Raw genomic sequence first — 55,794 nt, forward strand, 5'->3', positions numbered from 1 at the left:
CCCCCCCCCCCCCCCCCCCCCCCCGCCCCCCCCCCCCCCCCCCCCCCCCCCCCCCCCCCCCCCCCCCCCCCCCCCCCTCTTGTGCGTTCCGGTCGCTGTTAGAGCGACGTGCGTCCAAGTGGACGCACAAAAGTACGCTCTAACACTTTAACGCTGCGCATCGTGCTTTCCGAAAATCGAACCGATTTTCGGGCCGATGCGCTAGCGGCCGAACAGGCTCCGGTCGCTGCCCTGCGGGGCGGACTTCTGTAAGTCGCCCGACGAGTTGAGCAGCTTGTAGACCGGCGAGCCGGTATTGCGTACCGAAGACGTCTGCGTGTTGTCGACGTTGATGGTCGCCTGCTTGTTGATGTCGGTTCCGCCAAAGTTGTCGCTACCGGCAAAAGCGCTGCCGGCAGCAATCAAAAGCGCGGCGGCGGTAACAACGATCTTCTTCATTTTCAAAACTCCTGGATTTTCTTGGTTCCACCAGCGCGGCGGGCAAATGCCGCCGCCGCTGTTGGAACGAACTGTTAGTTGTTGCCGAACAGGTTACGGTCGCTGCCGTTGACGGGTTTCTCGTGAGCCGGAACCGGATTCTGCGCCGAAGCCGAATTCCGAATCGAAGCCGTGTACGAGTTGCTGTCGACCGCGGCGGCCGGTTGGTTGGCACCGTTCGATCCAAAGTTGTCGCTGCCGGCAAAAGCGCCGCCGGAGATGGCCACAATGGCGGCGGTGGCAAGAATGAGCTTCTTCATTTCAAATACTCCTGAGTTCCTCAGATCCCGAGCGGCGGACCGCCACTTTGCTGTTTGGGACCAGCTGTTAATTGTTGCCGAAAAGGTTGCGGTCGGCGCCCGGGCCAACGGGCTGCTTTTCAGCGTGAGCCGGCGTCTGGACAGAGGCCGTATACGAGCTGTCGATCGCAGCAGTCGGCTGGTTGGCGGCGTTGGACCCATAATGGTCGCTGCCGGCAAAGGCGCTGCCGGTGATGGCCAGAGCGGCGACGGCAGCAAGAGCGATCTTTTTCATTTTAGTACTCCAGTATCTTAGTCTTCCGTCCGCCTAGCGGCGTGTCTTGGGAGGATGCGCGTCATTCGGACAGCCCCGATGTGGGAAGGCCATTCGGCGGATTCCAATCACGAAGTTGTTCCGTGTGGACCAAGAATCTACACCTTGAAATTGTACCAGAGGCATCTGCTACCATGGTTTTATGGTTTGTTTTCAATACCTTATTCAAAATTAGCCATTCATGATTTGACGGATTGGCGGATCTGCGTTCACAGGGTGCTGCACGCTGTCAACAGAAACGAACCGTTCGGTTCGATTTTAGAAGCGGCTAATAGTCACTTTGGTAAACTGTTAACTTTCCTGACCTCCGCCGCGGGTCAGATTCGATGTCACAGCAGCCGACAGTGGCCGCCGAAAAGTGGGGTTTCAGCCCTGCAGATATAAACCTGCAGGTTTCGCCGGCGGTGTCGCGCCGCATGGATACGATGTCGCTTTCATGCCGACAGTCAGCCGGCCGGCATGATTAGATCACGCCATCTCAGGTGCCGCTTGGTGACGACGAAGCGGAGAATTGGGAAGCCGGTCAGAACCCGGTGCTGCCCCCGCAACGGTGGTGGAGTTCAAGTCGCAACGGGAGACCACTGGGCCACAAGCCTGGGAAGGTGTCGCGATGAGTCCGCAAGGACACTCCAGAGCCCGGAAACCAGCCCGAGATTTTTAGACTCGACTGATCGCGGTGGGCGGTCAAGAGGTGGATGATGCATGTCGGCCCTGTCGCCGGTCTGCGGCCGATCCTCCCTCCATCACCACCAGTTCAGTCCTTACACGAGGACAGGACATGGACGCGCGCAACGACATGCTGAGGCTCTTGCACGGCCGCAGGCAAGGCTATTCGCTCGAGCAGCCCTTCTACACCGATCCAGATTTCTTCAAGCTCGACATGGAGCTGATCTGGTATCGCGACTGGCTGTTCATCGGCCACGATTGCGAGTTGCCGAAAGCTGGCAGCTATATCACCGCCCAGATTGGCGACTATCCGGTCGTGCTGGTCCGCGACCAGCAAGGCAAGATCAATGCCTTCCACAATTCCTGCCGGCATCGCGGCAGCCGTGTCTGCAATGCCGACAAGGGCACTGCGGCGAAGCTGGTCTGCCCCTATCACCAGTGGACCTACGAGTTGGACGGCCGGCTGTTGTTTGCTCGCCAGATGGCAGACGGCTTCGACAAGAGCCAGTTCAGCCTGAAGCCGGTGGCTTGCGAAAGCGTTGGCGGCTACATCTTCATCTGCCTGGCCAACGAGCCGGTCGACTTCGCGCCGATGCGAGCCATGATCGAGCCTTACCTCCTGCCGCACCGGCTGCGCGAGGCAAAAGTCGCCTTCGAATCGACCATCGTCGAGAAGGGCAACTGGAAGCTCGTCTGGGAGAACAACCGCGAGTGCTATCATTGCGCCGGCAACCATCCGGAACTCTGCAAGACATTCCCGGAAGCGCCGACGGTGACCGGGGTGCAGGGCGCCGACAGCGATCCGGAGATGCTCGCGCACTGGGCGAAATGCGAGGCGGCAGGCCTGCCGAGCAAGTTCCGCATCGATCCGGCCGGGCAGTATCGCGCCACCCGCGCGCCGCTGCTGCGCGACGCCGTCAGCTACACGATGACGGGAAGACGCGCGGTGAAGAAGAACCTTTCCGACAGCGTTTCGACCGACCGTATCGGCTCGCTGCTGCTCTATCACTATCCGACGACCTGGAACCATATCCTCGGCGATCATGCCGTCACCTTCCGCGTGCTGCCGATCAGTGCCACGGAAACGGCCGTCACCACCAAATGGCTTGTCCATAAGGACGCGGTCGAAGGCGTCGATTACGACCTCGCCGAACTCACCCATGTCTGGACCGAGACCAACGATCAGGACCGTCGCATCGTCGAGGAAAACGCCTTCGGCATCCTGTCGCCGGCCTATGAGCCCGGCCCCTATTCGGAACTGCATGAGGGCGGCGTCATCCAGTTCGTCGAATGGTACGCCTCCTTCATCGGGCCGCGCCTTGCCGAGGCCGGGCGGCCGGCGCTGCGCAGCGTCGCCTGAACGGGGTCAAGGGGATGAATGCGATGACGGACCTTGGCCTCTACCGCCATCTCGACGAGATGGCGCCCTGGAACGACAGGCTCCAGGTGCTGGAAGTCATCGGCGTCAGCGACGAGGCGCCTGACGTGAAGACCTTCACCTTCCGCTCTGACAACCAGACCTGGTTCCGCTACAGACCGGGGCAGTTCGTGACGCTGGAACTGCCGACCACCGAGGGCCCGCTGATGCGGACCTATACGCTGTCGTCCTCGCCGTCGCGGCCGTTCTCGATCGCGGTGACGGTGAAAGCGCAGGCCGGCAGCCTCGGCACCCGCTGGATGTTCGACAATCTGAAGCCCGGCGTTCACGTGAAGGCCTATGGGCCGGCGGGCGACTTTTCGCTGCACAGCCATCCCGCGGCCAAGTATCTGTTCATTTCGGCCGGCTCCGGCGTGACGCCGATGATGTCGATGCTGCGCTGGCTGAACGACTGCGCGCCATGGACCGATGTCGGCTTCGTCAACTGCGCGCGAAAGCCCGAGGAGATCATCTTCCGCAAGGAACTCGAGCTGCTCGGCAGCCGCATGCCGGGCCTGACGCTCGGCTTCATGATCGAGGAGCGGTCCAGCCGTGAGGGCTGGTTCGGCCATATGGGCCGGATCGACGCGATAAGGCTGCCGCTGCTGGCGCCCGATTTTCGCGAGCGCGAAATTTTCTGCTGCGGCCCCGACCCGTTCATGCGCGCCGTGCGGCAGATGCTGGAGGCGGCCGGCTTCGACATGGCCAACTACCATCAGGAGAGCTTTGCGGCCCCGGCGGTGGAGGAAATACCGGCCCCGTTCGGTTCGCCGCCAGAGGGTGGGCCGGCAAAGGGTGGGGTCGAGGTACCTGCCGAGGCCGCAACGCCGATCCGCTTTTCGCTTTCGGATATCGATGCCGACTGCGTTGCCGGCCAGACCGTGCTGCAGACGGCGCGCGCTTCGGGCGTACGAATTCCCGCAGCCTGCGAGTTCGGCCTGTGCGGAACCTGCAAGGTGAAAAAGGTCTCGGGCACAGTCGAGATGAGCCACAATGGCGGCATCCTCGATCACGAGATCGACGACGGCTTCATCCTGGCCTGCTGTTCGAAGCCGCTGACGGCGCTCGAGATCGACGCCTGACCGGGGAGCTTAAACCCCGTAGCGCTCGGTGCGGATGAGGCTTGCCGGAACGCCGGCATCGATCAGCGCCTGGGCGGCGGCCGACACGAAGGCATTCGAGCCGCAGACAAAGGCGAACCTTGGCGGTGCGGGCAGCCGCACCATCGATTGCTCCATCATCGCAACGTCGATCCGCCGTGAATAGTCCGCCGGGCGCCGGGCGGGCTCGCGGGTCAGCGTCAGCACCAGATCGAAGCCGTCCCGGCGATCGTGGAAATCGATCAGCTCATCGCGAAAGATCACCTCGTCCCAAACCCTTGAAGAAAACACCAACGCCGCGGGCACCACCGATTTGCGTGCGGCACGATGGCGGATCATCGCCATCAGCGGCACCATGCCGGACCCGCCGCCGACCAGCAGAAGCGGGCCGCCGTCGCTGTCGGACCAGACGAAGTGGCCGCCGAGCGGTCCGCGCAACTCGACCTCGTCGCCGACCGCCGCGATATCGTGGAAGAAGGGGGAGACCTCGCCATCATCGAGCCTTTCGATCGCCAGTTCGATCGTCTCGCCGGCTTCCGGCGCCGAGGCGATGGAGTAGGAGCGGCGCGCCTGATAGCCGTCCGGCGCCGTCAGCCTGACATCGACGTGCTGCCCGGCACGATAGGCGAAGGGCCGCGACGGCTGGAGGAAAAAGCTGGTGACGCGCGGCGTGCGCTTTTCGATGCGGGCGATGGTCACCGTCTGCCAGGGCGACTGCGCCGCCGGCCCGTCGCTCATGGATCGCCCGTATAGCGCTGCTCGCGCCACGGGTCGCCATAGATGTGATAGCCGCGCAGCTCCCAGAAGCCGGGCTCGTCACGCTCGGTGAACTGCAGCCCATTCAGCCATTTGGCCGACTTCCAGAAATAGAGATGCGGAACCAGCAGCCGCGCCGGGCCGCCGTGGTCCGGCGTGATCGGCCTGCCTTCGTAAAGCAACGCCACCATCGCCTTGCCGGCAGTGAGATCCTGCGTCGGCACGTTGGTTGTATAGCCGTCGAAGGACAGCGCCAGCGTGAAGGCCGTCGGTGGCTCGATGCCGGCATCCGCCAGAATATCGTCGACCAGCACACCCTGCCACGCCGTGTCGAACTTGGTCCACGCGGTGACGCAATGGATGTCGCGCGTCATCTTGGTCAAAGGCAGCGCGTTGAACTCTGTCCAGTTCCACGTCTTGATCGGCCGCGGTCCGTGCTTGAGCGTGAACGACCAGTCCTCGGTACGCACACGCGGCGTCGGCCCGGCCGACAGCACCGGAAACCCTTGCTCGAGATACTGCCCCGGCGGGATACGCGCATCCGCATCCGTCGGGGGCTTTCGTCCTGAAGAGAAGCCGCGGGTGATCATCGAGACAATCCGTTTGCATCAGGCCGCCTGTCGGCCTTCACCAATGTTGTCAAAGATATTCTGGCGGGCAACCAGATTCTTGGCTTATGCGCCGTCTGTTCGCCTGAGATAACCGGTGGCGATCTCGCGCATCCGGTTGCCGTCGAAGCTTGGTCCATGGCCGCCATGGCCGATGCTGACAGGCAGATCGAGCAGCCGCTGCATTGTTCGGCGATAGGCTGATCGGTCGGAGTCCGGCAGGTCGTCGATCAGCATGGCGTCGTAGATGGCGTCGCCGGCGAAGAACAGGCCGTCGGCCTCATCGAACAGCGCGATCGAATCCGGCGAATGGCCGGGCAGATGCAGCACGCGGAATTGCCGGTCGCCAAGGTCGACCAGATCGCCCTCGTCAAGCGTCCGCGTCAGCGGCGCTGGCGGGATTCTGTATTCGGCCGCTTTCCAGCCCGGCGCCGGCAGCTTCGAGACGGCGCCGTCGAGATCATGAAACATGTGGGCGTAGGTGACGGCGTCGTCCATGCTGTCGAATTGCGCGGCACTCATCCTCGGTCCCGCCCGCAGCGGGAATTCGTGCAGCGAACCGACATGGTCGAGGTGGATGTGGGTGGCGACGACGAGCAGCGGCTTGCCATCAGGTGTGTCGATCTCCGGCGCCAGCGGGCAAATCCCCATGCCGGTGTCGACAAGCAGGTCGACGTCGCGGCCGCGCAAATGCCAAATGTTGGCGCGCACGAAATCATGCACGAACGGCTCGGTCAGCATTGTTGTAGCGGCGTCAACTGCTGTTCTGCTGAACCAGTCAAGCATCAGGCAAAAGCCGGCATCAGACGAACGGCTTTCCGACCTTGTACTTTTCGGGAACCAGCCGCTTCAGATAGGCCATTCCTGCGTCGGAGAGCTGGTTGGTATCCGGCAGCATGAAATCGTCGGGCATGTGACGGGTCTTGCCGGCAACGTTTTTCAGCGGCACCTTCTTCAGCACGGTTTTCTCGCCGTCATATTGCAGTGCCACCGAGCCGCCGCCCTGTTCGGCGACAGCGACCGCAAAGACGCCGGCATCGAAGGCTTCCTGCGCATCGACGGGGTTGATGGCGCCGACATAGCCGCGCGGCATGTAGCCGAGCGCATCGACGCGCGCCCGCTTGCCCGGCAATCCTTCGGCCAGCGCGCGCTCGAGGGCGGCCGGCAGGTCGCTGCCCGACAGCTTGACGTTGCCATGCGCATCGCGCTCCAGTTTGTCCGGCGGGACAAGACTTTCGACCAGCGCCTTGCCGTCGGCGGTGCTGACGCCTTCGGAGACTGCGACGATGCAGCGCTTGTGGCGATCGAGCGTGGCGCGCACGTCGTCGATGAAGGCTGCAGCCGAGAACGGACGCTCCGGCACATAAACGAGATGCGGGCCGCTGTCGGGATCAAGCTGCCATGCGGCGGCGGCGGCGGTGAGGAAACCGGCGTGCCGGCCCATGACGATGCCGACATAGATGCCCGGCAGAGCACGGAAATCGAGGTCGACTGAGAGAAAAGCGCCGGCGACGAACTCGGCTGCCGAAATGAAGCCCGGCGTGTGGTCGTTCTCCTCGAGATCGTTGTCGATGGTTTTCGGCGCATGGACGAAAGCCATCTTGCCGCCGGCGGCGTCGGTCAGGATCTGCTGCGTGCCGGACGTGTCGTTGCCGCCGATGTAGATGAAGGCATCGGCGCCCGCCTTCTTCAGGCCGTTGAGGATGATCTCGCAATAGGCCTCGTCCGGCTTGTCGCGCGTCGAGCCAAGCGCGGCGCTCGGCGTCGCCGCAATCAACCGCAACCGGTCCTCAGGGATAGCCGAAAGATCGACATAGTTGCCGTCGCGGATGCCGCGCACGCCATGGATGGAGCCCAACACCTTGGCGCCGGGATGCCGCTTGCGGATCTCGAGCGCGGCGCCCACCACCGTCTGGTTGATGACGGCGGTCGGGCCGCCGCCTTGCGCGATGACAAAAGTTCCGGACATGCTTCACGTCTCCCGAGCAGTGGCTTTGCAAGTCACATTCGCCTGTCTTGCGAGATCGCGCAACGGGAGAGTCGAGCGGCCGCGTCAGCCGCCTCGAGTTCAGACGATGACCGGGAGGGTCAGACGACGACGACCGGGTTCTTCCTGGAGACGCGGCTGTAGAGGTCGATGATGTCCTGGTTGATCAGGCGAACGCAGCCCGACGACATCGCCTGGCCGATGCTCCACCATTCGGGCGAACCGTGGATGCGGTAGCCGGTGTCCTGGCCGTTCTGGTAGATGTACAGCGCACGCGCGCCGAGCGGGTTGTCGAGGCCGCCGGGCTGCCCGGCCTGCCATTTCACCAGTTCCGGCTTGCGGGCGATCATCTCGGCCGGCGGCCTCCAGGTCGGCCATTCCTTGCCGTACTGGATGTTGGCGCGGCCGGACCAGCGAAAGCCTTCCTTGCCGATACCGACGCCGTAACGGATAGCGTCACCGCCGGGCTGCACCAAGTAGAGCAGCCGCTCCTGCGAATGGACGACGATGGTGCCGGGCTGCTCGCCAGTCGGGTCGACGACGATCTGGCGGCGGAACTCCGGCTTGACCTTGAGGTAGGGCACTTCCGGCAGCGTGAAGCCGCCGTCGGTGACGGAGGCATACATCACACCAGGGCTGGTGATGTTCTTGTCGACGCTGATGCTCGGGCGGACAGGGGTGATCGCGCCGGTGGTGACGCCGTCGAGTTGCAGCGCCGACAGGTCGAGCGTCTGGCTGCAGCCGGCGACGCCGAGCAGCCCCAGCGCACCGGCGCCGGACAACACTGCGCGGCGGGAAAGCTGGATTTCGGAAATTTCGATTTCGTCGCCATTGTGCGGCGGCGTCAGACCTTGCGGCAACTCGCGCATCTACCCAAACCCTACGCTGTCGGCGGGAAACACGGTCCGGCCGGATAGAGTGCATTTTCACCAATCATGGTTGAAAAAGCGTGAAGAACCGTCGCCTGATGTTAACCAGGGGCATTTTCGATTTTTGCCCCTTTACATCTTTGTGAGCCCAAGGATTTATCCTCTTCTTTGAGCTCAAGGAGACGAACATGTCCTTCGAAAACTGGGCCGCCTTTGCCGCCGCCTCGACGATCCTTCTTGTCATTCCCGGCCCGACCATCCTTCTGGTCGTATCCTATGCGCTCGGCCAGGGCTGGCGCACCGCGCTGCCGATGGCGGTTGGCGTGGCATTTGGCGATTTTACGGCGATGACGCTGTCGATGCTGGGCATCGGCGCGCTGCTGGCGGCGTCGGCCACCGTGTTCACGGTGCTGAAGGTGGTCGGCGCCGGCTATCTGATCTATCTCGGCATAAAGCTGTTTCGCGCCGGCGGCACGCTCAAGGCCGAGCCGCGCCTGGACGCGGTGTCCTCGGCCAAGATGATGGCGCATGCCTGGCTGGTCACCGCGCTCAATCCGAAAAGCATCACCTTCTTCGTCGCCTTCCTGCCGCAGTTCCTCGACCGGCATGCCGATTTCTGGACGCAGATGGTGATCTTCGAGACGACTTTCCTGGCGCTCGCCTTCGCCAATGCCTTCGGTTACGCGCTGATCGCCGCAAGGGCACGCAACGTCGTTCGCAACCCGAAGGCGATCCGCATCTTCAACCGCACCGGCGGCACGCTGCTGGTCGGCGCCGGCATCGCCACAGTGGCGATGCGCTCGGGCAATTGAGGACATGACGTGGCAGTCAGGGACGCATTCGGGCTGACATTTTCTGGCGCGACGGAGGCCGGGTTCTCGCCTTACAGCCAGGCCGTGCGCGAACTGCAATGCTTCATCGGCGACCCGGTCGGCTCGGTCGATCGCGCCATCGCCGAGGATCCCGGCTTCGTCATGGCGCATGTGTTCAAGGGCTATCTCTTCGGCCTCGCCACCGAGCGCGAGGCGGCAGCCGTGGCCAGGACATGCCACGAGGCGGCACTGCCGCTTGCCGCCTCGCCGCGCGAGCAGGCGCATGTCGCAGCACTTGGCCATCTTGCCGCAGGACGCTGGCATGAAGCCGCTCGTCTGCTCGAGGATATCGCCATCGAGTTTCCGCTCGATGCGCTGGCGCTGCAGACCGGGCACCAGATCGATTTCTTCACCGGCAATGCCCGCATGCTGCGCGACCGCATCGGCCGCGCGCTGCCGTCGTGGCAGAGCGGCATGCCGGGCTACCACGCCATACTCGGCATGCAGGCGTTCGGGCTGGAGGAAATGGGCGACTATGCGCGCGCCGAAAAGCTTGGCCGCATGGCAGTCGACATCGAGCCGCGCGACGGCTGGGCGCAGCACGCCGTCGCCCATGTCATGGAAATGCAGAGCCGGCAAAGGGATGGCATCGCTTGGATGCGCGCCAACCCCGACGCGTGGACGCGTGAAAGCTTCCTGAAAGTGCATAATTGGTGGCATCTGGCGCTGTTCCACTACGATCTCGGCGAGACCGACGAGGCGTTGGCGCTCTATGACGGCCCAATCTACGGCGAACGCTCGACGCTGGCGCTCAACATGGTCGATGCTTCGTCTATCCTGTGGCGGCTGCATCTCGGCGGCGTCGATGTCGGCGGCCGCTGGGCGGCACTCGCCGCCAACTGGGCGAAGGCCAGCGCCGGCAACTATGCCTTCAACGATGCCCACGCAATGATGGCCCTCGTCGGCGCCGGCCAAGAGACGCCGGCTCGCACCTTGCTCGAGGCGCAGCACGAGGCCATGCACGCCAACGACGACAACGCCGCCTTTACCCGGGATGTCGGCCATCCCCTGACGCTCGCCATCAAGGCGTTCGGCGAAGGCAATTATGCCGAGACGGTCCGCCTGATCCGGCCCATCCGGGCGATCGCCCACCGCTTCGGCGGCAGTCATGCACAACGCGACGTCGTCGACCTGACGCTGATCGAGGCAGCGCTGCGGTCGGGCGACCGTGCATTGGCAAGGGCACTTGCCGCGGAACGCGCGCTGGCGCGGCCCGACAGCCCGCTGTCGGCGCTGCTTTCGCGGCGGGCTGCCGATTTGTCGGAGAATTGACCGGAGGCGGATCTTGTCTTAAAAACTGCCAAGTCAGATTTTTTCGAGATCCGAAAAAATTAATGACAATGGGAGGACACCATGTATCTCGGCCTCGATCTGGGCACGTCGGGCGTCAAGGCGCTGTTGATCGATGCCGGGCAGAGCATCATCGGATCCGGCCACGCGTCACTCGACGTGTCTCGGCCGCACCCCGGCTGGTCGGAGCAGAACCCCGCCGAGTGGATCCGCGCCTGCGAGGGAGCGATCGCCGAGCTCAAGGTTTCTCATCCAGAACAGCTCGCCGCCGTCAAAGGAATCGGCCTCTCCGGCCAGATGCATGGCGCTACATTGCTCGATGCCGGCGACCAGGTGCTGCGCCCCTGCATCCTGTGGAACGACACGCGCAGCCATGCCGAGGCCGCCAAGCTCGACGCCGACCCGCGCTTTCGCAAGCTGACCGGCAACATCGTGTTTCCCGGTTTCACCGCGCCAAAGCTGGTCTGGGTGAGAAACAATGAGCCGGATATTTTCGCCAAACTGGCAAAGGTTTTGCTGCCAAAGGATTTTCTGCGGCTCTGGCTCACCGGCGAGCATATTTCAGAGATGTCGGACTCGGCCGGCACGTCCTGGCTCGATGTCGGCAAGCGAGGCTGGTCATCCGACCTGCTTTCCGCCACGTCGCTCGACGAGAAGCAGATGCCGTCACTGGTCGAAGGCACTGAGAAGGCTGGCGCGTTGCGCAGCGAACTGGCCTCGAAATGGGGGATGCAGGCGGGCATCCCGATCGCTGGTGGCGCCGGCGACAATGCGGCGTCGGCTTGCGGCATGGGCACGGTCGCCGCCGGCCAGGCCTTTGTCTCGCTTGGCACGTCAGGCGTGCTGTTTGCCGCCAATGCGTCCTATCTGCCCAACCCGGAAAGCGCGGTGCACACATTCTGCCACGCGTTGCCCGACACCTGGCACCAGATGGGCGTCATCCTGTCGGCAACCGATTCGCTCAACTGGCTGTCCGAGATTTCAGGCAAAGGCGCCGGCGAGCTGACCGCCGAGCTCGGCGATACGCTGAAGGCGCCGACCGGCGTGTCCTTCCTGCCCTATCTCTCGGGCGAGCGCACCCCGCACAATGATGCGGCCATTCGCGGCTCGTTTACCGGGCTTGCGCATGAATCGAGCCGCGCCGTGTTGACCCAGGCCGTGCTGGAGGGCGTGGCTTTCGCCTTCCGCGACAGTCTCGAAGCCCTGGCCAAAGCCGGCACGACGCTGACGCGGGTGACGGCGATCGGCGGCGGCTCGCGCTCGCACTACTGGCTAAAGGCAATCGCCACCGCGCTCGGCCTGCCCGTCGACATTCCCGCCGACGGCGATTTCGGCGCCGCCTTCGGTGCAGCGAGGCTTGGCCTGATCGCGGCGACGGGCGCCGATCCGCTCAGAGTGTGCACGGCGCCGGCCACCGATGCCACAATCGAGCCGGTCGCCGCGCTAAGCAACGCCTATGCGGATGCCTATCAGCGCTACCGCTTGCTTTACCCGGCTATCAAGGCGGCCACGGCGTGAGTGGTTTCCCACCCACGCCGCGGCCCGAGATCACCTCACTGTGCCGGGACCTTGTCGAGAAAGCCGGTGACGCTTTTCAGGCGGCCATTCTCGATGACGCCGATGTCGGTGCCTTCGATGACGGAATCGGTGCCTTCCGGCCCGAGATTCCACGAGAAGCGGATCGTGTCGCCAAACCCGTCCGGCTTGCCCTTCAGCGAGAACCGGAAGCCGGCAAATCGTTTTTGGACACCATTGATCAGTGCGGCGAGGCCATTGTGGCCGTCTCCCTGCATGATCGGATCGCGGTAGCTGACGTCATCGGTGAAGGCCGCCTTGAGCAAGGCTTGCCGGCGCGCGGCATCGCTCTCGTTCCAGGCGGCGATGTAGTTTTCGGCGATCGTGTTGAGGTCGGTCATGGTCTGTCTCCGTGGTTGATTGGCTTTGACATGACCCTTTTCATCCAGCGCCAGCGCGAAACCAATTACGCCTGAGGTAATCAGGACCGAACCCTGCGAGAGGACAGACAGACATGACCAGCGGCTTTTTCGGCGACATCCAGAAGATCAAATACGAGGGGCCGGATTCGACCAATCCGCTGGCCTACCGGTTCTACAATCCCGATGAGGTTGTCGCCGGCAAGCGGCTGGAAGACCATTTGCGCTTTGCCGTCGCCTACTGGCATTCCTTCGCCTGGCCAGGCGGCGATCCGTTCGGCGGCCAGACCTTCGAGCGGCCGTGGTTCGCCGAGGCCGGTGGCACCGACACGATGGAACTGGCCAAGCTCAAGGCCGATGTCGCCTTCGACATGTTTTCGCTGCTGGGTGTTCCCTATTTCTGCTTCCACGATGCCGATGTGCGGCCGGAGGGAAAAGATTTTTCTGAAAGTGCCGCGCGGCTCGACGAGATATCAGATTATTTTGCGGCGAAGATGAAGAAGACCGGGGTCAAGCTACTTTGGGGCACGGCCAACCTGTTCTCCAATCGCCGCTTCATGGCGGGAGCCGCCACCAATCCCGACCCGGACGTCTTTGCCTATGCGGCAGCGACGGTCAAACACTGCATCGACGTCACCAAGCGGCTGAAGGGCGAGAATTATGTGCTGTGGGGCGGCCGCGAGGGCTATGAGACGCTGCTCAACACCGACCTTGCCCGCGAACAGGAACAGGCCGGCCGCTTCCTCAACCTGGTCGTCGACTACAAGCACCGGATCGGCTTCAAGGGCACCATCCTGATCGAGCCGAAGCCGCAGGAGCCGACAAAGCACCAGTACGACTATGACGTCGCCACGGTCTACGGCTTCCTGAAGCGCTTCGGGCTGGAGAAGGAGGTCAAACTCAACATCGAGCAGGGCCATGCGATCCTGGCCGGCCATTCCTTCGAGCATGAACTGGCGCTGGCCAATGCGCTCGGCATCTTCGGCTCGATCGACATGAACCGCAACGACTACCAGTCGGGCTGGGACACCGACCAGTTCCCCAACAACGTGCCGGAGATGGCATTGGCCTATTATCAGGTCCTGCAGGCCGGTGGCTTCAAGACCGGCGGCACCAATTTCGACGCCAAGCTTAGGCGACAGTCGCTCGATCCGCAGGATCTGCTGATTGGCCATATCGGCGGCATGGATTGCTGTGCACGCGGCCTCAAGGCCGCCGCTCGCATGGTCGGGGACAAGGCGCTGTTGGGACCGTTGGCCGAGCGCTATGCCGGCTGGAACTCGGCCGAGGCCAAGGCGATGCTTGCCGGCAAGCGGACGCTGGAGGAGATCACCGAGCGCGTCGTCAAGAAGAAGATCGAGCCGCAGCCGAAATCCGGCCGCCAGGAACTGCTCGAGAATATCGTCAACCGATACGTCTGAGGTGCCGCACCGGCGGGTCTGTTGACCGACCCGCCGGCCCGGAACAGCTTTGCGCGAGGGCGGAACCGACGACAAGGTTTTGCCTCGCACCGCCCCTCAATCGCCTCGCTCTTGCCTTCAAACAGCCGTCACGAATCTTGTATATGTGGTTCGTGGCGGGAACAGAAAGAAGGAGGCGAACCGATATGCAGCACGAACGCGAAATCGACGCCCTGCTCTCATCTGGCGAGGGATCGATCATCGACCGGCTGATGGCGCTGCCGCATCCGAAGGATGGCGCGCGCGGTGCAAACGAATGGGACCGCGCGGTCGCCAGCCGCTTCGAGACCCACCTTGCGAGACAGATGCGCTCGCAGATCGACGGCAAAAGCGACCGCCAGGACGCTGCCTGACCCGACTATCTCCTGCGCAGCCTGACCGGCGCTTCGCCGAAAGCTCTTGAGAACGCCCTGGAAAATGCCGCGGCGGACGAGAACCCCGTTCGCCCGGCAATATCGGCCATGGCCACGCGCGTGTCGACCACCAGCCGGCGCGCTGCACCCAGCCGCAGCCTGAGATAATAGGCGCCCGGCGTCTCGCCGATCGACTTGCGAAAGATGCTTTCCAGCGTACGTGCCGTCACCCCGGCACGCTTTGCCACCGCGGCGATGGTCAAGGGCTGGTCGACGTGGGTTTCCATCAGCCGGATGGCTTGCGCAAGCCGCGGATCGTAGCCGTCGAGGCGGCCGAGCGAGACCAAAGGCTGCGCGTCGGTCGCGGCGCGTGCCTGGTCGTAGATGAAGACGCTTGCCACATCGAGCGCGACCGCCATGCCGAGCCGCGTGCGGATCAGATGCAGCATCAGGTCGAAGGTCGGCGAAGCGCCACCGGAGGTGAAGACCGGCCCGTCGATGACATAGCGGTCGGGGCGAACGTCGACCTCGGGAAAGGCCGAGGAGAAATCCTCCATGTCCTCCCAATGGGTGGTGGCGCTGCGCCCTTCCAGCAGACCGGCGCGGGCGACCAGCCAGGTACCGGCTTCGACGCCGCCGCAGGCGCGTGCGGCGCGCCCCGCTCGGCGCAGGCCGGCAAGCAGGGCCGACGTGGCATAGTTCTGCGTGCCGAAACCGGCGACGACGACAAGCACATCCGTCGTATCCGCCGCATCGAAGCGGCCGCTGACCGCAACCGGCAGGCCGCATGTGGTGGCCGGCGCGTCGCCGGGGACCGCAACCAGCCGAAAAAAGAACAGCGGCTCGCCGGCCAAACGGTTGGCGGCGCGCAGCGGATCGACGGCCGAGGCCACGCACATGATCGACGACCCGGAAAACACCAGCAGCGTCACCTTGAGCGGCAACCGTTCGGCGCGAAAGATCGACGACTTTTCGTTTTTCATCATACGCACTTCGTAAAATGCAAAACAGTTTCCGGCAAGTCAGGCATTGTTGCCATCTGTTCGATTGGATCCATGTTTGATCGGGGCCATCTGTGCTGATTGGGAGAAAAGTCGATGCCGCTTGCGATGAACCGTGAGGTCTTCATTACCTGTGCCATAACCGGGTCCGGCAGCTCGCAAGACCGCAGCCCGCATGTGCCGCGCTCGCCCAAGCAGATCGCCGATTCGGCCATCGACGCGGCAAAGGCGGGTGCGGCGATCGTCCACTGCCATGTGCGCGACCCCGAAACCGGCCGGCCGCGCCGCGACGTGCAGCTTTATCGCGAAGTGACCGAGCGCATCCGTGCGGCAGACGTCGACGTGGTGCTGAACCTGACCGCCGGCATGGGCGGCGACATGGTGTTCGGCTCGCCGGAAAACCCGCTGCCGCTGAACGAGAAAGCCACCGATATGGGCGGCGCCACCAACCGCGTGGAACATGTGCGCCAGTGCCTGCCGGAGATATGCACGCTCGACTGCGGCACCATGAATTTCGCCGAGGCCGACTATGTCATGACCAACACGCCAGGCATGCTGCGCGCCATGGGCGGCATGATGACGGCGCTTGGCGTCAAGCCGGAGATCGAGGCCTTCGACACCGGCCATCTGTGGTTTGCCAAGCAACTGGTCGAGGAAAAGGTGCTGGACCCGGATGCTCTCGTGCAGTTGTGCATGGGCGTGCCATGGGGCGCGCCGGACGATCTCAACACTTTTATGGCGATGGTCAACAATGTGCCGTCAGGTTGGACCTGGTCGGCGTTCTCCATCGGCCGCAACCAGATGGCCTATGCCGCCGCCGCGGTGCTGGCCGGCGGCAATGTCCGCGTCGGGCTCGAGGACAATCTCTGGCTCGACAAGGGCGTGCTGGCAACCAATGCGCAGCTGGTCGAGCGGGCGGTCAGCATCGTGTCGAACATGGGCGCAAGGGTCATCGGCCCCGATGAAGTGCGCAAGAAGCTCAATTTGACAAAGCGCGCGCCGCTTTGAACAAGCAATCGGTAGGGAGGAGCCGCCGATGAAGACCGTGAAATTCACCGCAATGAAGGATGGCGACCGCGACGATTACGCGTTCCTCACCGAGCACGAGATCGACTATGCGGCGAAGACCGGCGAACGGCTGCTTGACGCGCTTGTCCAACTCGACGAAGGCCTGTCCGGCTACAAGATCACCCGGCTCGGCCATTCGCTGCAGGCGGCGACGCGCGCATGGCGCGACGGCGCCGACACCGACTGGATCGTCTGCGCCCTGCTGCACGACATCGGCGACGTCTACGCACCGTACAATCACGACGAATATGCAGCTTCGGTCCTAAAACCTTTCGTGCGCGAGCAGTGCACCTGGGTTGTGGAAAAGCACGGCGACTTCCAGCGCCTCTATTACGCCCACCATCTCGGCGGCAATCCGCATGCGCGCGACCGTTTCGCCGGCCACCTTTATTTCGACGATTGCGACCAGTTCTGTGAGCGCTGGGACCAGTCGAGCTTCGACCCCGACTACGAGACGTTGCCGATCGACTTCTTCCGGCCCTTCGTGCTCGAGGTGTTTGCGCGCAGGGCCTATGACCCCACCGTGATCCGCGCCGGCGAGCGCGTGCCTCTCATCGACCTGGAAAAAGCCAGGACAAGAACCGGAGCCTCCGCATGAGCATCATCACCAAGGCAGCTGCAATCGGCGGCGGCGTCATCGGCGCCGGCTGGGTGGCGCGACTGCTCTTGAACGGCATCGACGTGTCGATTTTCGATCCCGACCCCGAAGCCGCGCGCAAGGTCGGCGAAGTGATGAAAGGCGCGCGCCGCGCCTACAAGCAGATGCTGCCCGACGGCCTGCCAAAAGAAGGCAAATTGACCTTTGCCAAGACCATTGCCGACGCCGTCGCCGCTGCCGATTTCGTCCAGGAAAGCGTGCCGGAACGGCTCGACCTGAAACACCGCGTGCTGGCCGAGATCGACCTCTATGCGCCGGCCAATGCCATCGTCGGCTCCTCGACCTCCGGCATCAAGCCGACCGACATGCAGGTGGCGATGAAGAAGCATCCGGAACGGCTGGTCGTCGGCCATCCATTCAACCCGGTCTATTTGCTGCCGCTGGTCGAGATCGTCGGCGGCGAGCAGACCTTTCCCGAAGCGATCGAGGTCGCCAAGGAGATGTACGCCTCGATCGGCATGAAACCGGTGGTGATCCGCAAGGAGATCGAGGCGTTCGTCGGCGACCGCCTGCTGGAGGCGGCATGGCGCGAGGCGCTGTGGCTGATCAAGGACGGCATCTGCACGGTCGAGGAACTCGACGACATCATACGCTATGGCTTCGGCCTGCGCTGGGCGCAGATGGGCATGTTCCAGGTCTACCGCGTCGCCGGCGGCGAGGCCGGCATGCGCCATTTCATGGCGCAGTTCGGGCCGTGCCTGAAATGGCCGTGGACCAAGCTGATGGATGTGCCGGAGTTCAACGACGAACTGGTCGACCTGATCGCCACGCAGTCGGACGATCAGGCGGATGGCCTGTCGATCCGCGAACTCGAAAAGATCCGCGACGACAATCTGGTCGCCATCATGGATGCGCTCTCGAAGCAGAACAAAGGCAGGGGCTGGGGCGCCGGCGCCTTGCACAAGGACTATACGAAGCAGCTCGCCAAGCTTGCGGCGAAGAAGCCCACCGCCTCCAAGTCGGCCGAGAAGGCCAAGGCCGAAAAGCCGAAGAAAAAGAAGAAAGGCTGAGACCATGGATTTTGGCCTCTCCGAGGAACAGAAACTGATCGTCGAGACGACGCGCGCCTTCGTCGAGAACGAGCTTTACCCGCATGAGCGCGAGGTCGAGCGCACCGGCGTGCTGCGCCGCGAGCTGATCGATGAGATCAAGGCCAAGGCGATCGAAGCCGGGCTCTATGCAGCCAACATGCCTGCGGAGGTCGGTGGCGCCGGCCTCGATACGGTGACCTGGCTGCTTTACGAAAAGGAACTTGGCCGCGCCAATTACGCGCTGCACTGGACCTGCGTGGCGCGGCCTTCCAACATCCTCTTGGCCGGCACGCCGGAGCAGCGCGAAAAGTATCTTTATCCCTGCATTCGCGGCGAGAAATGGGATTGCCTGGCGATGACCGAGCCGGGCGCCGGCTCCGATCTGCGCGGCATGAAGGCGACCGCGGTTCAGGACGGCGACGACTGGGTGCTGAACGGCACCAAACACTTCATCAGCCATGCCGATCTTGCCGATTTCGCCATCGTCTTCATGGCTTCGGGCGAAGAGGAGACGCCGCGTGGAAAACGCAAGAAGATCACCGCCTTCTTCGTCGACAAGGGCACCAAGGGTTTTACGGTGCGTGACGGCTACCGCAACGTCTCGCACCGCGGTTACACCAACGCCATCCTCGAATTCGACGATTGCCGGCTATCCGGAGCCCAGGTTCTGGGCGAGGTCCACAAGGGTTTCGACGTCGCCAATTCGTGGCTTGGCGCAACCCGCCTGCAGGTCGGCGCGACCTGTCTCGGCCGGGCCGAGCGGGCGCTTGGCCATGCGATTGAATACGCCGCGCAGCGCCAGCAGTTCGGCCAGCAGATCGGCAAGTTCCAAGGCGTTTCATTCAAGCTTGCCGATATGGCGACAGAACTGAAAGCGGCCGACCTGATGGTGTTCGAAGCCGGCTGGAAGTACGATCAGGGCACCGTCACCGATCAGGACATGGCCATGGCCAAGCTGAAGGCCACCGAGATGCTTGCCTTCGTCGCCGACGAGGCGATCCAGATCCATGGCGGCATGGGGCTGATGGACGATCTGCCGCTGGAACGCATCTGGCGCGACGCCCGCGTCGAGCGCATCTGGGAAGGCACGTCGGAAATCCAGCGCCACATCATTTCACGGGCGCTGCTGCGCCCGTTCGGGGGCTGATAAATGCACAAACTTGAGCGCCTCTTGCGCCCGCGCACGATTGCCGTGTTCGGCGGCGCACAGGCCGCCGCCGTCGTCGCGCAGTCGATCAAGATGGGCTTTGCCGGCGCGATCTGGCCGGTGCACCCGACCAAGGACGAAGTCGCCGGTCGCAAGGCCTACCGTTCGGTGGCCGACCTGCCCGGCGCCCCGGACGCCGCCTTTGTCGGCGTCAACCGGCATTCGACCATCGAGGTGGTCAAGGCGCTGGCCGAGCGCGGTGCCGGCGGCGCCGTCTGCTTTGCCGCCGGCTTTCTCGAGACCGAGGCTTATGACGAGCATGGCGAGCGATTGCAGGCGGAACTGGTCGCTGCGGCGGGCCAGATGCCGATCATCGGGCCGAACTGCTACGGCCTGATCAATTATGCCGACGGCGCGCTTTTATGGCCCGACCAGCATGGCGGCATCAGGCTGGCCGAGGGCGGCCGCGGCGTCGCCATCATCACCCAGTCGTCGAACATCGCCATCAACATGACGATGCAGAAGCGCGGCCTGCCGATCGCCTTTCTGATGACCGCCGGCAACCAGGCACAGACCGGCCTTTCGGAAATGGCGATCGGCCTGATCGAGGACGATCGGGTCACTTCGCTCGGCCTGCATATCGAGGCGTTCGATTCGGTAGCCGGCTTCGAAAGGCTGGCCGCGCGGGCGCGAGAGCTGAAGAAACCGATCATCGCCATGAAGGTTGGCCGCTCCGAGCAGGCGCGGCAAGCAACGGTATCGCATACCGCGTCTTTGGCCGGCTCGGACGCTGCCTCGGGCGCCTTCCTGAAGCGGCTCGGCATCGCCCGCGTCGATTCCATCCCTGCCTTCATCGAGGCGCTCAAGCTACTGCACGTCACCGGCCCCCTGCCCGGCTACCGGCTGTCGTCGATGAGCTGTTCGGGCGGCGAAGCGTCTGTCATGGCCGACAGCGCCGAAGGCCGCTGGGTCAATTTCCCGGCGCTGACCGACACCCACCGCGCCCACGTCAAATCGACGCTCGGGCCGCTGGTTGCGGTGGCCAACCCGCTCGACTACCACACCTTCATCTGGAACAACGAGCCGGCGATGACCGCCACCTTCACCGCCATGGTGTCGGGCGGCTTCGACCTCAACATGCTGGTGCTCGATTTCCCGCGCCCCGACCGCTGCTCCGACACCGACTGGTGGACGACGCTGCGCGCCTTCGAATCGGCGCTGAAGACCAACAAGGCGCAGGGCGCGATCGTCTCCTCGCTGCCGGAAAACCTGCCCGAGGAATACACCGCCGGGCTGATGGGACGCGGCATGGTGCCGTTGTTCGGCATTTCCGAAGCCATGGACGCCGCCCAGGCGGCCGCCTTCATCGGCTGGGCCTGGCGCGAGCCGCAGGCGCAGCCGATCGACACCTCCGCTTCCGGGGCGCCGGCCGGCGACCATGTCACGCCTGATGAGGCCGAGGCGAAAGCGCGGCTGATCGAGGCCGGGCTCCCCGTGCCGAGCGGTGAACGCGCCGGCAATGCGGTCGAGGCGGTCATCTCCTCGATGGCGCTCGGTTTTCCGGTTGCGCTCAAGGCTTTGGGCGTCACCCACAAATCCGAGCTTGACGCGGTTCGGCTCAACCTCAGGGACGCCGAATCCGTCAGCACGGCCGCCCATGATCTCGATGCGCTCGGCACCGGCCTCTATGTCGAGCGCATGGTGCGCGACGGCGTCGCCGAACTGCTCGTCGGCTTCACCCGTGACCCGATGTTCGGCGCGGTGATGACGCTGGGCACCGGTGGTGTGCTGGTCGAGCTGCTGCGCGACAGCGTCACGCTGATGCTGCCGGCGACCCGCGACGACATCGAGGCGGCATTGCGCCGGCTCAAATTGTTCCCGCTGCTCGAAGGCTATCGCGGCCGGCCCAAGGCCGATCTCGCGGCGGCCATCGAGGCGATATCAGGCATCGCCGCCTTCGTGCAGAAAAATGCCGGCGAGATCGAAGAGCTCGACATCAACCCGCTGATCGTCTGCGCGCAAGGCAAAGGCGCCTGGATCGCCGACGCGCTGCTGGTACTTGGAGAAAACTAGAATGTCTGACGTCATCACCACCCGCCGCGAGGGCACGATCCTCGAAGTCACGCTCGATCGGCCCAAGGCCAACGCTATCGACCTGAACACCTCGCGGCTGATGGGCGAGACCTTCAAGGCGTTCCGCGACGATCCGGATCTGCGGGTCGCCATCGTCAAGACCGCCGGCGACAAGTTCTTCTGCGCCGGCTGGGACCTGAAAGCCGCGGCCGGCGGCGATGCTGTCGACGGCGACTATGGCGTCGGCGGGTTCGGCGGGCTGCAGGAGCTGCGCGATCTCAACAAGCCAGTCATCGCCTGCGTCAACGGCATGGCGGTCGGCGGCGGCTTCGAGCTGGCGCTGTCCTGCGACCTCATCTACGCGTCGGATCACTCCTCCTTTGCGCTGCCGGAAATTCGCGCCGGCACGCTGGCCGATGCAGCGACGATCAAGCTGCCGAAGCGCATTCCCTATCATGTCGCCATGGACCTTTTGTTCACCGGCCGCTGGATGGATGTCGCCGAAGCGCATCGCTGGGGTCTGGTCAACGAGGTTCTGCCCAAGGAGAAGCTCGAGGATCGCGTCTGGGAGATCGCACGACTGCTCGCCGGCGGTCCGCCGCTGGTCTTTGCCGCGATCAAGGAGACGGCGCGGGTCGCCGAAGCACTCACCTTCCAGGACGCGATGAACCGGGTGACGCGCCGCCAATTGCCGACGGTTGACGCACTGTACGGCTCGGAGGACAATCTCGAGGGTTTTCGCGCCTTTGCCGAAAAGCGCGACCCAGTGTGGAAGGGGAAGTGAAGGTATTGTTGAAATGACGGCACTCCGTCACACCCCCCTCTGGCCTGCCGGCCATCTCCCCCTCAAGGGGGGAGATCGGATGTCGCTTCGATTTTCGCCAATCTCCAACATTGCAAGATGGGCTGCAAGGCCGAAGCTGCCAATCTCCCCCCTTGAGGGGGAGATGCCAAATTCTGTCAAACAGGGCAGGCCAGAGGGGGGTGTCCAGGCGAATTCGTTGCGATCCGGTCAGCGTCCATGACCGACTACAAAAAACTGATCGACGCCGAGACCTGGGCCTTCATCGAGCGGACCAATTCCTACTATCCGCCTGATGCGATCGACTACACGATCGATCAGCAGCGCGACATCTACGACCGCATGTGCCGTGAATTCTCTGCCGGCCACCCAGACAACGTTACGGCGGAGACCACCGCCATTGCCACGCCTTCGCATCCCATCCCGATCCGCATCTACCGCACACCCGCGCCGGAAGCGGCGGCGATGGTGCTTTATTTCCATGGCGGCGGTTATATCCTCGGCGGGCTCGACAGCCATGACGACCTCTGCGCCGAGCTTTGCAGCCGCACCGGCTATGAGCTGGTTTCGGTCGATTACCGGCTGGCGCCGGAACATCTGCATCCGGCCGGCTTCGACGATGCCATCAGCGCCTTCGAATGGGCGGCGACGACCTACAAGCGCCCGATCCTGCTTTGCGGCGACAGCGCCGGCGGCAATCTTGCCGCCGCGGTCAGCCATGCGACGCGCGGCCATGCACGAAGGCCGATCGGCCAGGTGCTGATCTATCCCGGCCTTGGCGGCGACCGCTCGCAAAGCTCTTACGTGACCCATGCCGAGGCGCCGATGCTGACGGTCCGCGACCTCGATTTCTACACGAATATCAGGACCGGCGGCGAAGACCGCACCGGCGATCTCACGCTGTCGCCGCTGGCCGATGCCGATTTTGCCAATCTGCCGCCGACTGTGCTGATCACCGCCCAATGCGACCCGCTGTCGTCAGACGGCGAGGCTTATCGCGACCGCCTCGTCGCGGAGGAGGGTCACGCCTACTGGTTCGAAGAGCCGGGGCTGGTGCATGGCTATCTCAGAGGCCGGCACACGGTCGGTCGTGCGCGCTCGAGCTTTTCCCGGATCATCGACGCGGTGTCGGCTCTGGGACGCGGCGAATGGATCTGGTGAGGGTCCTACCCCACTGCCCGCGACGCCGCCCGGCCGGCGCTGCGGCCTGAAAAAATGCAGCCGCCAAGAAACGTCCCTTCCAGCGCCGCATAGCCATGCATGCCGCCGCCGCCGAAACCGGCGGCTTCGCCAACCGCGTACAATCCTTCGACCGGTTGGCCATCGGTACCCAGGACGCGGCTGTCGAGATCGGTCTGCAAACCGCCCAGCGTCTTGCGGGTCAGGATGTTGAGCCTGACCGCGATCAGCGGCCCATTGGCAGGGTCGAGCATCTTGTGCGGCTTGGCCGTGCGGATCAGCCGGTCGCCGAGATAGGCTCGGGCGCCGCGCAAGGCGGTGATCTGCATATCCTTGGAGAACGGATTGTCGAGCTGCCGGTCACGGGCGCGGATTTCGTGCTCGACCTGCGCGTGTTCGAGCAGCGGCTCGCCGCCGACAAGCGCGTTCATGCGGGCGACCAGCGCCGGCAAATCAGGCTCGACGATGAAATCCTCGCCCTTCTCCATGAACGCCTTTACCGGACCGGGAACGCCCGATGTGGCGCGGCCAAGCACTTGGCGCCAGCTTTTTCCGGTGAGGTCGGGGTTCTGCTCGGAGCCCGACAGCGCGAACTCCTTCTGGATGATCTTTTTGGTCAGGATGAACCAGGAATAATCGAAGCCGGTGCTCATGATGTGGCTGAGCCTGCCCAGCGTGTCGAAGCCGGGATAGAGCGGCACCGGCAGGCGCTTGCCGCGGGCGTCGAGCCACAGCGACGACGGGCCGGGCAGGATGCGGATTGCATGGTCGGTCCAGAGCGGCGCCCAGTTCCTGATGCCTTCGACATAGTGCCACATGCGGTCGCGGTTGATGATGCTGCCCCCGGCCTGTTCGGTGATCGCCAGCATGCGGCCGTCGACATGGTCGGGAACGCCAGAGATCATGCACTTGGGCGGCGTGCCGAGCCGCTGCGGCCAGTTTTTGCGGACAAGCTCGGGATTGCCGCCGATGCCGCCGGAGGCGACGATGACCGCTTGCGCCTTGAGCTCGAAATCGCCGGCGATATCGCGCGAACTCCTGCGGCCGCGCTCGACATCGCTCGGCTCAAGCATGTCGCCGCGCACGCCATTCACGGCGGCGCCTGTCTGCGTCAGTTCGTTGACCCGGTGGCGGAATTTGAATCGGATCAGCCCGCTATTCTCGGCCTCGCGCACGCGCCGTACGAACGGGTCGAGCACGCCCGGCCCGGTGCCCCAGGTGACGTGAAAGCGCGGCACCGAATTGCCGTGGCCGACGGCGTTGCCGCCGCCGCGCTCGGCCCAGCCGACGATTGGGAAGAACTTCATGCCGCGCTGCGTCAGCCAGGAGCGCTTCTCGCCGGCGGCGAAGCCGACATAGGCCTCGGCCCAGCGGCGCGGCCAAAAATCTTCCGCACGGTCGAAGGCGGCGGTGCCAAGCCAGTCCTCGAGCGCCAGATCATGCGAATCGCGGATGCGCATGCGCCGCTGCTCGGGCGAATCGACGAGGAAGATGCCGCCAAGCGACCAGAACGCCTGGCCGCCGAGCGACTGTTCAGGCTCCTGGTCGACAACGATGGTCTTCTTGCCGGCCTCGGCCAGCTCGGCCGCCGCGACGAGCCCGGCAAGGCCGGCGCCGACAATGATCACATCCGCATCGTCAGCCACTTTCTCCCCCCGGCTCTCCTCCCCGGCTGACGATTGTCAGACCGTCTCCCAGCCTTCCTTCTCGCCGGCGCGGAAGATGGCGTCGATGACCTTCTGGTTGAGCACGGACTCTTCCAGCGTGAAGACGCGGTCGGTGCCGCCCTGTGCCGCCCGCGCGAAGGCCTCGACCTCCAGCCGGTATTGCTGCATGCCGGGGAAGCGGAACACTTGCGCCTCGCTGTGGTTCTGGTTGTGCAGCTCGATGCGATGGTGGTCGTAGATGCCGGCGTTGAACGGCGAAAGCACCTCGATGAAGCCCTTCTCGCCGTGGAACACCATCACCTGCCGCGCCGCCATCTGCGTCGACAGATAGAACGACAATTCGAAGTCGCCGAAATCGGCGCGGATCGAGGAGTAGATGTCGGTGCCGAATGTCTTGTCGCGCTCGATCGTCGCCTGGACGCGCAGCGGCTCCTTGCCCGTCGAAAAGCGCGTCGACACCGTCGGGTAGACGCCAATGTCGGGCAGCGCGCCGCCACCGAGGTCGAGCTGGTTGCGCATGTTCTTGGGATCGACATTGTAGTAGGAGAACGCGCCCTGGACATGGCGCAGCCGGCCGATGGCGCCGTTGGCGATCAGCTCGCGCACCTTGACCCATTGCGGGTGGTAGACGACCATGAAGGCTTCGCAGACCAGCACGTTTTTGGCGTCGCGCAGCTTGATCAGCGGCGGAATGTCCCTGGCGTCGAGCGCCAGCGGCTTTTCGACCAGAACATGCTTGCCGGCCTCGATCGCCTTGGCGGTCCATTCGACATGCTGGGCGGTCGGCAGCGGGATGTAGACGCCGTCGACATCCCTGGATGCGAGCAGCTCGTCATAGGAGCCGAAGGCATGGGGGGCGCCGAACCGATCGGCCAGGGCACGGGCTTTCGACAGGTCGCGGCTGGCGATCGCCGACAGCACGCCGTTCTCCGCCTCGACCATTGCAGGCAAAAGATGCTCGCGGCCGATCTTGGCCGTCGACAAAACACCCCATCGGAACATCAGGCTTCTCCCTCTTCAAATTGCAGGCGTGGAGGTTTGCCTGAAATCGGCAAAAAAGCCAATGCGAAGCATGGCAGCGAGCAAGCCGATCGTCTGCGGCTTGTTCGGATGCCGGCGCTGCCCTCCGCAGAGCTTGGGTTCCTCGTCTCCGCAAAGGGGGAGGAAACCAGGTCCTGCAAAGGCTATCCCCTTCTACCTGTATGTGTCATGTCGAAGCCGACGACGCTCCTACAAGCCGGCTTTCTATCTTGAAGAAATCGACAAAGGCTCGCAGCGCCGGCCGCATCTGGCGGCGGCTCGGGTAGTAGGCGAAGAAACCGTCGAAGGGCGGGCACCAGTCTTCCAGCACGCGAATGAGCCGGCCGGTGGCCAACGCCTCGCGGACATAGTCCTCGAACAGGAAGGCAAGCCCAGCGCCGTCGGCCGCCGCATTGGCGATCAGATGGTCCTCGTCGAGGATCAGCGGCCCTTGCACCGCCAGTTCGATCTCCTCGCCGTCCTTCTCGAATTCCCAGCGGTAGAGGATGCCGCTGGAGAAACGGAAGCGGATGCAACGGTGACCGACGAGATCGTGTGGATGGCGCGGCCTGGGCATGGTCGCGAAATAGGATGGCGCGCCGACGACGGCGCCGCGAAGGTTTGGACCGATGCGCACAGCGATCATGTCGCGTTGCAGGCTCTCGCCGAGCCGGACGCCGGCGTCGAAGCCGCCTTCGACCACATCGGTGAAGCGGTCTTCGATGACGATCTCCAGCACGATGTCGGGATAGGCCGATGCAAAGGCACCGAGCCGCGGCGTCAGCGCCAGGTGGGCGGCGGTGCGCGGCACGGTCAGCCGGAGATTGCCAGCCGGCCGGTCGCGCGCCTCGACCGCCGATTCCAGCGCCAGATCGATTTCCGACAGCGCCGGCCTCAGCCGCTCGAGCAGCTGCGCGCCTTCCTCGGTCGGGGCGACGCTGCGCGTGCTGCGCGCCAGGAGCCGCACGCCAAGACGCGCCTCCAGGCTGGAAACCGCATGGCTGACTGCGGAGGGCGCTATGCCAAGCTCCTTGGCCGCACCGCGAAAGCTGCCGCACTGGGCGACGGTTGCCAGCACCGCAAGTTGGGAGAGATGCGTTCGGTTCATTGATCTATCTTTTAGAACAGCCCGTGCGAGTAAGAGCCGATTATAGAACGCGGTGCAAGGCGCTATCTCTGTCGCATCACAACAAGGAGACGCGTGATGCAAACCCGCAAGCTTGGAAACGAACTTGACGTCTATCCGGTCGGCCTCGGCTGCATGGGGATGAGCTTCGGCTATGGCGGCCAGCCGGAGGTGGACGCGATCGCCACACTGCGCCGCGCCGTCGATATCGGCGTCAATTTCTTCGACACGGCCGAGGTCTATGGCCCGTACGAGAATGAGATCCTGCTCGGCAAGGCGCTGAAGCCGGTGCGTGACCAAGTGACGATCGCGACGAAATTCGGTTTCAAAATCCTTGAAGAAGGCAATGGCGTCGAGCGCATGGCGGGTGTCGACAGCCGCCCCGAACACGTCAAGGCGGTGGCCGAAGCGTCATTGAAGCGGCTGGGCACCGAGGTGATCGACCTGTACTACCAGCATCGCGTCGATCCCAATGTGCCGATCGAGGATACGGTCGGCGCCATGGCCGAGCTGGTGCGCGAGGGCAAGGTGCGCGCGCTCGGCCTGTCGGAGGCGAGCGCGGTGACCATTCGCCGGGCGCATGCGGTGCATCGGATATCAGCCGTGCAGAGCGAATATTCGCTGTGGAGCCGCGATCCGGAGGAAGAGGTGTTCGCCGTCTGCCGCGAACTCGGCATCGGCTTTGTCCCCTACAGCCCGCTCGGCCGCGGCCTGCTGACCGGAACGATCGCCAAGCCAGAGGTGCTCGGTGCCGATGACTGGCGGCGTGGACTACCGCGCTTCCAGGCCGACGCCATGGCCGCCAATGCGGCCGTTGTCGCCACGCTGGAGACAATGGCGGCGGACAAGGGCGTGACGCCGGCGCAGCTGGCGCTCGCCTGGGTGCTGCATCAGGGCGATTTCATCGTGCCGATCCCCGGTGCGCGAAAAATCCGCCATCTCGAGCAGAATGCGGCAGCAGCACAGATTGCGCTGAGCCAGGCGGAGGTGGCGGCCATTGGCGACGCCCTGTCGCCGGAGAAGGTCGTCGGCAAGCGCTACACCGAAGAAATGCTGGCGCTGGTCAATGGATGAACGGTGATCTACGGAGTAATCGAAACGGGGCGTTTCGATGCGCCTTTTTCGAGCCCCGCGCAACAATTGCGAGACGTGGGCGCGAGACACCCCCCTCTGTCCTGCCGGACATCTCCCCCTCAAGTGGGGAGATTGGATCTCTCCCACTTTCGCCAACTGCTAACGCCGTAAGATGGCGGGACGGCGAAACAGCCATTCTCACCCCTGTCGGAGGAGATGTCCGACAGGACAGAGAGGGCGCTGTCCCGCCAACTTCTGCGGAGAATACTCGGCTCACCACGGCACGACAGTGATCGCCATGTGCTCGCAGCGTCAGGCTCTGAGCACGCCACCGGTCTGCTTATGCACATTCTCGACGATGCGCTTGGCCAGCGCCTCGAAATCCTCGTCGGTCAGCGTCCTTTCGACCGGCTGGATCGACACTTCAATGGCGATGGATTTCTTGGCTGCGCCGAGTGACGCCCCTTCGAAAACATCGAAGACCGAGACGTTGGTGATCAGCTTCCTGTCGGCGGCAAGGGCTGCGCGGGTCAGCGTGCCGGCTTCGACCGCCTTGTCGACAACGAAGGCGAAATCGCGCTTGACCGCCTGGAAGGCGGACAGTTCCAGTCTCGGTTTTGTCCGCGTCGGCTTGGCCTTCGGCTCGGGCACGGCATCGAGGAAAACCTCGAAGCCGCAGAGCGGCCCGGAGACGTCGAGTTCCTCCAGCGTCTTCGGGTGGAACTCGCCGAACGTGCCCAAAATGACCTTCGGCCCGAGCTTGATCGTGCCGGAGCGGCCGGGATGATACCAGGCTGGGCCGCCGGCCTCGATCTGCAGCCGCTCGACCGGCGCACCGCAGGCTTCAAGTGCTGCGATCGCGTCGGCCTTGGCGTCGAACACGCCGACCGGATCGGCATTGCCGGCCCAGTGGCGGCTGGAGCCTTCGAGCTTGGCCGTGCCGCGCCGCACGCCGGCGGCGACGCGCCGCTGCTGGTCGGCCGCGTCACCCTCGTAGGTGCCGGACACTTCGAACAGCGCTACATCGCCGATGCCCTTGTCGGCATTGCGCTGCGCGGCGGCGATCAGGCCTGGCAGCAGCGACGGCCGCATGTCGGACATGTCGGCAGCGATCGGATTGGCGAGCCTGAGTGCGGTCTGGCCGCCGCCGAACAGTTCGGCATGTTTTGCCGGAATGAACGACCAGGTGACCGCCTCCATCATGCCGCGCACCGCCAGCGCCCGCTTGGCGGCGCGGGTGCGGACCTGCAGGACAGTCAGGATCTTGGCGTTGACGGCATCATGCGCGCCGAGCGGCTGCGGGGCGATGTTGTCGACGCCATGGATGCGCATGACCTCCTCGACCAGGTCGGCCTTGCCGTCGACATCCGGCCGCCAGGACGGCACCGCCACATCGACGACATCGCCCGCGCCGTCCGGCTTGAAGCCGAGGCGCGAAAGAATGGCGAGGCTCTCCTCCATGGGCACCTCTGTGCCGGTCAGCCGCCTCACTTCCGACAGCGGGAAGGAAACGATCTTCGGCGCGTGACCGGCATAGCCGAGGACTTCGGTTTCTGTCGGCGTCCCGCCGCAGAAGTCCAGCACCAGCTTGGTCGCCAGTTCCACGCCGGGCACCATGAATTCCGGGTCGACGCCGCGCTCGAACCGGTAGCGCGCATCGCTGATGATGCCGAGCGTGCGGCCGGTGCGGGCCGTGGTGATCGGATCCCACAGCGCCGATTCGATCAGCACGTCGGTGGTGTTCTCGTCGCAGCCGGAATGTTCGCCGCCCATGATGCCGGCGATCGATTCGACGCCGTCCTGGTCTGCTATCACGCACATGTCAGGCGTCAGCGTGTATTCGCGGCCGTCAAGCGCCAGCACCTTTTCACCGTCACGCGCCCGGCGCACGGTAAGATTGCCGGCGACCTTGTTCGCGTCGAACACATGCAGCGGCCGGCCGCGATCGAAGGTGACGAAATTTGTGATATCGACCAGCGCGCTGATCGGCCGAAGTCCAATGGCGATCAGCCGCTGCTGCAGCCATTTCGGCGACGGACCGTTGTTCACGCCTTTCACCAATCTCAGGGCGAAGCCGGGGCAGAGCTCCGGGGCTTCGATCGTCACCTTCACCGGGCACATGCCGCTGCCGGCATGCGGCATGATCGCGCCGCCGACGAGGCGGCCGAGCCCGCTCGCCGCCAGATCGCGGGCAATGCCGTAGACGCTGGTCGCGTCCGGACGGTTCGGCGTCAAATTGATCTCTATGACCGGATCGTCGAGATGCGCATAGGCGGCGAAGCTGGTGCCGACCGGCGCATCGGCCGGCAGATCGATGATGCCGTCATGCTCTTCGGAAAGCTCAAGCTCGCGCTCGGAGCACATCATGCCGTGGCTTTCGACGCCCCTGATCTTGCCGACCGTCAGCGTCACGTCGATGCCCGGAATATAGGTGCCGGGTGCTGCAAAGGCGCCTATCAGGCCCACGCGGGCGTTCGGCGCTCCACACACAACCTGCACGGGTGCCTTGCCGTCGCCGGTATCGACCGTCAGCACGCGCAACCGATCGGCATCGGGGTGCTGCACCGCCGCCAGCACCTTGGCGATGACGAAGGGTTTTAGGCTCGATCTGTCGTCGACATGCTCGACTTCGAGGCCGATCGAGGTCAGCCGCTCGACGATCTCGTTGAGCGAGGCGTCGGTCTCGAGGTGGTCCTTGAGCCAGGAGAGGGTGAATTTCATGACTGTGTTCCGTCTGGTCTGGGCACGCTAGTCTTCAGATGTCTCGGCAAGTCATCCGGCATGTGCACGAAGGGAAGCTGCTCGCGCACATGGGCGTGGTGCGTCGGCTTGAAATAGGCCGGCATGTCCATGGCGCCGAGCATGAAGTAGATGTGGTCGGCCAGCCGCTCATCGACATAGGCGATCGGCGAGCCGCAGATGCCGCAAAAGGAGCGCGTCACCGGCCCGTTCTCGAACATCTTCAGCGCCTTACCCGTGAAGGCGACCTGCTCGGTGATGAAGCCGACGAAGGCCGATACCGGCGCGCCGCTGGCCCGCCGGCAATCGCCGCAATGGCAATAGCTGACATGGTGCGGTTCGGCCGAAGCCTCGAACCGCACGGCGCCGCAGCGGCAGCCGCCGGTGTGGGCCGCTGTCATGTGCTCAAGCCTGCGAACAGCGTCGGCATGTCGAGCGGCCGGAAGCCGTAATGCGACAGCCAGCGCACATCGGCGTCGAAGAAGGCGCGCAGGTCCGGCATGCCGTATTTCAGCATGGCGATGCGATCGATGCCCATGCCCCAGGCAAAGCCCTGATATTCGTCGGGATCGAGCCCGCCATATCTCAGCACATTGGGGTGGACCATGCCGCAGCCGAGGATTTCCATCCAGTCGGAGCCTTCGCCAAAGCGCACCTCGCCCGGCCGGGAACGGTCGCACTGGATGTCGACCTCCATGCTGGGTTCGGTGAACGGGAAGAAGCTCGGCCGGAAGCGCATCTTGACCTGGCGTACCTCAAAGAAGGCCTTGCAGAACTCCTCCAGCACCCATTTCATGTTGGCGACGTTGGCTGATCTGTCGATCACCAGCCCTTCGACCTGATGGAACATCGGCGAGTGCGTGGCATCGGAATCCTGGCGGTAGGTTTTTCCGGGAATGACGATTCGGATCGGCGGCTTCTGCACCTCCATGGTGCGGATCTGCACCGGCGAGGTGTGGGTGCGCAAAAGCTTGCGCTCGCCCTTCTCGTCCGGCTGGAAAAAGAAGGTGTCATGCATCTCGCGCGCCGGATGGCCTTCCGGGAAGTTCAGCGCGGTGAAATTGTAGTAATCGGTCTCGATATCGGGACCTTCGGCGATGGCAAAGCCGAGGTCGCCGAAGATCGCGGCAATCTCGTCGCTGACCTGGCTGATCGGATGGATGCGGCCGCGCTCGGCCGGCGATTGCCGCACCGGCAGTGTGACGTCGACCTTTTCCGCCGCGAGCCGTGCCGCGATCGCTGCGTCCTTGAGTTCGGCGCGGCGCACGGTAAGCGCCTCGGTGATGCGGTTCTTGAGACCGTTGATCGCCGGGCCTTTTATCTGGCGCTCTTCTGCGCTCATCGAGCCGAGCGTCTTCAGCATTTCGGAGACCGAGCCCTTCTTGCCGAGCGCTGAAACACGCACGGCTTCGATCGCCTGCTCGTCGGCGGCCGACGAAATGTCGCTCATCAGGGAATTTTCGAGAGTTTCCATGTCACTCATGTTTCAGACTCGATTGAAGGCAAAGAAAAACCCGCGCCAGCCCTGCCAGCGCGGGTTTCCCAAATCAAGTGTCGATGTGCTTGGGAAGGCGCTGGTTAGGCTACAGCGCTTTCAAAAGCGTTCGGCGTGGTGTTCTTGAGGTACTCGAGCGCGACCTTGGCCTTGGCCACAAGGGCGGCAAATGCCTGCGGCTCGTGGATGGCCATGTCCGACAGGACCTTGCGATCGATCTCGATGCCGGCCTTGTTGAGACCGTCGATGAACCGGCCATAGGTCAGGCCATGCTCGTGGGTCGCGGCATTGATGCGCTGGATCCACAGAGCGCGGAACGAACGCTTACGGTTCTTGCGGTCGCGGTAGGCATACTGCAGCGACTTTTCCACCGCCTGCTTGGCGATGCGAATGGTGTTCTTGCGGCGGCCGTAGAAACCCTTGGCGGCTTTCAGGACCTTTTTGTGCTTGGCGTGCGAGGTGACGCCTCTTTTTACGCGTGCCATGTCATGATCTCCTTAAAACTTGTCCAGACCGAATGCCTTAGAGGCCGTTCGGCAGAAAATTCTTGATGACCTTCTTGCCATCCGGTTCAGCCAGAACCATCGTGCCGCGGGCATTTCGAATGAACTTGTTGGAACGCTTGATCATGCCGTGACGCTTGCCGGCCGCAGCCGACAGGACTTTTCCCGTACCTGTGATCTTGAACCGCTTCTTGGCGGCTGACTTGGTCTTCATCTTGGGCATTTTGCTACTCCGTTTATGTGCGCATCATCGCGCTTTTTGTTCGCTTCAGGCCGACCAAAGCCCGAAAAGCAAATGAAACCGCCACGGCATGCCCTGCCGGGCGGTTTTTGGGAACGGCGGTGCTATACGTCAAAGCGGGCCGGCGTGCAACACCTCGTGCCGACACACCCTTTGCCGACACACAATGGGCCTATGGGAAACGGAACAGCACCGGCAGTATGCCCGATTGCTGGGCGGCGTCGATCGATTCGAAAAACGGCATGGCAACGAGGAACACCAGTCCGTCCAGCAGCGTCGTCCGCAGCAGGCGCGGCTTGAAGCTGCCGGTGTTGCCTTCCTGATACAGCGAAAGCTTCGGGAAGAAGCGCGGCACTCGCGCCATATAGGCCTGGAATGGCGTTCCGAAGGCCTCCTTCAGGAACGTCTCTTCGCGCAGGATGACGACATGAAAGGCGGCGGCGCAAATCACCGCGAAGCCGATCGCCGCAGTGATCGAGCCCATCTGCGCGCCGACGCCGGCGGCAGCTATCGAGGAGAAGACATAGAGCGGATTGCGGGTGATCGAATAGGGTCCGCCGGTAACCACCTCGGAGGATTTGCGTCCGCCGATATAGAGCGTCGACCACAAGCGCCCGACAATGCCAAGAAAGATCAGCAGGACGCCGACCATTTCGATCGTTTCGTGCGGCACGCTTTCGGGAGGAAAAGCAGACTGGCCAAACAGCAGCGCTGCGAACATGACGACCACGAGGGCGGCAAGCACCATCCTGCGCGCGTGCTGATACCTGCCCAGCGCACGCCTGGCCTGCGCTTGTTCGGCCTGCGCCGATTTAACTTCATTGAGCATGTCGGGAATCCAATCGTCGAGGAACTTGCCGGCGATCGCGGCATCCGCAGTTCAATACAGCCAGAAGAGGACGGGAATTACACCGCTTTCCTGTCCGGACTCGATGAGTTCGAAAAACGGTACGGAAGCCACGAACATCAAGCCGTCGCGCAGCGTGTGATTAAAAATGCGCGGTGTGAAGGTGACCTCGGCCTGATCGCGATAAATCCGGGGATTGGGAAAAAACCGCGGCACCCGTGCGATGTAGTCCTTGTACGGCGCCCCGAGCACGGTCGTCAAATGCCGTTCCTCGCGCAGCGTGACGATGTAGAACGCGGCCGCGCACAAAACCGCCGACGCCACCGAGACGATCACGCTGCCGGTCTGGGCGCCGATGCCGGCGGCCCCAATGGTGGAGAAAAAATACAGCGGGTTGCGCATCACCGAATATGGGCCGGTAGCAACCAGTTCGGCCGACTTGCGGCCGCCGATATAGAGGATCGACCAGAGCCGGCCGCCGATCCCGATCAGTATCAGGGCGATGCCGTACTGCCCCTCTATGCGTTCGTGGCCTAGTTCATCGTGCGTGGAGCCGCCGAAGATCAGCAAAGCGCAAAAAGCACCGATCAGCAGCGCCAGCAGGACGCGCCGGCGCCGCTGATAGCGGCCCATTTCGTCGAACGATCTTTCAATCGGAGAACGTGCCGCAGCGGCCATAGACAATCCTTTCGCCGCGAGGACCGGCAACCGGAATCCTTGTCGATGCAACTTGCGGAGAAATCATGGCGAAGACAAAAACAAACAAAAGGCCGCCGAAGCGGCCTTTGCTTTGACGGGACCGCTTTAGCGGAATCGCTTAGCGGGGCGCCAGCACCATCATCATCTGGCGGCCTTCGAGCTTCGGTTCAGCTTCGACTTTGGCGATCGGTGCAACTTCCTCGCGAACCTTGTTCAGAAGCTGCATGCCGAGTTCCATATGCGCCATCTCGCGGCCGCGAAAGCGCAATGTCAGCTTGACCTTGTCACCTTCCTCGAAAAACCGCCGGACCGCTTTCATCTTGGTCTCGTAGTCATGGCTATCGATGTTCGGGCGCATCTTGATCTCTTTGATCTCGATGACCTTCTGGTTCTTGCGCGCCTCGGCCGCCTTCTTCTGGTTGGCGTATTTCAGCTTGCCGAGATCGAGAATTTTTACGACGGGCGGCACTGCGTTGGGCGATATCTCGACCAGATCGAGCCCAGCCTCTTCGGCGAGCAGCAATGCGTCGTTGATGGAGACATCGCCATGGTTGTGGCCTTCGGCGTCGATAAGCTGGACCCGGGGAACCCGGATGTCACGGTTGGAGCGCGGGCCCTCCTTGGTGGGCGCCGTTGCTTTGAAAGGTCTGCGAATGGTCGTGGTCTCCTTGAGCCGTTTCGTTCGGGGTTTTCAATTCAGAATTGCGAACGCGCCAATGTGGTGAGCGCGCGGCCGGAGTCAATAGCACAGCGCTCACAGGAAATCACCTGTTCCCTGAGTTCTGCCTGCACCAAACGAAGAAAGTTGCCGAGCACTTTTCGTTGAACCGTCCGCTGTGTCAAAAGACCTGCGTGAGGAGTGAGCCATGACCGCACCGGTTTTTCTCGACGTCGACGGAACCAGCATCGCTGTCAGGCGCGCTGCGGGTGCCGAGCCAGGCATTGTCTGGCTCGGCGGCTACAAGTCGGACATGCTGGGCACCAAGGCCGAGAAGCTGGCGGAATGGGCGAGCGGGCAAGGCCGGGCTTTCCTGCGTCACGACTATTCCGGTCACGGCGAATCGGGCGGCGCCTTTGCGGACGGCACCGTCTCGAACTGGCTTTCGCAAAGTCTCGCCGTCTTCAATCATTTCACGCAAGGCAGGCAAATCCTGGTCGGCTCCTCGATGGGCGCATGGATCGCGCTGCGCATGGTCCAGGAATTGCGCCAGGAATTGCACACGCCAGGCGAGAACCGCATCGCCGGTCTGGTGCTTCTAGCGCCGGCGCCGGATTTCACCGCCGAGTTGGTCGAGCCGGCGCTGACCAAAGCGCAGAAGCGCGATCTTGCCAAAAAAGGTTTTTTCGAGGAGCCGTCGGACTATTCGGCCGAGCCTTACATCTACACCCGAGCGCTGATCGAGGACGGCCGCAACAACCGGGTGCTGACCGGGCCGATCGACACCCACTGCCCCGTCCACATATTGCAAGGGCTGGCCGATGCCGACGTGCCGCCGAGCCATGCGCTGAAACTGGTCGGCCTGCTGCCGGCCGACGACGTCACGCTGTCGCTGATCCCCGACGGCGACCATCGCCTGTCGCGGCCTCAGGATCTCGACATGCTGGTGCGGGCGGTCAATGCCATCGTGCGGCAGGCAGGCTAGGACATGCGCATTTCCATTCCGGTATCCGCCTTCGTTGCAGCGATTGTCGGCTTCGGCGGCACGTTGGCCATCGTCATCGCCGCCGCCAAGGCAGTCGGCGCGACGCAAGTCGAAACCGCGAGCTGGGTGACGGCGATCTGCCTCGCGATGGCGATCGAGAGCCTGTGGCTGTCGTGGCGCACCAGGATGCCGGTCATCGCCGCATGGTCGACGCCGGGGGTGGCGCTGATCGCGGCATCGAGCGGCTTTTCGATCAACGAGGCCGTCGGCGCCTTCATCGTCACCGGGATTTTGCTGATTGCCACCGGCCTGTTCAGGCCCTTGACCAAGCTGATCGCCAGGATACCGGCCTCGGTCGCGTCGGGGATGCTCGCCGGCATCGTCGTCACCTTCGCCATCAATGCGGTGAAGGCGATTCCCGTCGACCCGTGGCTGATCCTGCCGCTGATCGCCGCCTTCTTTGTCATCCGCCTGCTCAATCCGGCGCTCTCGGTGCTGGCGGTGCTGATCGGCGGCGGCGCTGCCGCGTTCCTCACCGGCCGGGTCGGTGGTCTGCCGACCCCGGAACTTTCGACATTGACGCTGATTGCGCCGCAGTTCACCGTCACGGCGATCATCGGCCTGGCGCTGCCGCTTTATCTCGTCACCATGGCCTCGCAGAACCTGTCCGGCCTCGCCGTGCTGAGGGCGGCGGGCTACCACCCGGAACCCGGCCCGCTGATCGGCGTCACCGGCCTGCTTTCGCTGCTGTCGGCACCATTCGGGGCCTCGACCACCAACCTGGCGGCGATCTCGGCGGCGATCTGCACCGGCCCCGACGTGCATCCCGATCCGGGCGAGCGCTGGAAGACCGGTCCCTTCTACGCGCTTGCCTACCTCGTCTTCGCCATTTTCGGCGCCTCGCTGGTGGCGATCTTCGCCGTGCTGCCGCAGAGCCTGATCGTGCTTGTCGCCGGACTGGCGCTGATGGCGCCGCTCGCCAACGCGCTGTCGATCGCCTTGAAGGAAGACGGCGAACGCATGGCCGCTACCGTCACCTTTGCCGTCACCGCCTCGGGGCTGACGCTATTCGGCGTCGGTGCGGCGTTCTGGGGCCTGATTGCGGGCCTGGTCGTCCTTTTCCTTGAAACGCTCAAAAAGCGATAATCATTTCAAACGCTTGTCCGGTTTTGGCCGACACTGTCTTGAATCGCCGTTTTTCTCATCCCATTTCGATTCCACGCAGCCGGGATTGGCTGTCTCCAACTGAAGGATTGGGAGAAAATGAACACATCTGCATTGATCCGTCCGGCCTGGACGCCGGCGACCATCGCTCTGATGGTGATCGGTTTTATGGTGTTCTGGCCGCTCGGCCTCGCCATGCTCGCCTACATCATCTGGGGCGACCGGCTTGACGGCTTCAAGCGCGACGTCAACCGCGCGACCGACGGCATCTTCGCCGGCTGCCGCCGCGGTTCCGACAAAGCGGCGCGCTGGGGCCACGGCTCCGCCCGCACCGGCAACGTCGCTTTCGACGACTGGCGCGAAAAAGAACTCGAGCGGCTCAATGAAGAGCGCCGCAAGCTCGACGAGATGCTGAGCGAGTTCGACGAATACGCCAGGGAATTGCGTCGCGCCAAGGACCAGGAAGAGTTCGACCGCTTCATGGCGAACCGCAACAAGTCGACGTCACCCACAACCGGCGGGCCTACAACCGGCGGTGGCAAATCCACGCCAGGCCTGCTTGACGAGTAAGGCACTTGCCTCGACATAAATAATAATCAAAAACGGCGTCGCGTCAGCGGCGCCGTTTCTTTTTTGTTCTATTCGTTTTCCTCGAATCACGTATCGTCCCGGCCATGTCATTCGGCTTCTTCCGCAACCTGACCAAACCCAGGCCCGCCCCCGTCGTGGAGCGGGAGCATTGTGTTGCCGGCCGCACGCTGCCGCTCAAGATCGTCGAGAGCGACCGGGCGCGGCGATTGACGCTGCGCATCGATTCCGGTGGCCGGGGCCTGCGCATCACCGTGCCACCGGGCCTGCGGCGAGGCGAGGTGGAAAAATTCCTTGACCGCCATCAGGACTGGCTGGAGCAGCGGCTGGCCAAGGTGCCCAACCGGCCGCAGGTGCGGCCCGGCATCAAAATACCGGTGCGCGGCGTGCCGCATCGCATCGTTCATGAGCCCTCGAAACGCGGTACCGTCACGCTGTCGTGCGACGAACGCGGTCCGCTGATGATCGTGCATGGCGAGCGCGTGCACCTGCCGCGCCGCATCGCCGATTTCCTCAAGCGCGAGGCCAAGCGCGAGATCGAGCGGTTGGTGGTCAGGCACACCGGGACGATCGGCAAGCGCGCCAAGGCAATCCGCTTCAAGGACACGTCGAGCCGCTGGGGGTCATGCACGTCGGACGGCAACCTGTCGTTCTCCTGGCGCATCATGATGGCGCCGCGACCGGTCATAAACTACCTCGTCGCGCATGAGGTGGCGCATCTCAAGGAGATGAACCACGGCCCGAAATTCTGGAAACTGTGTGAGCAGCTCTGCCCCGACACCGAGCGCTGCAAGGACTGGCTCAAGCGCAATGGCGGCGCGCTGCAAGCGATCATGTTCGAGTAGGATGCTTGAAGGCGGAGCGGAATAAGAACTGTAGCGATCCTTCGCACCCCCCTCTGTCCCGCCGGCATCAATAGGTTCTGCACTGCTGCTCAGTCGTCATTCGCCGCATTCAACTCCTCCGGCCGCAAGCCTTCGTCGGTATGGCGCGGCCATGGCAGGAAGTCCTTCTTGAAGGCATTGCTGCCGAAATAGTCGAGCGCGCGGTGTGCCTCGGCGCCGTTGAAGGCGGCCTTGTCCATCAGATGGGCGATGACCTCGCGAGCCTGCGCGACTTTTTGCCTGAGTTGGGCGACGGTATCGTCTGCCATGCTTGTTTGCTCCCGTCGGTATTATCTGAAGTAAGTAGCCCGTTCCGCTCTCTTGTCTTAGGAAGGTAGCGCGTTCCGCGCCGGTGGCAAACATGCGCTTTTTCTCGACTCTTTTGCCGTTTCATGCCAATCCCCGCGTCATGGCGCTCGACATCAAGATATGCGGACTGAAGACCGACAAGGCATTGGCCGCGGCATTGGCCGGCGGCGCCAGTCATGTCGGCTTAATTTTCTTTGCCAAAAGCCCGCGCTATATCGAGCCGGCGGAAGCCGGCCGCTTGCGCGAAGCGGCAATCGGCAAGGCCAAGGCGGTTGCCGTGACAGTCGACGCCGGCGATGCGTTTCTGGATGAAATCGTCGAAAAAATGCAGCCCGACATGCTGCAGCTGCATGGCTCGGAAACGCCGGAGCGGGTGGCCGAGATCAAGGCCCGCTATGGCCTGCCGGTGATGAAGGCGCTGCCGGTCAGCGATACTGCCGACCTAGAGCGGACAAGACCCTTCGTCGGCATTGCCGACCGTTTCTTGTTCGACGCCAAGCCGCCGAAGGGTTCGCAACTGCCGGGCGGCAACGGCGTTGCTTTCGACTGGCGCCTTCTGGCCGGCCTTGACGCAGGCGTCGATTACATGCTTTCGGGTGGGCTCAACGCCGCCAACATCGGCGATGCCTTTCGGCTTGCCAACCCGCCCGGACTAGACATTTCCTCAGGCGTGGAAAGCGCGCCGGGCGTCAAGGATCCGGCGCTGATCGAACAGTTTTTCCGGGCCGTCAAGGCAGCACGCGACAGCCGCGCCGCCTGACCGTGCTTCAAACTACAAGCTAGGAGATCGGCGATGAACAAGCCGGCGATACCCAATTCCTTCCGCACCGGACCCGACGAGCAGGGCATGTTCGGCATCTTCGGCGGTCGTTTCGTTGCCGAAACATTGATGCCGCTGATCCTCGACCTCGAGCGGCACTGGAACGAGGTCAAGGACGATGCGGATTTCAAGGCCGAACTGACTGACCTTTCGACCCACTATGCCGGGCGGCCGTCGAAGCTTTATTTCGCCGAAGGCCTGACCAGGCATCTTCGCGAGGTTTCCGCGGCTAAGGGCCTCGGGGGCGGCGCAAAGGTCTATTTCAAGCGCGAGGATCTGAACCACACCGGCTCGCACAAGATCAACAACTGCCTCGGCCAGATCCTGCTGGCCAAGCGCATGGGCAAGAAACGCATCATCGCCGAGACCGGCGCCGGCCAGCACGGCGTCGCGTCGGCCACCGTGGCGGCGCGTTTCGGCTTTCCGTGCGTCGTCTATATGGGCGCCACCGACGTCGCCCGGCAAAGCCCGAACGTCTTCCGCATGAAGCTGCTCGGCGCCGAGGTGCGGCCGGTGAGCGCTGGCCACGGCACGTTGAAGGACGCCATGAACGAAGCTCTCCGGGATTGGGTGACCAATGTCGAGGATACCTACTACCTGATCGGCACCGCCGCCGGCCCGCACCCCTATCCGGAGCTGGTGCGCGACTTCCAGTCGGTGATCGGCATCGAGGCGCGCGCCCAGATCCTCGCGCAGCAAGGCGGGCTGCCGGACACCATCATCGCCGCCGGCGGCGGCGGCTCCAACGCCATCGGCCTTTTTCACCCGTTCCTCGACGACCGCAGCGTAAAGATCATCGGCATCGAGGCCGGTGGCCGCGGCCTCGACGGCATCGAGCATTGCGCCTCGATGAACGCCGGCGCGCCCGGTGTGCTGCACGGCAACCGCACCTATCTCCTGCAGAACGCCGACGGGCAGATCATGGACGGGCATTCGATCTCGGCCGGCCTCGACTATCCCGGCGTCGGGCCGGAGCATTCTTGGCTGCGCGACAGTGGCCGCGTCGACTATGTGCCTGTTCTCGACGACGAGGCGCTGGAGGCGTTCCAGTTGACGACGCGCGTCGAAGGCATCATTCCGGCGCTCGAATCCGCCCACGCCATCGCGCATGCGGTGAAGATCGTGCCGGCCATGGACAAGGACCAGATCGTCATCGTCAACCTGTCCGGCCGCGGCGACAAGGACGTGCATACGGTGGCCAATATGCTGGGCATGGAGATCTGATCATGACCACCCGCATCGACCGTCGCATGGCCAAGCTGAAGGCCGAAGGGCGCCCGGCACTCGTCACCTATTTCATGGGTGGTGACCCAGACTACGACACCTCGCTGTCGATCATGAAGGCATTGCCCGGCGCCGGCAGCGACATCATCGAACTCGGCATGCCGTTTTCCGATCCGATGGCCGACGGCCCGGCGATCCAGGCGGCCGGCCTGCGCGCGCTGAAAGGCGGGCAGACGCTGGTCAAGACGCTGAAGATGGCGTCGGAATTCCGTGCCGCCGACAATGAAACGCCGATCGTTTTGATGGGCTACTACAATCCGATCTACATCCACGGCGTCGACCGCTTCCTCGGGGATGCGCTGGCCAGCGGCATAGACGGGCTGATCGTCGTCGACCTGCCGCCGGAAATGGATGAGGAGCTGTGCATTCCGGCGCTGAAGGCCGGCATCAATTTCATCCGGCTGGCGACGCCGACCACCGACGACAAGCGCCTGCCCAAGGTGCTGCAGAACACCTCCGGCTTCGTCTATTACGTGTCGATGACCGGCATCACCGGCTCGGCGCTTGCCGACACCGGCAAGGTGGCGGCGGCGGTCGGGCGCATCAAGGGCCATACCGACCTGCCGGTCTGCGTCGGCTTCGGCGTCAAGACCGCCGAGCAGGCGCGCATCATCGGAGCGTCGGCCGACGGCGTCGTCGTCGGCACTGCGATCGTCAATGCGGTCGCCAATGTTCTGGGGCCGAAGGGCGAAAAGACCGCCGACCCGGCCGAGGCGGTCGCCACGCTGGTCAGCGGGCTTTCGCAAGGCGTGCGCGCGGCCCGCCTTGCTGCCGCCGAATAGTCTTGATCTTCTGCTTGACCATGATCTCCACCTAAAACCGGTTTCCACTTTTCGGGATCATGGTCTAACTCTTCGTCAGGACAGGAGCCGAAGCGATGAACTGGATCACCAACTACGTTCGCCCGAAGATCAATTCGATGCTCGGCCGGCGCACCGACATGCCTGAAAACCTCTGGATCAAGGATCCGGAGACCGGCGAGATGGTCTTCCACAAGGATCTGGAGCAGAACCAGTTCGTCATCCCGTCCTCCGGCCATCACATGAAGATCTCGGCCAGGGAGCGGCTGAGATTCTTCATGGACGACGGCAAGTACGAGATGCTCGAAAGCCCTAAGGTGGTGCAGGATCCGCTGAAATTCCGCGACGAGAAGCGCTACACCGACCGGCTGAAGGACGCCAAGGCCAAGACCGGGCTGGAGGACGCGATCATCAATGCGCTGGGCACCGTCGAAGGCCTGCCGGTGGTGGTGACCGTGCAGGACTTCGCCTTCATGGGCGGCTCGCTCGGCATGGCCGCCGGCGACGCCATCGTTCGTGGCTTCGAGGTCGCAGTGCAACGCAAGCGGCCGCTGATCCTGTTCGCGGCCTCCGGCGGCGCCCGCATGCAGGAGGGCATCCTGTCGCTCATGCAATTGCCGAGAACCACGATCGGCGTCGATCGGCTGAAGGAAGCCGGTCTTCCCTATATCGTCGTTCTGACCAACCCGACTACCGGCGGCGTCACTGCCTCCTACGCCATGCTGGGCGACGTGCACATCGCCGAGCCCGGCGCGCTGATCGGCTTTGCCGGGCCGCGCGTCATCGAGCAGACGATCAGGGAAAAGCTGCCCGACGGCTTCCAGCGCTCCGAGTATCTGATGGAGCACGGCATGGTCGACATGGTGGTGTCGCGGCTGGAGATGCGCCAGACGATCGCGCGGCTCCTGAAAATGCTGCTCAAGCTGCCGGAAGAAGAAAAGCCGCTGGAGCCGGAAATCCTGCCGCCGGTGGCGCTCCCTGCGGAAGCACGCCCGCAAGCCTGACGCGACATCCGTCGTCGCGAACCGCGATTGCGCGCCATCCGTGGCGCTGTAGCATCTTGATTTCACGCATGATCCTTTCCGAAAATCGATTTTCGATTTTGGGGGTCATGCACCTAAAGCGCGTAGTATTTGAACGGATTCATGCAACGCACTTTAGGGTTCTTGTTTTTACGCATGTCGTTGTCGCAAAACCGCTGCGCACTTTTGCGCGACATGCATTAGGATTCTCCCATGACCACGCTTGCCGCCGACCGCGAAATCGAAAGCCTGATGTCGCTTCATCCGAAGGGCTTCGATCTTTCGCTCGACCGCATTTCGCGGCTGCTGGAGCGGCTTGGCAATCCGCAGGACCATCTGCCGCCGGTCATCCACATCGCCGGCACCAACGGCAAGGGCTCCTGCGCCGCGTTTTCGCGGGCGCTGCTCGAAGCCGCCGGCTTCCGCGTCCATGTCCACACATCGCCACATCTGGTGAACTGGCATGAGCGCTACCGGCTGGCCGCCGACGGTGGCGGCAGGCTGGTCGAGGACGAGGTCTTCGCCGATGCCATCGCCCGCGTCGCCAAGGCCAATGAAGGCCAGAAGATCACCGTCTTCGAGATCCTCACCGCCGTCACCTTCCTGCTGTTTTCCGAACATCCGGCAGATGCCGTCATCATCGAGGTCGGCCTTGGCGGCCGCTTTGATGCCACCAATGTCATCACCGAGCCGGCGGTGTCGGTGATCATGCCGGTCTCGCTCGACCACGAATCCTTTCTCGGCGACCGTGTCGAACTGATCGCAGCCGAAAAGGCCGGCATCATCAAGAGCGGTTGCCCGGTGGTCATCGGCGCGCAGGAAAGCGAAACGGCGCTTCAGGTGCTTATCGAAACCGCCGAGCGGCTCGACTGTCCCGCCTTCGTCTATGGCCAGGATTTCCTCGCCTTCGAGGAAAACGGCCGGATGGTCTATCAGGACGAAGACGGGCTGATGGACCTGTCGCCACCGCGGCTGCCAGGGCGCCACCAGTTTGCCAATGCGGCGGCGGCGATTGCGGCGGTCAAGGCGGCAGGCTTCGAGATCAGCCATCGCGTCGCCGACAAGGCGATGGCCAATGTCACCTGGCCGGGGCGGATGCAGAAATTGCCGCTAGGCAGGCTGACGGAACTGGCGCCAAAGGGCGCCGACATCTGGCTCGACGGCGGCCACAATCCCGGCGCCGGTGTGGTCGTCGCCGAGGCATTGGCCGAGCAGGAGGAAAAAAACCCGCGGCCGCTGTTCTTGATTTGCGGCATGATCAACACCAAGGACCAGAGCGGCTATTTCCGCGCCTTCAAGGGCCTGGTGCGGCATGTCTACACGGTGCCGGTGAGCCTCAGCGAGGCCAGTGTGCCGAATGACGAACTGGCGATCCGCGCCGTCGAAGCCGGCCTGTCGGCCGAACCGGTGAGCTCCGTCGCCAATGCGCTGATGCTGCTGCGCGACACATGGGATGGACCGCCACCGCGCATCCTGATCAGCGGCTCGCTCTATCTGGCCGGCGCGGTGCTGGCCGAAAACGGCACGCCGCCGGTTTGAGCGGCGCGTTCATCAGGCCACGATGACCTGACTTTGTCAGATCATCGCGAGGAGCCAGTCATGATCAAGGTAAAGCAGCTCGCTCACGTTTGCATCTTCGCAGATGATCTCGAAGTGACGCGAAGCTTCTATCGGGACGTCCTCGGCATGGACACCCAGTTCAACTTCCTGCGCGACGGCAAGATTTTCGGTTTCTACCTCAATTGCGGCAGCCGCAGCCACGTCGAGGTGTTCCAGAAAGACGGGGCCAGCTATAGCGACTTGAACCAGATCAACCACTTCTGCCTTGAAGTGGAAAACCTTGACGCCGCGATCGCCCACGTAAGAGCGAAAGGCGTTGAAGTCACGTCAAAGAAACACGCATGCGATGATACCTACCAGGCGTGGATTCGCGATCCTAACAACGTGAAGATAGAACTGTTTGAATACACAGAGAAAAGTGCGCAGTTCGTCGGAGGCGATCGTATCGCGGATTTGTGATCGCCTCACGCCTATGGCGGAGACGGCCTCGGTGGGGACTACTTCAGCTCAATCTCGATGAAGGCATACTCGCCCTCATTGGCATTGATGACGTCATGCTCCACGCCCTCCTTGCGGAAATAGGGCGCCCCCTTCTTCATTTCGGCGAAGGATTCGCCGTCCTTGGTCAGAAGCTTGAGCTTGCCGTTCATCAGCGGCACGACGACATAATCATGGCCATGGCGGTGCCAGCCGGTATTGTCGCCCGGCGCGAAGCGGTATTCGGTGACGATGACGCGCTCATTGTCGATGAAGACGGTGGCCTTGGCGGATCCGGTCATGTCGTTCTCCTGCTTTAAGCCAGACAAGAACATGGGCCGGCAAGTGGCGAGTGCCACGGCGGACCAGCCACATGACCCAGAAAATCCCGATCCGATCTTCGGTCAGGCCAAGTGCTGCAGCGTCGTTCGCGCGTCCAGGAGGACGCGCGGCACTGTAGATGACGCCGCGAAAAAGCCCGGCGCGAGGGCCGGGCTTGTCTGCGGATTTCCGCCGGATCAGGCGAGATTGCCGTTGATCCAGTGCGACAGCGCCGTCTTCGGCGCGGCGCCGACCTTCATGTCGGCCATTTCGCCGCCCTTGAAGATCATCAGCGTCGGGATCGAGCGCACACCGAACTGCGCGGCCAGCTCGGGATTCTCGTCGATGTTGAGCTTGGCGATCTTGACCTTGCTGCCGAGTTCGATGGCGATGTCTTCCAGCGCGGGCGCGATCATCTTGCAGGGGCCGCACCATTCCGCCCAGAAATCGACGACGACCGGCTCCTTGGCGTCAAGCACATCGGTCTGGAAATTGCTCTTGTCGACCTTGACGGTGGCCATGCGAAAATCCTTTCGAGAGTTATTGTCGCACCAAATGTGGTGGTGATCGCGCCCTTCTTCAAGCAGCTGTTGTGTCACGCTCCCGTGAGTCGGGCAAGGGCGTCATCCATCACCACCGGCGGCAGCTCGATCAAACGTGGCGCCTCAGTGAACAGCAGCGCCGCCGAGACCTCATGCCCGGGATAAAGCGGCTGGAGCAGTGCGCGATAGAGCGCGAGCTGCAGGACATAGGCCGGTGGAACGTCCGCCAGCGCTGCAGGCGCCGGCCGGTTGGTCTTGTAGTCGACGATCGACACCCTGCCTGATGTGACCACCAGCCGGTCGATCTTGCCGGAGATCGAGCGCAGCTTGCCCTTGACCTCCAGGCTGCCCATGACCGCGACCTCAGCGCGTGAATTCGGCGCAAACAGCTGATCGAAGCGGCTGTCGGCAAGGATCGTCGCCACCGAAGCCAAGGCCTTGTCGCGCTCGGTTTCAGGCCATTGCGCGCCAGCGCGCTTGAGGTAGCGCTCCGCCGCATCGCGGCGTTCGGTCTCGGCAATACCGGGCAGCATCTGCAGCAATTTGTGCAGCGCCAGCCCCCGCATGACCGCAAAGCCAGGTTCTGCCTCGGTGTCCAGCACCGGCGAGCCGGTGTCGACTACGGCTTGCCTGGCCTCGTCGATCAGCGCCGAGGCGCCGGACGGCGACAGCGGCCGCGGCAGATCCTCGAAGGGTGGCAAGGGCTGGAACAGGCTCTTTGGCAGCGGCTCGAACTGTTGCGCCTGCCGCGCCTGTTCGGCGGCCGCCTGTGCGACGGGCGGCAATTTTGTCACGTGAAAGCGATGCACGGTCTCGCCGGTGGCGGGGTGCTGCCGCTCGATGCTTTCGGGGGCGCCGACCAGCGCGCGGCTGACGATCGAATGCCAGGTGCCGGCATTCGGCGCCCGCTTGCCGTGATAGCCGCAGACGATCAGCCGGTCCTCGGCGCGGGTCATGCCGACATAGAGCAGCCGGCGGTATTCGTCGTCGGCCAGTTCGCGCGCGCGGACCGAAGCGGCCCGCGAAAAGCCATTGGCGACATCGCTGGCCGAACGCCAGAGATAGCCCTTGCCGTCCCAGTGTTGGCCCGAGCCATCGAACGGCATCAGTCGCGGCAGATGCTGATCGCTGAACGGCGCCGAGCCACCATCGACCAGGAACACGACAGGCGCCTCGAGGCCCTTGGCGGCATGAACGGTCATGACCCGAACCTCGTCGCGGGTCTGGTCCATTTCGCGCTTGATCTCGGGGCCGGCATTCTCCAGCGTCGACAGGAAGGATTCCAGCCCCGGCAGGCCGGTCCGCTCCTCGGCCAGGCAGAAGCTCAGGAATTCGTCGAGAATGTCGCCGGCTTCCGGCCCGAGCCGCGCGATCATTTTCTTGCGCAAGCCGTCGCGGGCGAGAGCCCCGGCATAGAATTCGAACACCGGTCTGAATGCGGCTTCATCGGACCATGTGTCGAGCTGGGCAGCGATTGCGGCCAAGGCGGCGCTTTCGCCGGCTTGCTGCCTGAGCGAAGCGATCAACGAGAGGCCGGGCGGCCGCCCGCCGGCGAGCGCGAAAAGCATCTCTTCCGAAACGTCGAAAATCGGACTGCGCAGCACGGCTGCGAGCGACAGATCGTCCTCAGGCTGGACGAGAAAGTGACCGAGCGCGATCAGGTCCTTCACCGCAATATGGCCGGGCAGGCTGAGGCGGTCGGCGCCGGCGACCGGGATGTCGCGGCGCTTCAGCGCGCGCGTCAGCGCATGGACGAAACGATCGCGCTTGCGCACCAGCACCAGCACGTCGCCGGGCCGAAGCGTCTTGCCGCGGCCTTCGATGACCTCGCCTGCGCCGATCCAGCCGGCAATTGTTGCCGCGACGTTTTCGGCAACACGCACCGCCGGCGCATGGGCGTGGTCGACGGCTTGCGTCCAGTCGTCGGGTTCGTCGACGACGTCGGCGCCGATCGACGGCCAGACCTCGACATAGCCCGGCGCATCGCTGCGGATCGCCTTGTGGGTCAGCGGGTCGGGATCGTGGCTGATGCCGCGCCGCACGAGCGGGTCGGCAAAGACACGGTCCACCGCCGCAAGCACGTCTTCGGTCGAGCGGAACGACCAGGTCAGCTTGAGATCGGCGAAGGTGACTTTGGCGTCGCGCACTTTTGCGGAAAACAGCAGCCTTGAGTCGGCGAAGGAGTCGGGCGCCGCTCCTTGAAAGGAATAGATCGACTGTTTTTCGTCGCCGACGGCGAACACCGTGCGGTGAACATTGTCGCGTGCGCCGAGCCCGGCAAAGAATTCCTCGGCCAGTCGCTTCACCACCTCCCACTGGTCGGGACTGGTGTCCTGCGCCTCGTCGAGCAGGATATGGTCTATGCCCTGGTCGAGCTTGTACTGCACCCACGGGCCGGCGTCGGGCCGCGCCAGGAGATTGACCGTTCGGGTGATGAGGTCGTTGAAATCGAGGAAGCCGCGGGCGCGCTTCAGGTGCTCGTAGCGGGCGATCAGCCAGTCGGCGATGATCAGTGCCGCACGTGTGCCCTCCAGCATCCTGAACAAGGCCAGTCGGTCGGAGATTTCGAGAATGGCATCGACCGCTGACAGATAGCGCTCGGCAAGATCCGGCAGCCGGTCGAGCAACGCCTTGAACGTCTTTGCCGGCTCATAAGGCTTGCCATCGGCTCGCAGGAAGGCTTTTGCCAGCAGATGCAGCCGGCGAACCGGATCATCCTCGGCGAAGGCAAGACGCGCATAGGGCAGAACGTTGTTGAGCACGAAGCGGGCATCGGCGTCTTCAGCAGCGCGGGCAAAGGTGATGAAATAGTCCGGCAGGAAGCCCGGCAGCGGCCAGACGGACGCCGCCAGGCCTTCGGCGGTCTGGCCGGCGCGAAACCTGAACTCGTCGAACAGCGCCTGAAAACCATCGCCGCCGGCCGCGCTGATGAAGGCGCGCAGACCGTCGCGCTTGCGCACGATCTCGGCCAGCAAGGCGTCAAGCCCATGTTCGCCGCCGCGTTCCAGAATGGTGGCGAAAGCCTCGGCCAGCCCCGCGTCGCCGGCGGCCGTGCCCGAGATCATGTCACGGCGGGCGGCACCGAAGAGCGACGCCTCCATCTGCGGATCGAGCATTTCGAAATGCGCCGGTATGTTGGCCTCCAGCGGGAACTGGTGCAGCACCGATTCGCAGAAAGCGTGGATGGTCTGGATCTTCAGCCCGCCGGGCGTCTCCAGCGCCTCGGCGAACAGCCGGCGGGCGCGGCGCATGGTTTCGCGATCGGGCTGGCGACCGTCCAGCGTCTCTATCCTTGTCGCCAGTTCTGCGTCGCCAAGCGCCGTCCATTCCGACAATGTCGAAAACACCCGGTTCGACATGTTGGCAGCGGCCGCGCGGGTGTAGGTCAGGCACAGGATCTTCGACGGATCGGTGCCACGCAGCAGAAGACGGATGACGCGCTGGGCCAGCACATGGGTCTTGCCCGATCCGGCATTGGCCGACACCCAGGCGGAATTTTGCGGATCTGAGGCGCTTGCCTGGCTGACGGCGGTATCGGTCGGGATGGGATAGGCCTTCTTCATGCCTCCCCTCCCTCGTCGTCGGCGTCGCCGCCGGCAGACCATTCGAGCACGCGGGCGAGATGGTCGTAGTCGCCGTCGGTCTCGCCCTCGCGGAACGGCAACGCCCGCGACAGGTATCCGGTCGCCGGGTTGGCATAGTGGATCAGCAGTTTTTCGAGCCGCGCCCAGGCTTCCTCGGCGAGGTCTGCGGCGGTTCGCGGCTTGCGGTTGTATTCGAGGATGGATTCCTCGAACACCTCGCCATTCGGCTTCAGCCTGATGAAGGCCAGCTGCGACGGCTCGCGCGCGCCAAGCCCCTTGAAGGCGCCGCGCCTGAGCAGCGCGCCCTCGAGCGCCAGTTGCGGCGAAAGCAGCGTATGGGCCTGCGCCTTCGACGGCGAGGAGCCGGTCTTGTAATCCAGGATGTCGGCCATGCCGCCGGCCAGGAGATCTACACGATCAGCATAGCCGGACAGCGTCACGCCGGACTGGCCGACGCCTGTTTTCTCGGCGTGCTCCTCGGCATGCCGCAGTGTCACGGCGAAGGCGCGGCCGCGCTCCCATTCGATGATGCCGGCGGCGAGCTTTTCGAAGCGCGGCCACCACACCGCCTCGACATCGGGAGGAAGGGCCGCCTCGGCAAAGCTTTCGCGGCCGGCGGCAATGAGACCGTCCAGCGCTTCCGGCACAAGCGGATCGGCCACGGTCCGCGAAAAGAGATGCAGGATGGCGTGAAACAGCGTGCCGCGTTCGGCAGCACCCGGGTCGCGGATGACCGGGTCGAGCGGCATCAGGCGGAGAATTCTCCTGGCATAGATCGCGTAAGGGTCGCGGCGCAGCGTCTCGATCTCGGTGACCGAGAAATGCTGCGGCCGCACATCCAGCGGTGGCTTCGGCTGCGGCCGCGGCGCGAAGTCTCTTCGTTCGCCGGCATCGAGCGCACGGGCCCAGGACAGGAATTCATCACCACGCCGGCGAAGCACCGCCGCATGGTCCTTGCCGATGAAGGTCAGGAGGCGCTGCAGCCAGCGCGACGGCACTGCCGGCGCGTCGCCGGAGCGGGCGGAGCGCGCCAGCACCACTTGCTTCGCCCCCATCGCCATCTGGAAATCATGGGCGGCCAGGCCGATGCGCCGTTCGGGCGGCTCGAGATCGATGCCGGTCTTCATCAGCCGGGACATGAAGCGGTCGCTTTCCGGCTTGCGCGGCCACACGCCTTCGTTGAGCCCGCCGACGACCAGCGTGTCGACGTTTTGCAACCGGGCTTCCAGCGCACCCCAAATGGCGATGTTCCTGTCGGTGCCTTGTGCCGGCTTGACCGTCTCGGGTGCGATCAGCGCCTCCATCACGTCGGGCCATTCGTCGGCCGCGAAGGAGAACGACGCCGAGGCAGCGACCAGCCCGCGCAAGAGCTCGGCGAGCTTTTCACCGGCGTCGTCGGCATAGAGTTCGCTCAGACTGCCACCCGCGGAGCGGCCGAGACCTTCGAGCGCGACGACGCTGGCCCGCACAAGCGTGGCAAGATCGGCATTCTCCTCGTCGCGATAGGCAACCAGCGGCGCAAGCGCGGCGGTTAACCGGATCAGCAGGTCTCGGGCTTCTTCGATGCGCCTGACCGAAAGCCGCGATCGCCAGAAGGGCGGGCGGCGATTGCCGCGATCGTCGAATTCGAGGAGCCGGGCATCGAAGAGCTCCGGCAGCGATGCGACGTCGGGGCGGCCGGTGCCGCCGCGCAGCGCCACCAGTTCGACGATCTCCACCGCGTGACGGACGCTTGTGCGTTCCAGACCGAGGCCAAGCAGCGGGTGCTTGAGCAGCGACAGCAGGGCCACGGGATCGCCGGGGCGGAACGCCGCCTGAAGCGCCAGTCTGAGCAGGCCGGCGGCTGGCGTGTTGATGAGCGGTGTGCCGCCCGAATCGTCGGCGACGACACCAAAGCGCAACAGCTCGACCGAGACGCGCCGCGCCAGGGCGCGGTCGCCGGTGACGAGCGCGGCGCGCTGGCCGGGCTGTTCGACGGCGCGTTTCAGCGCGACGGCGATCGCCACTGCTTCGTCGCGCTCGCCGGCGGCTTCGAGCAGCGTCACGTCGGCGAAGGCCTCGGTAATATCGCCGGTCGTAAAGCGGGCGCGCGTCTCGACCCACAGCTCGGTGGTCTCGGCCGGCCGCAGCGCCTCGCCGACAAGTGCGGCGCGCAGCGCGAGCGGCCTTTCGGCAACGGCGATCTCCTCGACATCGCCGCGCAACACGCCGATCTTGCCGATCAGTTTTGCCAGGCCGTATTGCGGGTGGCCAAGCAAGGCCGGCCGCGCGCCGGGCACCGCAATTGCCTGGAATGACGGCTCATCCAGCATCAGGTCGAGGCCGGGCAGCACGACCGCGCCGCTGGGCAGGCCGGCGATCACCGCAAGCAATTCAGCGGTGGCGGGAATGGACCCGGTGGAGCCGGCGGCGATCACCGGCCCGGTCGGCGGATTGCGCTTCAGCCGCGCTGCTTCCAGCCTTATCAGCGCATTGCGATGCGCAGCCGGGTTGGAGCGATTGCGTTCTTCGAGGAGATTCGGCCAGTTTTCGGTGACGATGCTCAGGAAGTCGAGCGTCACTTGCCACCAGCCGGCGAGGTTGCCGGTCACCAGATCGGCAAGCCTGATCCAGTCCGTGCCTTCCGTCTCGATCTCGTCCATCAGCCGGGCCAGGTCGCGCGCCAGCCAGATGGCATCGGCGGCCGACGCCGGCACGACGATCTCCTCATCGAAAAGTGCCGCGACATGCGCCGGCAGGCGGCGTTTCCAAGCGCGCACCAGCGGCGCAAGCAGCAGCAGGCGCTCGATCGCGGCGATCGGCGGCGCGAGGTCGATGGCGGCCGATGCGTCGGCCTCGAACGCGGCCTCGTCCTCGTCGAACTCGCCGAGCGGGCGGACGACCGGCAGGATCGCCGAGCGGCCACCCAGACAGTCGACGAAGACGCCGCGCAGCGCCCGCGCGGCGCGGCGCGTCGGCACGTAGATGGTGGCGTCGGCCAGCGCCAGCGGGTCGCCGTCGAAGCGGAAACCGGAAACGAGGCGCCCTGACAGCAGGGCCTCGGCCAGCGTCGGCAGAAACGGCGCTCCGGGCGGGATCGAGAAAACGCGGCGGGAGCCGCTCATTTCAACTCGGTGAGAGCGCTGGTCAACTCCGTAAGAGTGCCGGGCGACTCAGCAAGAGCGGTGGCAACGACCGCTTCCGCAAGCGGAATGGCGTCGGGCGTGCCAACGGTGATCCAATGGCCGTGCATCACCATGCCGTACAGGCGGCCGGCCGCGATGGCCGCATCGAAATAGGCGTTGAGCGAGTGTGGGCCGGCCGGCGCATCCTTGAAAAGCCTGGGATGGACGATCGCCGCGCCGGCATAGATCAGGCCTGTCGGGTCGCCTTTCGAACGCCGCAAGGCTCCGTCCGGCGCCATCAGGAAATCGGTGCCGCCGCTGTGTCCGGTTGCCGACTGGGAATCCGCGAGCATCAGCAGAATATCCATTTTCGCCGCGTCCCATGCAAGGGCGAGGCGGGCAAGGTTGGGCACGCCGCTGTCGATCCAGAAGGTGTCGGCGTTGACGATGTAAAAGGGAGCCCCTCCCAGTTCCGGCAAAGCATGGACGATACCGCCGGCGGAATCGAGCAGTGCTTGGCTTTCGTCGGAAATAACGACGCGCGGCGCGCGGCGCGCGGCGACATGGGCGACGATCTGCTCGGGAAAATAATGGACGTTGACGATGGCCTTGTCGACGCCGGCACGGGCCAGGCTGTCCAGGCTCCAGTCGAGCAACGTCTTGCCTGATATCCTGACCAGCGGTTTCGGCATTGTGTCGGTGATTGGCCGCATGCGCTTTCCCAGCCCGGCGGCAAGCACCATTGCGGTTTTGGGGCGTGTCGTCACAGCGGCCGCTCCTCCAGCAGCCCGTGGGCGGTGTAGAAATCCCGCAGGCCGGCCAGTGCCGGATGCGCCAGCGCCCGCCGAAGATAATCGCGGATGCGCGGCAGGTGTTTCAGATAATAGGGCTTGCCGTCCCGCTTTTCGAGCCTGACGAAAATGCCGAGGATCTTCGAATTGCGCTGCGCCGCCATGATCGCATAGGTCTCGACGAATTCGTCTTCGTTAAAAGCACCGGCCTTATGGCGCGCGGCGATATAGGCATCGAGCGTCCGTCGCTCGATCTCAGGCGAGATCGTAACCCGCGCATCCATGGCGAGAGAGGCGAGATCATAGGCCGAGGGGCCGATCAGCGCGTCCTGGACATCGACGATGCCAAGGCGATCATGACCGGTACGTTCGCCGCGCCAGATGATGTTCGGCGAATGAAAGTCGCGCAGCATGAGCGTGTATTCGCGCCCCTCCAGCCGGTCGAGGGCCGCGTTCCATTGCTTGGTATAGCCGGCGCGCAAGGCATCGCTTGCCGGGCCGCCTGTGATCGCCGGCACATACCAGTCGAGCAGCAATTCGGCTTCGATCATCATGGCGTCGCGGTCGAAAGGCGGCACATCGTGAAAGACGCCGGGCGCGGCCTTGATGCGATCGGGCCACGTCTTGCCATGCATCATCGCAAGCAGTTCGGCCGCCGCCGCGTAGCGCTCCGCCAGCGGCTGACCGTGCTGGCCGAGAAACCCCTCCGAGCCGAGATGCTCCATGAGAAGAAAGCCCTGGTCCAGGTCCTGCGCGTGGATTTCCGGGGCGCTGACGCCGCCGGTCCGCAATGCCCGATCGATGGCGACGAAGGCCGCGACGGATTGTGCGGTGTGGGCGATCACCGCATAGGGCTTGCCGTCGCGGACCGGAGGCCCGAGCACCAGCCGCGGCGAGTTCATCAACACGCGCGGCGGCAGGCCGGCCAACGAGACGACCTCATAGGAGCGGGCCGAGGCGTCGCCGATAAAATAGCGTCTCTGCGCTTCACCCCAGCCGGCTCTTTCGAGAAAATTGCGCATGGCCAGCGAGCGCGCCGCGCGCTCGAAGGCAGCGCCTTGTCCCGACAATCTCGCCAGGCGTCCGTCGTCCTGATGGACGAGGTCGATCAGCACCGAAGTCTTGGGCAAATAGGCCTCTGCCCGCTCCGGCCATTCGACCAGGGCAGCGCCTTGCGCCAGCGCCTCGTCGAAACCCAGTTCGTCCAGTTCGGACGCCGCGGACAGGCGGTAGAGGTCGAAATGATGGACGGGGACGCGCGCCTCATAGCTCTGGACCAGCGTGAAGGTCGGGCTCGGCACGTCGAGACCGGCATCGTCGGTCATTGCCCTGATCAGCGCCCGCGCCAAACTCGACTTGCCGGCGCCGAGATCGCCTCTGAGAGCCAGCACGTCGCCGGGGCGCAGCGACATGGCCAGATCCTCGCCCAGCCTTGCGGTCGCAGCCTCGTCGGCGAGAAAACGCTCCAGCACCATGCCTGCCATCGAACGCGCTACTCGGCCGCCGCGCGGATGCCGGATGGCGTGTCGGGAAAGGCACAAATGACGGTGGTGCCCATGTCCTTGCCGGTTTCGATGCGGACACTGCCGCCATGCAGCTCGACAAAGCTCTTGACGATCGACAGGCCGAGGCCGGGGCCGCGCCGGCGGCCGCCATTGGTGCGCGGTTCGAAACGGCGGAACACGGAATCGAGCAGGTCCGGCGGCATGCCGGGACCATCGTCGTGAACGGAGAATTCCACGCCTTCGGCAAGCGAGCGGCAGGCGAGCGTGATGGTGCTCGCCTCCGGTGCGTAGTTCGCGGCATTGCTCAGCAGGTTGTAGAGGATCTGGCGGATGCGGATTTCGTCGCCGTTGAACGTCTTTGGCGCAGTGGCCGCATCGATCTTGAGCCTGATCGCATGCTCCTCCAGCCGGTCGGCAACAAGCTCGGCAGCGGCAGCGATGGTCCGGTCGACGTGAACTTCGGAGATATCGAGTTCCATGATGCCGGCATCCACGGTCGCCAGGTCGAGGATGTCGTTGACGATGGTGAGCAGGACCGAGGAAGACGAGCTGACATGCTCGACATATTCGCTCTGCTTCTGGTTCAATGGCCCGGTCGAGGGCAGCGAAAGCAGCTCGGTGAAGCCGATGATGTTGGTCAGCGGCGAGCGCAGCTCGTAGGAGA

54 protein-coding genes and 1 riboswitch (1 of these 55 only partly in view) are annotated in these 55,794 nt (G+C 64.0%); of the genes, 25 read left to right on the forward strand and 29 right to left on the reverse strand.

Translation table 11 applies throughout. From position 1 onward, the window contains the following. Window positions 1–201 precede the first annotated feature (201 nt). The 3 genes from AC0L3D_RS03255 to AC0L3D_RS03265 form a co-directional block, all read right to left on the reverse strand. Complete coding sequence (locus AC0L3D_RS03255) at window positions 202–438, reverse strand: DUF680 domain-containing protein (RefSeq protein WP_027151989.1); 237 nt, start codon at window positions 436–438, stop codon at window positions 202–204. Between the two features lie 74 nt (window positions 439–512). After that, window positions 513–737 (reverse strand): DUF680 domain-containing protein, encoded by a 225-nt coding sequence (locus AC0L3D_RS03260; RefSeq protein ID WP_473626934.1) that lies wholly within the window; start codon window positions 735–737, stop codon window positions 513–515. A gap of 67 nt (window positions 738–804) precedes the next feature. Beyond that, window positions 805–1,011: a DUF680 domain-containing protein gene (locus AC0L3D_RS03265; protein ID WP_473626933.1), complete on the reverse strand. Its 207-nt coding sequence runs from the start codon at window positions 1,009–1,011 to the stop codon at window positions 805–807. Window positions 1,012–1,513: 502 nt separating this feature from the next. Further along, window positions 1,514–1,716: riboswitch (cobalamin riboswitch) on the forward strand. Window positions 1,717–1,828: 112 nt separating this feature from the next. Here AC0L3D_RS03265 and AC0L3D_RS03270 point away from each other — a divergent pair. After that, the gene (locus AC0L3D_RS03270; protein ID WP_473643112.1) at window positions 1,829–3,076 is read left to right on the forward strand and encodes an aromatic ring-hydroxylating oxygenase subunit alpha; all 1,248 of its coding nucleotides are present in this window, start codon (window positions 1,829–1,831) and stop codon (window positions 3,074–3,076) included. 23 nt (window positions 3,077–3,099) lie between these two features. Then, window positions 3,100–4,215 carry an FAD-binding oxidoreductase gene (locus tag AC0L3D_RS03275; RefSeq protein WP_287063957.1) on the forward strand — a complete coding sequence of 372 codons (1,116 nt, stop codon included), beginning with the start codon at window positions 3,100–3,102 and terminating at the stop codon, window positions 4,213–4,215. Window positions 4,216–4,224: 9 nt separating this feature from the next. Here the strand turns inward: AC0L3D_RS03275 and AC0L3D_RS03280 are convergent, their stop codons facing one another. From AC0L3D_RS03280 to AC0L3D_RS03300, 5 genes are all read right to left on the reverse strand, one after another. Then, on the reverse strand, window positions 4,225–4,971 hold the full coding sequence (locus tag AC0L3D_RS03280) for an FAD-binding oxidoreductase (protein ID WP_473643113.1): 747 nt from the start codon (window positions 4,969–4,971) through the stop codon (window positions 4,225–4,227). After that, complete coding sequence (locus AC0L3D_RS03285; RefSeq protein ID WP_287051530.1) at window positions 4,968–5,579, reverse strand: molybdopterin-dependent oxidoreductase; 612 nt, start codon at window positions 5,577–5,579, stop codon at window positions 4,968–4,970. Before AC0L3D_RS03285 ends, AC0L3D_RS03280 begins: the two co-directional genes overlap by 4 nt. 84 nt (window positions 5,580–5,663) lie before the next feature. Continuing rightward, window positions 5,664–6,383 (reverse strand): MBL fold metallo-hydrolase, encoded by a 720-nt coding sequence (locus tag AC0L3D_RS03290; protein ID WP_236377940.1) that lies wholly within the window; start codon window positions 6,381–6,383, stop codon window positions 5,664–5,666. Window positions 6,384–6,399: 16 nt separating this feature from the next. Next, window positions 6,400–7,566 carry a diphosphate--fructose-6-phosphate 1-phosphotransferase gene (locus AC0L3D_RS03295; RefSeq protein ID WP_287051528.1) on the reverse strand — a complete coding sequence of 389 codons (1,167 nt, stop codon included), beginning with the start codon at window positions 7,564–7,566 and terminating at the stop codon, window positions 6,400–6,402. A 119-nt stretch (window positions 7,567–7,685) separates the two neighbouring features. Then, window positions 7,686–8,453 carry a L,D-transpeptidase gene (locus tag AC0L3D_RS03300; RefSeq protein ID WP_027151997.1) on the reverse strand — a complete coding sequence of 256 codons (768 nt, stop codon included), beginning with the start codon at window positions 8,451–8,453 and terminating at the stop codon, window positions 7,686–7,688. Window positions 8,454–8,641: 188 nt separating this feature from the next. Here AC0L3D_RS03300 and AC0L3D_RS03305 point away from each other — a divergent pair, with 188 nt between their 5' ends. The 3 genes from AC0L3D_RS03305 to xylB all read left to right on the forward strand — a co-directional run bounded on the left by AC0L3D_RS03305 (window position 8,642) and on the right by xylB (window position 12,133). Beyond that, window positions 8,642–9,265, forward strand: coding sequence for a LysE family translocator (locus AC0L3D_RS03305; protein ID WP_287063966.1), 624 nt, complete (start codon window positions 8,642–8,644; stop codon window positions 9,263–9,265). Between the two features lie 9 nt (window positions 9,266–9,274). Then, on the forward strand, window positions 9,275–10,597 hold the full coding sequence (locus tag AC0L3D_RS03310; protein WP_473643115.1) for a tetratricopeptide repeat protein: 1,323 nt from the start codon (window positions 9,275–9,277) through the stop codon (window positions 10,595–10,597). Between the two features lie 81 nt (window positions 10,598–10,678). After that, window positions 10,679–12,133 (forward strand): xylulokinase, encoded by a 1,455-nt coding sequence (gene xylB, locus AC0L3D_RS03315; protein WP_287238492.1) that lies wholly within the window; start codon window positions 10,679–10,681, stop codon window positions 12,131–12,133. Between the two features lie 35 nt (window positions 12,134–12,168). On the opposite strand, the gene AC0L3D_RS03320 is transcribed toward xylB, so the two are convergent. Next, window positions 12,169–12,531, reverse strand: coding sequence for a nuclear transport factor 2 family protein (locus AC0L3D_RS03320; protein WP_473643117.1), 363 nt, complete (start codon window positions 12,529–12,531; stop codon window positions 12,169–12,171). Window positions 12,532–12,644: 113 nt separating this feature from the next. On the opposite strand from AC0L3D_RS03320, the gene xylA reads away from it, so the two are divergent. Both xylA and AC0L3D_RS03330 read left to right on the forward strand, forming a co-directional pair. Further along, complete coding sequence (gene xylA / locus AC0L3D_RS03325) at window positions 12,645–13,970, forward strand: xylose isomerase (RefSeq protein ID WP_473643119.1); 1,326 nt, start codon at window positions 12,645–12,647, stop codon at window positions 13,968–13,970. Between the two features lie 185 nt (window positions 13,971–14,155). Beyond that, a complete protein-coding gene (locus AC0L3D_RS03330) occupies window positions 14,156–14,362 on the forward strand; it encodes a hypothetical protein (protein WP_023796867.1) in 207 nt (68 codons plus the stop codon). Between the two features lie 5 nt (window positions 14,363–14,367). Here the strand turns inward: AC0L3D_RS03330 and AC0L3D_RS03335 are convergent, their stop codons facing one another. Further along, window positions 14,368–15,348 carry a GlxA family transcriptional regulator gene (locus AC0L3D_RS03335; protein ID WP_473643121.1) on the reverse strand — a complete coding sequence of 327 codons (981 nt, stop codon included), beginning with the start codon at window positions 15,346–15,348 and terminating at the stop codon, window positions 14,368–14,370. 111 nt (window positions 15,349–15,459) lie between these two features. Between AC0L3D_RS03335 and bcoG the strand changes: the two genes are divergently transcribed. The 7 genes from bcoG to AC0L3D_RS03370 all read left to right on the forward strand — a co-directional run bounded on the left by bcoG (window position 15,460) and on the right by AC0L3D_RS03370 (window position 23,303). Next, complete coding sequence (gene bcoG / locus AC0L3D_RS03340) at window positions 15,460–16,371, forward strand: 3-dehydrocarnitine:acetyl-CoA trimethylamine transferase BcoG (protein ID WP_023796869.1); 912 nt, start codon at window positions 15,460–15,462, stop codon at window positions 16,369–16,371. A gap of 28 nt (window positions 16,372–16,399) precedes the next feature. Beyond that, window positions 16,400–17,029, forward strand: coding sequence for an HD domain-containing protein (locus AC0L3D_RS03345; protein ID WP_287226659.1), 630 nt, complete (start codon window positions 16,400–16,402; stop codon window positions 17,027–17,029). Beyond that, window positions 17,026–18,099 (forward strand): 3-hydroxyacyl-CoA dehydrogenase NAD-binding domain-containing protein, encoded by a 1,074-nt coding sequence (locus AC0L3D_RS03350; protein WP_473643123.1) that lies wholly within the window; start codon window positions 17,026–17,028, stop codon window positions 18,097–18,099. Before AC0L3D_RS03345 ends, AC0L3D_RS03350 begins: the two co-directional genes overlap by 4 nt. Window positions 18,100–18,103: 4 nt before the next feature. After that, window positions 18,104–19,267 carry an acyl-CoA dehydrogenase family protein gene (locus AC0L3D_RS03355; RefSeq protein WP_287171441.1) on the forward strand — a complete coding sequence of 388 codons (1,164 nt, stop codon included), beginning with the start codon at window positions 18,104–18,106 and terminating at the stop codon, window positions 19,265–19,267. A gap of 3 nt (window positions 19,268–19,270) precedes the next feature. Then, window positions 19,271–21,340, forward strand: coding sequence for an acetate--CoA ligase family protein (locus AC0L3D_RS03360; protein ID WP_473643124.1), 2,070 nt, complete (start codon window positions 19,271–19,273; stop codon window positions 21,338–21,340). 1 nt (window position 21,341) lies between these two features. After that, window positions 21,342–22,124 carry a carnitinyl-CoA dehydratase gene (locus tag AC0L3D_RS03365; RefSeq protein WP_091592612.1) on the forward strand — a complete coding sequence of 261 codons (783 nt, stop codon included), beginning with the start codon at window positions 21,342–21,344 and terminating at the stop codon, window positions 22,122–22,124. A gap of 237 nt (window positions 22,125–22,361) precedes the next feature. Continuing rightward, a complete protein-coding gene (locus AC0L3D_RS03370) occupies window positions 22,362–23,303 on the forward strand; it encodes an alpha/beta hydrolase (RefSeq protein ID WP_128170373.1) in 942 nt (313 codons plus the stop codon). Window positions 23,304–23,308: 5 nt separating this feature from the next. Here the strand turns inward: AC0L3D_RS03370 and AC0L3D_RS03375 are convergent, their stop codons facing one another. The 3 genes from AC0L3D_RS03375 to AC0L3D_RS03385 all read right to left on the reverse strand — a co-directional run bounded on the left by AC0L3D_RS03375 (window position 23,309) and on the right by AC0L3D_RS03385 (window position 27,116). After that, window positions 23,309–24,967: an FAD-binding dehydrogenase gene (locus tag AC0L3D_RS03375; RefSeq protein WP_473643126.1), complete on the reverse strand. Its 1,659-nt coding sequence runs from the start codon at window positions 24,965–24,967 to the stop codon at window positions 23,309–23,311. Between the two features lie 36 nt (window positions 24,968–25,003). Further along, on the reverse strand, window positions 25,004–25,990 hold the full coding sequence (locus AC0L3D_RS03380; RefSeq protein WP_091592606.1) for a Gfo/Idh/MocA family protein: 987 nt from the start codon (window positions 25,988–25,990) through the stop codon (window positions 25,004–25,006). Window positions 25,991–26,195: 205 nt separating this feature from the next. Further along, a complete protein-coding gene (locus tag AC0L3D_RS03385; RefSeq protein ID WP_023796877.1) occupies window positions 26,196–27,116 on the reverse strand; it encodes a LysR family transcriptional regulator in 921 nt (306 codons plus the stop codon). Between the two features lie 96 nt (window positions 27,117–27,212). Here AC0L3D_RS03385 and AC0L3D_RS03390 point away from each other — a divergent pair, with 96 nt between their 5' ends. Beyond that, window positions 27,213–28,208, forward strand: coding sequence for an aldo/keto reductase (locus tag AC0L3D_RS03390; RefSeq protein ID WP_473643128.1), 996 nt, complete (start codon window positions 27,213–27,215; stop codon window positions 28,206–28,208). 312 nt (window positions 28,209–28,520) lie between these two features. Here AC0L3D_RS03390 and pheT read toward each other — a convergent pair whose 3' ends face one another. From pheT to infC, 8 genes are all read right to left on the reverse strand, one after another. After that, window positions 28,521–30,929: a phenylalanine--tRNA ligase subunit beta gene (gene pheT, locus AC0L3D_RS03395; protein WP_473643129.1), complete on the reverse strand. Its 2,409-nt coding sequence runs from the start codon at window positions 30,927–30,929 to the stop codon at window positions 28,521–28,523. Continuing rightward, window positions 30,926–31,348 (reverse strand): GFA family protein, encoded by a 423-nt coding sequence (locus AC0L3D_RS03400; RefSeq protein ID WP_027152017.1) that lies wholly within the window; start codon window positions 31,346–31,348, stop codon window positions 30,926–30,928. Before AC0L3D_RS03400 ends, pheT begins: the two co-directional genes overlap by 4 nt. After that, window positions 31,345–32,430 (reverse strand): phenylalanine--tRNA ligase subunit alpha, encoded by a 1,086-nt coding sequence (gene pheS / locus AC0L3D_RS03405; protein ID WP_287226637.1) that lies wholly within the window; start codon window positions 32,428–32,430, stop codon window positions 31,345–31,347. The genes AC0L3D_RS03400 and pheS overlap by 4 nt, the downstream gene beginning before the upstream one ends. A 95-nt stretch (window positions 32,431–32,525) precedes the next feature. Further along, window positions 32,526–32,927 carry a 50S ribosomal protein L20 gene (gene rplT, locus AC0L3D_RS03410; RefSeq protein ID WP_023796882.1) on the reverse strand — a complete coding sequence of 134 codons (402 nt, stop codon included), beginning with the start codon at window positions 32,925–32,927 and terminating at the stop codon, window positions 32,526–32,528. A 37-nt stretch (window positions 32,928–32,964) separates the two neighbouring features. Next, window positions 32,965–33,168, reverse strand: coding sequence for a 50S ribosomal protein L35 (gene rpmI / locus AC0L3D_RS03415; RefSeq protein ID WP_006201248.1), 204 nt, complete (start codon window positions 33,166–33,168; stop codon window positions 32,965–32,967). Between the two features lie 190 nt (window positions 33,169–33,358). After that, window positions 33,359–34,015 (reverse strand): methyltransferase family protein, encoded by a 657-nt coding sequence (locus AC0L3D_RS03420; protein ID WP_287171451.1) that lies wholly within the window; start codon window positions 34,013–34,015, stop codon window positions 33,359–33,361. A 51-nt stretch (window positions 34,016–34,066) separates the two neighbouring features. Further along, a complete protein-coding gene (locus AC0L3D_RS03425) occupies window positions 34,067–34,711 on the reverse strand; it encodes a methyltransferase family protein (protein WP_473643131.1) in 645 nt (214 codons plus the stop codon). 139 nt (window positions 34,712–34,850) lie between these two features. Next, on the reverse strand, window positions 34,851–35,387 hold the full coding sequence (gene infC, locus AC0L3D_RS03430) for a translation initiation factor IF-3 (protein WP_077374810.1): 537 nt from the start codon (window positions 35,385–35,387) through the stop codon (window positions 34,851–34,853). 211 nt (window positions 35,388–35,598) lie between these two features. Between infC and AC0L3D_RS03435 the strand changes: the two genes are divergently transcribed. The 4 genes from AC0L3D_RS03435 to AC0L3D_RS03450 all read left to right on the forward strand — a co-directional run bounded on the left by AC0L3D_RS03435 (window position 35,599) and on the right by AC0L3D_RS03450 (window position 38,972). Further along, complete coding sequence (locus tag AC0L3D_RS03435; RefSeq protein WP_128170369.1) at window positions 35,599–36,375, forward strand: alpha/beta hydrolase; 777 nt, start codon at window positions 35,599–35,601, stop codon at window positions 36,373–36,375. A 3-nt stretch (window positions 36,376–36,378) separates the two neighbouring features. Then, window positions 36,379–37,521, forward strand: coding sequence for a benzoate/H(+) symporter BenE family transporter (locus AC0L3D_RS03440; protein WP_473643133.1), 1,143 nt, complete (start codon window positions 36,379–36,381; stop codon window positions 37,519–37,521). A 117-nt stretch (window positions 37,522–37,638) separates the two neighbouring features. Further along, window positions 37,639–38,109, forward strand: coding sequence for a DUF2852 domain-containing protein (locus tag AC0L3D_RS03445; RefSeq protein WP_023796888.1), 471 nt, complete (start codon window positions 37,639–37,641; stop codon window positions 38,107–38,109). Window positions 38,110–38,213: 104 nt separating this feature from the next. After that, complete coding sequence (locus AC0L3D_RS03450) at window positions 38,214–38,972, forward strand: M48 family metallopeptidase (RefSeq protein ID WP_027152023.1); 759 nt, start codon at window positions 38,214–38,216, stop codon at window positions 38,970–38,972. Window positions 38,973–39,061: 89 nt separating this feature from the next. On the opposite strand, the gene AC0L3D_RS03455 is transcribed toward AC0L3D_RS03450, so the two are convergent. Next, window positions 39,062–39,280, reverse strand: coding sequence for a hypothetical protein (locus tag AC0L3D_RS03455; protein ID WP_023796889.1), 219 nt, complete (start codon window positions 39,278–39,280; stop codon window positions 39,062–39,064). Between the two features lie 140 nt (window positions 39,281–39,420). On the opposite strand from AC0L3D_RS03455, the gene AC0L3D_RS03460 reads away from it, so the two are divergent. From AC0L3D_RS03460 to AC0L3D_RS03485, 6 genes are all read left to right on the forward strand, one after another. Further along, window positions 39,421–40,080: a phosphoribosylanthranilate isomerase gene (locus AC0L3D_RS03460; RefSeq protein WP_473643206.1), complete on the forward strand. Its 660-nt coding sequence runs from the start codon at window positions 39,421–39,423 to the stop codon at window positions 40,078–40,080. A gap of 33 nt (window positions 40,081–40,113) precedes the next feature. Next, on the forward strand, window positions 40,114–41,364 hold the full coding sequence (gene trpB / locus AC0L3D_RS03465; RefSeq protein ID WP_473643135.1) for a tryptophan synthase subunit beta: 1,251 nt from the start codon (window positions 40,114–40,116) through the stop codon (window positions 41,362–41,364). 2 nt (window positions 41,365–41,366) lie between these two features. Beyond that, complete coding sequence (gene trpA / locus AC0L3D_RS03470) at window positions 41,367–42,206, forward strand: tryptophan synthase subunit alpha (RefSeq protein ID WP_128172852.1); 840 nt, start codon at window positions 41,367–41,369, stop codon at window positions 42,204–42,206. Window positions 42,207–42,301: 95 nt separating this feature from the next. Continuing rightward, the gene (gene accD, locus AC0L3D_RS03475; protein WP_473643137.1) at window positions 42,302–43,228 is read left to right on the forward strand and encodes an acetyl-CoA carboxylase, carboxyltransferase subunit beta; all 927 of its coding nucleotides are present in this window, start codon (window positions 42,302–42,304) and stop codon (window positions 43,226–43,228) included. 231 nt (window positions 43,229–43,459) lie between these two features. Next, a complete protein-coding gene (locus tag AC0L3D_RS03480) occupies window positions 43,460–44,785 on the forward strand; it encodes a bifunctional folylpolyglutamate synthase/dihydrofolate synthase (RefSeq protein WP_473643139.1) in 1,326 nt (441 codons plus the stop codon). Between the two features lie 60 nt (window positions 44,786–44,845). After that, complete coding sequence (locus AC0L3D_RS03485) at window positions 44,846–45,265, forward strand: VOC family protein (RefSeq protein WP_473643140.1); 420 nt, start codon at window positions 44,846–44,848, stop codon at window positions 45,263–45,265. 38 nt (window positions 45,266–45,303) lie between these two features. Here AC0L3D_RS03485 and AC0L3D_RS03490 read toward each other — a convergent pair whose 3' ends face one another. The 7 genes from AC0L3D_RS03490 to AC0L3D_RS03520 all read right to left on the reverse strand — a co-directional run. Then, complete coding sequence (locus AC0L3D_RS03490) at window positions 45,304–45,585, reverse strand: cupin domain-containing protein (protein WP_473643142.1); 282 nt, start codon at window positions 45,583–45,585, stop codon at window positions 45,304–45,306. Window positions 45,586–45,801: 216 nt separating this feature from the next. After that, a complete protein-coding gene (gene trxA, locus AC0L3D_RS03495) occupies window positions 45,802–46,125 on the reverse strand; it encodes a thioredoxin (protein ID WP_027152031.1) in 324 nt (107 codons plus the stop codon). Window positions 46,126–46,199: 74 nt separating this feature from the next. Further along, a complete protein-coding gene (gene addA / locus AC0L3D_RS03500) occupies window positions 46,200–49,709 on the reverse strand; it encodes a double-strand break repair helicase AddA (protein ID WP_473643144.1) in 3,510 nt (1,169 codons plus the stop codon). Further along, entirely contained in the window at window positions 49,706–52,834 is a 3,129-nt protein-coding gene (gene addB / locus AC0L3D_RS03505) for a double-strand break repair protein AddB (RefSeq protein ID WP_473643146.1), read from the reverse strand. The genes addA and addB overlap by 4 nt, the downstream gene beginning before the upstream one ends. Continuing rightward, a complete protein-coding gene (locus AC0L3D_RS03510) occupies window positions 52,831–53,601 on the reverse strand; it encodes a nucleotidyltransferase family protein (RefSeq protein WP_473643148.1) in 771 nt (256 codons plus the stop codon). Before AC0L3D_RS03510 ends, addB begins: the two co-directional genes overlap by 4 nt. Then, window positions 53,598–55,109: a tRNA (adenosine(37)-N6)-threonylcarbamoyltransferase complex ATPase subunit type 1 TsaE gene (gene tsaE, locus AC0L3D_RS03515; RefSeq protein WP_473643150.1), complete on the reverse strand. Its 1,512-nt coding sequence runs from the start codon at window positions 55,107–55,109 to the stop codon at window positions 53,598–53,600. Before tsaE ends, AC0L3D_RS03510 begins: the two co-directional genes overlap by 4 nt. Before the next feature lie 8 nt (window positions 55,110–55,117). Continuing rightward, window positions 55,118–55,794: the end of a sensor histidine kinase gene (locus AC0L3D_RS03520; RefSeq protein ID WP_473643152.1), read on the reverse strand. 1,903 nt of this gene lie beyond the right edge of the window; only the last 677 of its 2,580 coding nucleotides appear in the window; its start codon lies beyond the right edge, outside the window; its stop codon occupies window positions 55,118–55,120.

This window comes from Mesorhizobium sp. WSM4837 (genome assembly GCF_055811435.1).

Bases quoted from the DNA above. Each gene is read 5' to 3' on its own strand.
- AC0L3D_RS03255 (WP_027151989.1), bottom strand. From the start codon at position 438: ATGAAGAAGATCGTTGTTACCGCCGCCGCGCTTTTGATTGCTGCCGGC.
- AC0L3D_RS03260 (WP_473626934.1), bottom strand. From the start codon at position 737: ATGAAGAAGCTCATTCTTGCCACCGCCGCCATTGTGGCCATCTCCGGC.
- AC0L3D_RS03265 (WP_473626933.1), bottom strand. From the start codon at position 1,011: ATGAAAAAGATCGCTCTTGCTGCCGTCGCCGCTCTGGCCATCACCGGC.
- AC0L3D_RS03270 (WP_473643112.1), top strand. From the start codon at position 1,829: ATGGACGCGCGCAACGACATGCTGAGGCTCTTGCACGGCCGCAGGCAA.
- AC0L3D_RS03275 (WP_287063957.1), top strand. From the start codon at position 3,100: ATGACGGACCTTGGCCTCTACCGCCATCTCGACGAGATGGCGCCCTGG.
- AC0L3D_RS03280 (WP_473643113.1), bottom strand. From the start codon at position 4,971: ATGAGCGACGGGCCGGCGGCGCAGTCGCCCTGGCAGACGGTGACCATC.
- AC0L3D_RS03285 (WP_287051530.1), bottom strand. From the start codon at position 5,579: ATGATCACCCGCGGCTTCTCTTCAGGACGAAAGCCCCCGACGGATGCG.
- AC0L3D_RS03290 (WP_236377940.1), bottom strand. From the start codon at position 6,383: ATGCTTGACTGGTTCAGCAGAACAGCAGTTGACGCCGCTACAACAATG.
- AC0L3D_RS03295 (WP_287051528.1), bottom strand. From the start codon at position 7,566: ATGTCCGGAACTTTTGTCATCGCGCAAGGCGGCGGCCCGACCGCCGTC.
- AC0L3D_RS03300 (WP_027151997.1), bottom strand. From the start codon at position 8,453: ATGCGCGAGTTGCCGCAAGGTCTGACGCCGCCGCACAATGGCGACGAA.
- AC0L3D_RS03305 (WP_287063966.1), top strand. From the start codon at position 8,642: ATGTCCTTCGAAAACTGGGCCGCCTTTGCCGCCGCCTCGACGATCCTT.
- xylB (WP_287238492.1), top strand. From the start codon at position 10,679: ATGTATCTCGGCCTCGATCTGGGCACGTCGGGCGTCAAGGCGCTGTTG.
- AC0L3D_RS03320 (WP_473643117.1), bottom strand. From the start codon at position 12,531: ATGACCGACCTCAACACGATCGCCGAAAACTACATCGCCGCCTGGAAC.
- xylA (WP_473643119.1), top strand. From the start codon at position 12,645: ATGACCAGCGGCTTTTTCGGCGACATCCAGAAGATCAAATACGAGGGG.
- AC0L3D_RS03330 (WP_023796867.1), top strand. From the start codon at position 14,156: ATGCAGCACGAACGCGAAATCGACGCCCTGCTCTCATCTGGCGAGGGA.
- AC0L3D_RS03335 (WP_473643121.1), bottom strand. From the start codon at position 15,348: ATGATGAAAAACGAAAAGTCGTCGATCTTTCGCGCCGAACGGTTGCCG.
- bcoG (WP_023796869.1), top strand. From the start codon at position 15,460: ATGCCGCTTGCGATGAACCGTGAGGTCTTCATTACCTGTGCCATAACC.
- AC0L3D_RS03345 (WP_287226659.1), top strand. From the start codon at position 16,400: ATGAAGACCGTGAAATTCACCGCAATGAAGGATGGCGACCGCGACGAT.
- AC0L3D_RS03350 (WP_473643123.1), top strand. From the start codon at position 17,026: ATGAGCATCATCACCAAGGCAGCTGCAATCGGCGGCGGCGTCATCGGC.
- AC0L3D_RS03355 (WP_287171441.1), top strand. From the start codon at position 18,104: ATGGATTTTGGCCTCTCCGAGGAACAGAAACTGATCGTCGAGACGACG.
- AC0L3D_RS03360 (WP_473643124.1), top strand. From the start codon at position 19,271: ATGCACAAACTTGAGCGCCTCTTGCGCCCGCGCACGATTGCCGTGTTC.
- AC0L3D_RS03365 (WP_091592612.1), top strand. From the start codon at position 21,342: ATGTCTGACGTCATCACCACCCGCCGCGAGGGCACGATCCTCGAAGTC.
- AC0L3D_RS03370 (WP_128170373.1), top strand. From the start codon at position 22,362: ATGACCGACTACAAAAAACTGATCGACGCCGAGACCTGGGCCTTCATC.
- AC0L3D_RS03380 (WP_091592606.1), bottom strand. From the start codon at position 25,990: ATGTTCCGATGGGGTGTTTTGTCGACGGCCAAGATCGGCCGCGAGCAT.
- AC0L3D_RS03385 (WP_023796877.1), bottom strand. From the start codon at position 27,116: ATGAACCGAACGCATCTCTCCCAACTTGCGGTGCTGGCAACCGTCGCC.
- AC0L3D_RS03390 (WP_473643128.1), top strand. From the start codon at position 27,213: ATGCAAACCCGCAAGCTTGGAAACGAACTTGACGTCTATCCGGTCGGC.
- pheT (WP_473643129.1), bottom strand. From the start codon at position 30,929: ATGAAATTCACCCTCTCCTGGCTCAAGGACCACCTCGAGACCGACGCC.
- AC0L3D_RS03400 (WP_027152017.1), bottom strand. From the start codon at position 31,348: ATGACAGCGGCCCACACCGGCGGCTGCCGCTGCGGCGCCGTGCGGTTC.
- pheS (WP_287226637.1), bottom strand. From the start codon at position 32,430: ATGAGTGACATGGAAACTCTCGAAAATTCCCTGATGAGCGACATTTCG.
- rplT (WP_023796882.1), bottom strand. From the start codon at position 32,927: ATGGCACGCGTAAAAAGAGGCGTCACCTCGCACGCCAAGCACAAAAAG.
- rpmI (WP_006201248.1), bottom strand. From the start codon at position 33,168: ATGCCCAAGATGAAGACCAAGTCAGCCGCCAAGAAGCGGTTCAAGATC.
- AC0L3D_RS03420 (WP_287171451.1), bottom strand. From the start codon at position 34,015: ATGCTCAATGAAGTTAAATCGGCGCAGGCCGAACAAGCGCAGGCCAGG.
- AC0L3D_RS03425 (WP_473643131.1), bottom strand. From the start codon at position 34,711: ATGGCCGCTGCGGCACGTTCTCCGATTGAAAGATCGTTCGACGAAATG.
- AC0L3D_RS03435 (WP_128170369.1), top strand. From the start codon at position 35,599: ATGACCGCACCGGTTTTTCTCGACGTCGACGGAACCAGCATCGCTGTC.
- AC0L3D_RS03440 (WP_473643133.1), top strand. From the start codon at position 36,379: ATGCGCATTTCCATTCCGGTATCCGCCTTCGTTGCAGCGATTGTCGGC.
- AC0L3D_RS03445 (WP_023796888.1), top strand. From the start codon at position 37,639: ATGAACACATCTGCATTGATCCGTCCGGCCTGGACGCCGGCGACCATC.
- AC0L3D_RS03450 (WP_027152023.1), top strand. From the start codon at position 38,214: ATGTCATTCGGCTTCTTCCGCAACCTGACCAAACCCAGGCCCGCCCCC.
- AC0L3D_RS03455 (WP_023796889.1), bottom strand. From the start codon at position 39,280: ATGGCAGACGATACCGTCGCCCAACTCAGGCAAAAAGTCGCGCAGGCT.
- AC0L3D_RS03460 (WP_473643206.1), top strand. From the start codon at position 39,421: ATGGCGCTCGACATCAAGATATGCGGACTGAAGACCGACAAGGCATTG.
- trpB (WP_473643135.1), top strand. From the start codon at position 40,114: ATGAACAAGCCGGCGATACCCAATTCCTTCCGCACCGGACCCGACGAG.
- trpA (WP_128172852.1), top strand. From the start codon at position 41,367: ATGACCACCCGCATCGACCGTCGCATGGCCAAGCTGAAGGCCGAAGGG.
- accD (WP_473643137.1), top strand. From the start codon at position 42,302: ATGAACTGGATCACCAACTACGTTCGCCCGAAGATCAATTCGATGCTC.
- AC0L3D_RS03480 (WP_473643139.1), top strand. From the start codon at position 43,460: ATGACCACGCTTGCCGCCGACCGCGAAATCGAAAGCCTGATGTCGCTT.
- AC0L3D_RS03485 (WP_473643140.1), top strand. From the start codon at position 44,846: ATGATCAAGGTAAAGCAGCTCGCTCACGTTTGCATCTTCGCAGATGAT.
- AC0L3D_RS03490 (WP_473643142.1), bottom strand. From the start codon at position 45,585: ATGACCGGATCCGCCAAGGCCACCGTCTTCATCGACAATGAGCGCGTC.
- trxA (WP_027152031.1), bottom strand. From the start codon at position 46,125: ATGGCCACCGTCAAGGTCGACAAGAGCAATTTCCAGACCGATGTGCTT.
- addA (WP_473643144.1), bottom strand. From the start codon at position 49,709: ATGAAGAAGGCCTATCCCATCCCGACCGATACCGCCGTCAGCCAGGCA.
- addB (WP_473643146.1), bottom strand. From the start codon at position 52,834: ATGAGCGGCTCCCGCCGCGTTTTCTCGATCCCGCCCGGAGCGCCGTTT.
- tsaE (WP_473643150.1), bottom strand. From the start codon at position 55,109: ATGGCAGGCATGGTGCTGGAGCGTTTTCTCGCCGACGAGGCTGCGACC.